General features: G+C 72.2%; 45 protein-coding genes and 1 pseudogene (1 of these 46 only partly in view). 27 read left to right on the top strand and 19 right to left on the bottom strand.

Annotated elements, in window-relative coordinates; all coding sequences use genetic code 11:
• From cas5e to AB0O01_RS21705, 5 genes are all read right to left on the bottom strand, one after another.
• Window positions 1-820 carry the 5' portion of a type I-E CRISPR-associated protein Cas5/CasD gene (gene cas5e / locus AB0O01_RS21685; protein WP_365315576.1) on the bottom strand. It extends 80 nt beyond the left edge of the window, so only the first 820 of its 900 coding nucleotides appear in the window; its start codon is at window positions 818-820; the stop codon falls past the left edge of the window.
• The gene (locus AB0O01_RS21690; protein ID WP_365315578.1) at window positions 817-2,166 is read right to left on the bottom strand and encodes a type I-E CRISPR-associated protein Cas7/Cse4/CasC; all 1,350 of its coding nucleotides are present in this window, start codon (window positions 2,164-2,166) and stop codon (window positions 817-819) included. Before AB0O01_RS21690 ends, cas5e begins: the two co-directional genes overlap by 4 nt.
• Before the next feature lie 67 nt (window positions 2,167-2,233).
• Window positions 2,234-2,803, bottom strand: a complete 570-nt coding sequence (gene casB / locus AB0O01_RS21695) for a type I-E CRISPR-associated protein Cse2/CasB (protein WP_365315580.1) — start codon at window positions 2,801-2,803, stop codon at window positions 2,234-2,236.
• Window positions 2,796-4,403: a type I-E CRISPR-associated protein Cse1/CasA gene (locus AB0O01_RS21700; RefSeq protein WP_365315581.1), complete on the bottom strand. Its 1,608-nt coding sequence runs from the start codon at window positions 4,401-4,403 to the stop codon at window positions 2,796-2,798. Before AB0O01_RS21700 ends, casB begins: the two co-directional genes overlap by 8 nt.
• 185 nt (window positions 4,404-4,588) lie before the next feature.
• On the bottom strand, window positions 4,589-4,765 hold the full coding sequence (locus AB0O01_RS21705) for a hypothetical protein (RefSeq protein WP_365315583.1): 177 nt from the start codon (window positions 4,763-4,765) through the stop codon (window positions 4,589-4,591).
• 332 nt (window positions 4,766-5,097) lie between these two features.
• On the opposite strand from AB0O01_RS21705, the gene AB0O01_RS21710 reads away from it, so the two are divergent.
• From AB0O01_RS21710 to AB0O01_RS21735, 6 genes and pseudogenes are all read left to right on the top strand, one after another.
• The gene (locus tag AB0O01_RS21710) at window positions 5,098-9,081 is read left to right on the top strand and encodes a hypothetical protein (protein ID WP_365315585.1); all 3,984 of its coding nucleotides are present in this window, start codon (window positions 5,098-5,100) and stop codon (window positions 9,079-9,081) included.
• Between the two features lie 82 nt (window positions 9,082-9,163).
• Window positions 9,164-11,213, top strand: a pseudogene (locus AB0O01_RS21715) (thioredoxin domain-containing protein).
• A gap of 237 nt (window positions 11,214-11,450) precedes the next feature.
• Entirely contained in the window at window positions 11,451-12,755 is a 1,305-nt protein-coding gene (locus AB0O01_RS21720; RefSeq protein WP_365315587.1) for a glycosyltransferase, read from the top strand.
• Window positions 12,752-14,404, top strand: a complete 1,653-nt coding sequence (locus AB0O01_RS21725) for a phospholipid carrier-dependent glycosyltransferase (protein WP_365315589.1) — start codon at window positions 12,752-12,754, stop codon at window positions 14,402-14,404. Before AB0O01_RS21720 ends, AB0O01_RS21725 begins: the two co-directional genes overlap by 4 nt.
• Complete coding sequence (locus AB0O01_RS21730; RefSeq protein WP_365315591.1) at window positions 14,401-15,648, top strand: glycosyltransferase family 2 protein; 1,248 nt, start codon at window positions 14,401-14,403, stop codon at window positions 15,646-15,648. Before AB0O01_RS21725 ends, AB0O01_RS21730 begins: the two co-directional genes overlap by 4 nt.
• Window positions 15,645-18,089, top strand: coding sequence for a galactose oxidase-like domain-containing protein (locus tag AB0O01_RS21735; RefSeq protein WP_365315593.1), 2,445 nt, complete (start codon window positions 15,645-15,647; stop codon window positions 18,087-18,089). The genes AB0O01_RS21730 and AB0O01_RS21735 overlap by 4 nt, the downstream gene beginning before the upstream one ends.
• A gap of 160 nt (window positions 18,090-18,249) precedes the next feature.
• On the opposite strand, the gene AB0O01_RS21740 is transcribed toward AB0O01_RS21735, so the two are convergent.
• The 4 genes from AB0O01_RS21740 to AB0O01_RS21755 all read right to left on the bottom strand — a co-directional run bounded on the left by AB0O01_RS21740 (window position 18,250) and on the right by AB0O01_RS21755 (window position 22,055).
• Window positions 18,250-18,975 (bottom strand): Mut7-C RNAse domain-containing protein, encoded by a 726-nt coding sequence (locus AB0O01_RS21740; protein WP_365315956.1) that lies wholly within the window; start codon window positions 18,973-18,975, stop codon window positions 18,250-18,252.
• Between the two features lie 43 nt (window positions 18,976-19,018).
• Entirely contained in the window at window positions 19,019-19,660 is a 642-nt protein-coding gene (locus AB0O01_RS21745; protein ID WP_365315594.1) for a TetR family transcriptional regulator, read from the bottom strand.
• On the bottom strand, window positions 19,657-21,222 hold the full coding sequence (locus AB0O01_RS21750) for an MFS transporter (protein WP_365315595.1): 1,566 nt from the start codon (window positions 21,220-21,222) through the stop codon (window positions 19,657-19,659). The genes AB0O01_RS21745 and AB0O01_RS21750 overlap by 4 nt, the downstream gene beginning before the upstream one ends.
• Window positions 21,223-21,338: 116 nt before the next feature.
• Complete coding sequence (locus tag AB0O01_RS21755) at window positions 21,339-22,055, bottom strand: hemolysin III family protein (RefSeq protein ID WP_365315597.1); 717 nt, start codon at window positions 22,053-22,055, stop codon at window positions 21,339-21,341.
• A 296-nt stretch (window positions 22,056-22,351) separates the two neighbouring features.
• On the opposite strand from AB0O01_RS21755, the gene AB0O01_RS21760 reads away from it, so the two are divergent.
• Window positions 22,352-24,175: a phosphoenolpyruvate carboxykinase (GTP) gene (locus AB0O01_RS21760; protein WP_365315599.1), complete on the top strand. Its 1,824-nt coding sequence runs from the start codon at window positions 22,352-22,354 to the stop codon at window positions 24,173-24,175.
• Between the two features lie 300 nt (window positions 24,176-24,475).
• Here the strand turns inward: AB0O01_RS21760 and AB0O01_RS21765 are convergent, their stop codons facing one another.
• The 8 genes from AB0O01_RS21765 to AB0O01_RS21800 all read right to left on the bottom strand — a co-directional run bounded on the left by AB0O01_RS21765 (window position 24,476) and on the right by AB0O01_RS21800 (window position 33,968).
• Window positions 24,476-25,090 carry a hypothetical protein gene (locus tag AB0O01_RS21765; RefSeq protein WP_365315601.1) on the bottom strand — a complete coding sequence of 205 codons (615 nt, stop codon included), beginning with the start codon at window positions 25,088-25,090 and terminating at the stop codon, window positions 24,476-24,478.
• Window positions 25,077-26,621, bottom strand: coding sequence for a substrate-binding and VWA domain-containing protein (locus AB0O01_RS21770; protein ID WP_365315602.1), 1,545 nt, complete (start codon window positions 26,619-26,621; stop codon window positions 25,077-25,079). The genes AB0O01_RS21765 and AB0O01_RS21770 overlap by 14 nt, the downstream gene beginning before the upstream one ends.
• The gene (locus AB0O01_RS21775; protein WP_365315604.1) at window positions 26,621-27,865 is read right to left on the bottom strand and encodes a toxic anion resistance protein; all 1,245 of its coding nucleotides are present in this window, start codon (window positions 27,863-27,865) and stop codon (window positions 26,621-26,623) included. The genes AB0O01_RS21770 and AB0O01_RS21775 overlap by 1 nt, the downstream gene beginning before the upstream one ends.
• Window positions 27,866-27,879: 14 nt before the next feature.
• Entirely contained in the window at window positions 27,880-28,950 is a 1,071-nt protein-coding gene (locus AB0O01_RS21780) for a hypothetical protein (protein WP_365315606.1), read from the bottom strand.
• Window positions 28,951-29,189: 239 nt separating this feature from the next.
• Window positions 29,190-29,615, bottom strand: coding sequence for a hypothetical protein (locus AB0O01_RS21785; protein ID WP_365315607.1), 426 nt, complete (start codon window positions 29,613-29,615; stop codon window positions 29,190-29,192).
• Between the two features lie 96 nt (window positions 29,616-29,711).
• A complete protein-coding gene (locus tag AB0O01_RS21790; protein ID WP_365315609.1) occupies window positions 29,712-30,923 on the bottom strand; it encodes a pyridoxal phosphate-dependent aminotransferase in 1,212 nt (403 codons plus the stop codon).
• Between the two features lie 98 nt (window positions 30,924-31,021).
• Window positions 31,022-32,641: a D-aminoacylase gene (locus AB0O01_RS21795; RefSeq protein WP_365315611.1), complete on the bottom strand. Its 1,620-nt coding sequence runs from the start codon at window positions 32,639-32,641 to the stop codon at window positions 31,022-31,024.
• 13 nt (window positions 32,642-32,654) lie between these two features.
• Complete coding sequence (locus tag AB0O01_RS21800) at window positions 32,655-33,968, bottom strand: amino acid deaminase (RefSeq protein ID WP_365315613.1); 1,314 nt, start codon at window positions 33,966-33,968, stop codon at window positions 32,655-32,657.
• A gap of 131 nt (window positions 33,969-34,099) precedes the next feature.
• Between AB0O01_RS21800 and AB0O01_RS21805 the strand changes: the two genes are divergently transcribed.
• The 6 genes from AB0O01_RS21805 to AB0O01_RS21830 all read left to right on the top strand — a co-directional run bounded on the left by AB0O01_RS21805 (window position 34,100) and on the right by AB0O01_RS21830 (window position 38,576).
• Window positions 34,100-35,152, top strand: a complete 1,053-nt coding sequence (locus tag AB0O01_RS21805) for a sugar kinase (protein WP_365315615.1) — start codon at window positions 34,100-34,102, stop codon at window positions 35,150-35,152.
• Complete coding sequence (locus tag AB0O01_RS21810) at window positions 35,149-35,898, top strand: IclR family transcriptional regulator (protein WP_365315617.1); 750 nt, start codon at window positions 35,149-35,151, stop codon at window positions 35,896-35,898. Before AB0O01_RS21805 ends, AB0O01_RS21810 begins: the two co-directional genes overlap by 4 nt.
• A gap of 32 nt (window positions 35,899-35,930) precedes the next feature.
• Window positions 35,931-36,341 (top strand): RidA family protein, encoded by a 411-nt coding sequence (locus AB0O01_RS21815; RefSeq protein WP_365315619.1) that lies wholly within the window; start codon window positions 35,931-35,933, stop codon window positions 36,339-36,341.
• A gap of 117 nt (window positions 36,342-36,458) precedes the next feature.
• Window positions 36,459-37,667: a helix-turn-helix transcriptional regulator gene (locus tag AB0O01_RS21820; RefSeq protein WP_365315621.1), complete on the top strand. Its 1,209-nt coding sequence runs from the start codon at window positions 36,459-36,461 to the stop codon at window positions 37,665-37,667.
• Window positions 37,582-37,887 (top strand): hypothetical protein, encoded by a 306-nt coding sequence (locus AB0O01_RS21825; RefSeq protein WP_365315622.1) that lies wholly within the window; start codon window positions 37,582-37,584, stop codon window positions 37,885-37,887. The genes AB0O01_RS21820 and AB0O01_RS21825 overlap by 86 nt, the downstream gene beginning before the upstream one ends.
• Window positions 37,888-37,976: 89 nt before the next feature.
• A complete protein-coding gene (locus tag AB0O01_RS21830; RefSeq protein ID WP_365315624.1) occupies window positions 37,977-38,576 on the top strand; it encodes a hypothetical protein in 600 nt (199 codons plus the stop codon).
• On the opposite strand, the gene AB0O01_RS21835 is transcribed toward AB0O01_RS21830, so the two are convergent.
• Complete coding sequence (locus AB0O01_RS21835) at window positions 38,573-39,925, bottom strand: M14 family metallopeptidase (protein WP_365315626.1); 1,353 nt, start codon at window positions 39,923-39,925, stop codon at window positions 38,573-38,575. The two genes, AB0O01_RS21830 and AB0O01_RS21835, sit on opposite strands and share 4 nt — an antisense overlap.
• Window positions 39,926-40,404: 479 nt before the next feature.
• Here AB0O01_RS21835 and AB0O01_RS21840 point away from each other — a divergent pair, with 479 nt between their 5' ends.
• From AB0O01_RS21840 to AB0O01_RS21855, 4 genes are all read left to right on the top strand, one after another.
• A complete protein-coding gene (locus AB0O01_RS21840; RefSeq protein ID WP_365315628.1) occupies window positions 40,405-42,804 on the top strand; it encodes a LuxR C-terminal-related transcriptional regulator in 2,400 nt (799 codons plus the stop codon).
• Between the two features lie 49 nt (window positions 42,805-42,853).
• Window positions 42,854-43,753 (top strand): MEDS domain-containing protein, encoded by a 900-nt coding sequence (locus AB0O01_RS21845; RefSeq protein WP_365315630.1) that lies wholly within the window; start codon window positions 42,854-42,856, stop codon window positions 43,751-43,753.
• A gap of 60 nt (window positions 43,754-43,813) precedes the next feature.
• Window positions 43,814-44,344 carry an ATP-binding protein gene (locus tag AB0O01_RS21850; protein WP_365315632.1) on the top strand — a complete coding sequence of 177 codons (531 nt, stop codon included), beginning with the start codon at window positions 43,814-43,816 and terminating at the stop codon, window positions 44,342-44,344.
• A gap of 148 nt (window positions 44,345-44,492) precedes the next feature.
• A complete protein-coding gene (locus tag AB0O01_RS21855; RefSeq protein ID WP_365315634.1) occupies window positions 44,493-45,824 on the top strand; it encodes an Nramp family divalent metal transporter in 1,332 nt (443 codons plus the stop codon).
• A 108-nt stretch (window positions 45,825-45,932) separates the two neighbouring features.
• On the opposite strand, the gene AB0O01_RS21860 is transcribed toward AB0O01_RS21855, so the two are convergent.
• Entirely contained in the window at window positions 45,933-47,597 is a 1,665-nt protein-coding gene (locus AB0O01_RS21860) for a glycosyl hydrolase family 18 protein (protein ID WP_365315958.1), read from the bottom strand.
• A 503-nt stretch (window positions 47,598-48,100) separates the two neighbouring features.
• Here AB0O01_RS21860 and AB0O01_RS21865 point away from each other — a divergent pair.
• From AB0O01_RS21865 to AB0O01_RS21910, 10 genes are all read left to right on the top strand, one after another.
• Complete coding sequence (locus AB0O01_RS21865; RefSeq protein WP_365315636.1) at window positions 48,101-49,018, top strand: hypothetical protein; 918 nt, start codon at window positions 48,101-48,103, stop codon at window positions 49,016-49,018.
• 61 nt (window positions 49,019-49,079) lie between these two features.
• Window positions 49,080-49,787, top strand: a complete 708-nt coding sequence (gene cpaB / locus AB0O01_RS21870; protein WP_365315638.1) for a Flp pilus assembly protein CpaB — start codon at window positions 49,080-49,082, stop codon at window positions 49,785-49,787.
• A gap of 31 nt (window positions 49,788-49,818) precedes the next feature.
• Window positions 49,819-51,144 carry an AAA family ATPase gene (locus AB0O01_RS21875; RefSeq protein ID WP_365315639.1) on the top strand — a complete coding sequence of 442 codons (1,326 nt, stop codon included), beginning with the start codon at window positions 49,819-49,821 and terminating at the stop codon, window positions 51,142-51,144.
• A 167-nt stretch (window positions 51,145-51,311) separates the two neighbouring features.
• Window positions 51,312-51,650 (top strand): pilus assembly protein, encoded by a 339-nt coding sequence (locus AB0O01_RS21880; RefSeq protein ID WP_365315641.1) that lies wholly within the window; start codon window positions 51,312-51,314, stop codon window positions 51,648-51,650.
• A 106-nt stretch (window positions 51,651-51,756) separates the two neighbouring features.
• Window positions 51,757-52,107: a TadE family protein gene (locus AB0O01_RS21885; protein WP_365315960.1), complete on the top strand. Its 351-nt coding sequence runs from the start codon at window positions 51,757-51,759 to the stop codon at window positions 52,105-52,107.
• A 60-nt stretch (window positions 52,108-52,167) separates the two neighbouring features.
• Window positions 52,168-53,505 carry a CpaF family protein gene (locus AB0O01_RS21890; protein ID WP_365315643.1) on the top strand — a complete coding sequence of 446 codons (1,338 nt, stop codon included), beginning with the start codon at window positions 52,168-52,170 and terminating at the stop codon, window positions 53,503-53,505.
• A gap of 11 nt (window positions 53,506-53,516) precedes the next feature.
• Complete coding sequence (locus AB0O01_RS21895; RefSeq protein WP_365315645.1) at window positions 53,517-54,506, top strand: type II secretion system F family protein; 990 nt, start codon at window positions 53,517-53,519, stop codon at window positions 54,504-54,506.
• Between the two features lie 15 nt (window positions 54,507-54,521).
• Window positions 54,522-55,409 (top strand): DUF5936 domain-containing protein, encoded by an 888-nt coding sequence (locus AB0O01_RS21900; protein WP_365315647.1) that lies wholly within the window; start codon window positions 54,522-54,524, stop codon window positions 55,407-55,409.
• A 48-nt stretch (window positions 55,410-55,457) separates the two neighbouring features.
• Complete coding sequence (locus AB0O01_RS21905; protein ID WP_365315649.1) at window positions 55,458-56,795, top strand: histidine kinase; 1,338 nt, start codon at window positions 55,458-55,460, stop codon at window positions 56,793-56,795.
• Window positions 56,792-57,595, top strand: coding sequence for a response regulator transcription factor (locus AB0O01_RS21910; RefSeq protein ID WP_365315651.1), 804 nt, complete (start codon window positions 56,792-56,794; stop codon window positions 57,593-57,595). Before AB0O01_RS21905 ends, AB0O01_RS21910 begins: the two co-directional genes overlap by 4 nt.
• The last annotated feature ends 76 nt before the right edge of the window (window positions 57,596-57,671 follow it).

A 57,671-nucleotide genomic window follows, 5' to 3' on the forward strand; every position in this document is an offset into this window, starting at 1 on the left:
CGCCGTCCGCTCCGAAGTGCACGGGCTGGTCGGACAGGGGGGCGGCACCGGGGAGCGGTCGAGGGCTCTCGATCCAGGCCCAGGGGCGTACGCCCGCCCCGGCGGCCCGCGGCTCTCCCCCGGGGCCGACGGCGTCGGGCAGCAGTGCGTGCGTCTCGAACGCGGTCAACAGGGGGCCCGGGACGATGCCGACGGCGAGGTCCCCCGACGGCGGGCACGCCTTGCGGCCGAGCCACAGCAGACGCCTCGGATGCTCCAGGGCGTGGGCGACGCGCTCCAGGAGGGCGATGTCCGGGTGCTCCAGCCCGACGAGGAAGGCGGCGTCGGCGAGGTACCAGCGCTCGGTGATCAGGCTGTGGCGTCGCACCTCGGCGGAGACGAGCGCTCCCGTGTCCGGATCGGCGGTGACGTACTTCGGTGAGCCGTACCACGCCTCCAGTTCCGCCCGGCCGAAGGCGCCGGACCCCGGGGCGTCGTGCGCGGGGGGCAGCGGCGACGCGGTCGGTGTCGCCCTCGCCGCCCGCTGGTGATCGGTGATCAGGTCACGCGGGCGCAGCGGATAGCGTCCACCGCCGACCGTGTGGTAGTCGCGGAGCGATGTGCCGGGCCGGTCGGCCCGTACGCCGAACAGCACCTCGGCCAGTTCCCCGAGGGGTTCCTCCCGGGGGAGCCCGAGCGCCGCGGCGCACAGCCCGATCACGCCCGACTTCGTGGGCCGGTTGTGGGTGTCGCGGCGGGCGAATCTGCTGGTGATGCCCCAGGACTGGAGCGGCCCGGCCAGCCGGACGAGCAGCACGTGCGTGCTGTCCGCGCCGGTCACGGGGTGAGGTCCTCGGCCCGTTCCACCACGGACAGCGACTCGGGCAGCCCCAGTTCGTCCAGCAGCAGATCGATCTGCGGGTCGTACGTGAGCACCCGCGCGGTGCGCAGATCGTCGCGGCGTCGGCTGACGAAGATGTGGTGGCGCAGCAGCCTGCGCACGGCGGCGGGTCCGGCCGGTCCTTCCCCGCCGGTCGACAAGGGCCCCTCGTCCACCGGCTGCTGGAACGCGGACGCGTAGTTGTAGGGGCGTTCCCCCTCGAAGGCGAGGACGAGCGCCGGGAGGGATCCGGTGGACGCGGTGGAGTTCTTCTTCGCTTCCGGAAACGCCTCCACGAAGGAGTTCACGAACTCCTTCTCCGCCTCGGACGCGGCCTGCTCGGCCTCGGCCTCGTCCATCCCGGCCACCCGCAGATTGACGCGGAGCTGCGTGCGGTCGAGGACCGCGTGCCGGTAGAAGGTGCCGGAGATCAGGGACTGGTACCCGGTCATGCCCGCGCCCGCGTCGTCCGCGGCATCGAGGAAATCGAGCGCGTTGCGCTTGCGGTCGAGTTTGGCGTCGTCGGCGGCGGCGTAGAAGTCCTCGATCTGCTCCGACTCGTGCACGGTGAAGGCGTGTCCCGTCTGGACGGCGCCGTCGACGTTTGGCGAGTCCGGGATCTCGGCGAGGAAGCGGCCGTAGAGGGCGATGTCCACGGCGTCGCGGGGAGCGAGGGCGAGCAGCACGGCGTCGCGGGTGGCCTTGGGCAGCGGGGGGAGGGCGACGGTGGCGGCCTCCGCCGGGGCCTCCGCCGCCTCCTGCGGTGCCGCGGTCTTCTTCCTCGCCTCGCGACGCGCCTTCTTGGCCTCCTCTGCGCGCGTCTGGGCCGCGAGATAGGTGTCGCACCACTCCTCGACCTCCGCCGCTCTCCCGGCGATGTGGTGCGCGATCCTCGTCCCGGCGTCGGCCGGGGCGAAGATGAGCACCTTGGTCAGATGGGCCACGGTCTTCTTCTTCGGATCGCCGAACTTGAGACCGCTTCCCTCCATCACCGCACGGGCCGTGACCAGTGCTCTGTCCCTGTCCCAGCCGTGCGCGGATTCGAGTTCCCGCCCGGTCAGCAGCGCCCACTCCCGGGTGCGGACGCCCATGCTCCGGCCCTTGAGCGCCCCGCGACCCGCGTTGGCCCGGTTGCGGGCGTGGACCCGCTCGGCGCGCCTGCGGGCCTGGCTGGTGATCATGTGGCGTTCCACGCCCCCGAAGACCAGGGACTTGGGCTGGCCGTTCTCGTCGCGCACCGGAAGGACCGCGGCCAGGGTCTCGATGAGATGCAGGGAGAGGAACTGGCTCCTGGGTGACTCGGTCACGAGGTGGTGTCCTTCCGTGGAGAGGGTCGCGGAGAGGGTCGTGCCGCCGGTGCGGACTTCGGGCGCGTCATCGGTCCGCCGACCGCTTCCCCGCCGGTCCCGGCGGGGTGTGGAACTCGACCGACCACTGATAGGCGACCCGCGCCCTGCGGTCGTTCCACCGGATCAGGTCCTCGGCGAGGCCGGTCCACGAGGGCGGGGGCTGTTCGCAGGAACGGAGCCGGGTGACCGCGTGCTGGAGGTGGCGCCAGGGCACGCGGCGACTGGCGACGACCCGGTCCAGGAGCCGCTGCGCACCGGGATTGTCCGGCCCGCGCCCGATGCCGTCCCCGATCCTGCGGGCCGCCGCGCCGAGGCTGCCGTGGCCGTACGAGGGTGTGGCGCGCCCCTGGTGGTAGACCGCGAACAGGAAGGCCATCCGCTCGAAGAGATCGCGGTGGTCGTCGCCTCCGTACCAGCCCGCGCGGATGTGCGCGTTGGTACGGACCCGGGACCGGCGCAGGTCGGCGAGCGTCCCGTACTCGCGGTTGCGGACGAGCGCGGTGAGCCAGGCGGTGAGCGCGGTGCTGTCGTGCGGGAACCGGGGCTCCGGTATCTCCTGCACCCGGGTGCCGGTCGGTGGGCTCTGCTCAGTCAAGGGCGGTCTCCCCTCGGAGTTCGGCGGGGGCCCGCGCCCCGGACACGGCCGCCTCGAAGAGCCGCGTGCCCCGGGCTCGCGCACGGTGATTGAGGTCGCTGGGCGGCAGGGTGTCCAGGCGCCTGAGCAACTGGGTGCGAGCCGTGACCACCAGTTCCATCGCGTAGGCGACCAGGGGCGCTGACACCGGGTCGTCTTCCTCGTCCCCGCGGTCGATCACTTCGTCCAGCAGGGCGTGGAAGGGGTCCTCGGCCGCGGGCCAGAAGTCGTACCGGGCGTCGAGCCGTGCCACCTGACCGGCCTCGTCGGCGGCCCGTACGGCGGGGAACGCGGTCTCCGCGGCCACGATCGCGGCGCGCTTCAGGGTCTGCGCGAGGTACTCGGCGATCGCCGAGCCCCGGCGGGACGCCCGGTAGAGGTGCGCTTCCATACCGGGGGCGTAGGGGTAGGCGCCGTGGGTCCAGCTCACGGGGAGCGCCTTGTTGGCCAGCAGCCCGACGGCCCAGAGCTGGTACGGGGCGCCGCGGCTCCGCCGCTTGTGCGGGAGGAGGGACCTGAGCCGCGCGTACATCCCGGTCCGGTCGTCCTTGACGGCACTATAGAGGGCGTGGGCCTGCTGCCAGAGAGCCCTGCTGGGGGAGGGCCACAGCGGCTTCGACACCCGGTTCGTCGTCTCGCTGTACACGGCGTCCTGGAGATGACGTGCCGGGTCGAGGTCCAGTAACTCCCCGGCGCCGATCAGGACCCGGTCGACCACGACCTGTCCGTGCGGGCCGCGTGCCGGACGCAGCAGCACCGACCGGCCCAGGGAACTGTGCAGGTCGGCGGAGCCGCGCGGCACCCGGGGCTTCGCCTTCTCCTCGAACGTGCGCCGCTGGAAACCGGCAGGAGTGGTCCAGGAGGTGTTGAGCGGTACCCCCGGCCCCTCGGGTGGATAGAGGTTCAGACGCAGGGTCTCGCCCAGCGTCCGCCCGAGGGTGACGACCCGGATCCGTCCCGTCAACCGGCCCGCCGCGAGATTGGTGACCTTCGCGCCGAGCCGCCGTCCGGACATCCGGGCCCGCCCGTATGGGCCGTAGACGTGCTGGGTGAGGGTGGCACGGAAGGCGTCGGCCGCCGGGAGCGGGTTGTCGCGTTCGAGGTGGTGGTGGTCGAAGTGCTGGTTGTAGTCACCGGCGTGTTCGAGGACCAGTTGGGCCGTTCCGGTGCCGCTCTCCCCCAGGTCCGGCGCCAGGTCGGAGTTCTGCGCCAGGGGCCGGGTGGGGTGGAACAGGTCCCAGGCGTCCGCCGGCTGATCCGCCAGCCAGTCGGCGGCCGACGCGACATTGCGTCGGCCGAGCACCCAGTCGCGCCATTCCGCGTCGGACGACGGACAGGTGCCGGAGGCGAAGCAGATGGCCAGCAGGTACTCGATGACGGCGACGGTCTCGCCCGGCGAGGAGCAGTCGAGGGCGGCCAGGTCGTCGGCCTGGGCGAAGAGCCTGCACAGGGAGTGATGCGCGGGGGCGCCGGAGAGGGTGACTGCGGGGACGCAGGGTTTGAAGCGAGGGTCCCAACTGAGGCGCTGCCCGGCGGGGACCGGCGTACGAGCCTCGCGCAATCCGTGCCACCACCTTTCCCGGCCATCGGCCCAGCCGCGTCAACAGCCAGGAAAATAACAGGCGGTGGTGGCGGCGAGGATGTGTTTGTCGCTATTCACCCGCGCATTGAGCACTCCGTGCCCACCTATGCGGAGGTGATCCGCTCGCGCGGGAGAAGCCGACATCCGGCACCGGGCCCAGTCCCCTACCCCGAGCGTCGGCGCATGAGGATGCTCAGTGTCGTTCGGGCGTCCTTGCGCAGCTCCGGTGCCGAGGCGACCACGGAGACCAGGGCCACGATGAACAGCACGCTGATGTAGAGAAGGCCCGCGTATCCGGTCAAGAGGGCGGTGTAATGGAGGAGTCGGAGAAGCTGGGACACGGTCCGTCCTTCTGTCGGGAGCCTGGATCGGCGGTTGCGGTGAGGGCTCCAGAGTCGGTGTGGCCGTTGATCGACGGCCAGTTGCGCTGACTGCCGTATCGCGATGTCCGCAGGTGAGGGCCGGTGAATCCGTACGGCGGCGGCCGGGTTTTCGGGTATGGGGCGAGAGGCGGGAGTGGACCGTGGCGGCTCCGTCGAGAAGCGCGCGGGACGGGTTGCGCGATCTGCTGCAAGGGGCTTGGGAAGCGGCCGGACGGCCGCGCTCCGCGGAGCTGGCTTCGGAACTGGGGATTCCGCAGAGGACGGTGGAGGACTGGATCGCTGGAAGGACCGTGCCCTCGGCCGCGCGCACGCGTGACTTCTGGGTCGTGGTCGGAAAGCTGCGGCAGGACTCCGGCCCGTCGGCGTCCACGGACAGCGCGTGGGAGGCGGCCCTGCTCGCGGCTCGCGCCGAGGCGGGGAAGGCGAAGGGGCGCCAGATCCTGGCCAACCGGCGGAAGGCGGATCCCGGCCTCCGCTTCATTCGGCTGCACCGATCGGCCCCCGACACCTCCGCGGTCGAGGTCCGGGGCCGGACGGCCGAGCGGACGGCGATGAACGCGTTCGTCCGGGACCCCCGCGCCGACGCGCCGTCATATCTGTGCTGGCACGCCGAAGCCCCCGTCGGCAAGAGCGCTCTGCTGGCCGACTACGTGCGTCGACAACCACCGGCGGACACCGACATCCTGACCTTCTTCGTCTCCACGGCCCACGGCACGGACACACGCGCCGCGTTCGGGGAGGAGATCGTCGACCAGATCGACGACTTCCTCGGCAGGAGCGGGAGCGCCGTCCCCGGCAGCGCCCGGGAGTGGCGCGCGCTTCTCGCCGAAGCCGCCGCGAAGAGCGCCCATCACGGACGCAGGCTTCTGCTCGTGGTCGACGGACTCGACGACGACGTGGCCTGGTCCGGCCTCGCGGTCGCGGGCGGGGCGCCGGGGACCGGAGCCGATGCCGCCGGGTCCGAGGGATCGGGTGGGGCCCGGGGGAGGCTCGCGCGCGGGAGCATCGCCGCCCTGCTGCCCTCCCGTCCGCCACCCGCCCTGCGCGTCATCGTCTCCCTCCGGCGCTGCGTCCGCCTCCCCGACGACGTCCCCGTACAGCGGCATCCCCTGCGCCGGAGCCGGAACCTGCGCACCCTCCTGCCCGTCGCGGGCGTGCCGCTGATCCGGCAGCCGCTCCCGGACGGCACGGCGCTGGGCGACCCGGTCGCGGGACTGCTGGCCGTGGCGGGCGGCGGCCTGCGGACGACGGACCTGGCGGAGCTGACCGGGCTCCCCGCGGAACACCTCGACCGTCTGGCGCAGGGACCGGCCGGGCGCGCGCTCGTGACCGACGATGCGGTGCTCCGGACGTATGCCCTGGCCGATGCCCGTCTCGTCGGCGCCGTTCGCGAGCGCCTGGGCGAGGCGGGTGTCCTCCGGCATGTGCAGGAACTGCTGGCCTGGTCGCGGCGGTGGCACACCGCCGGCTGGCCGGACGGCACGCCTCCGTTCCCGCTGGCGCACCAGCTCCCTCTGCTGACCGGCACCGCCGAACGCGCCGCGTACGTCCTGGACCTGCCGCGCCTGCGTCGATGGGCGGCCATGGCCGGGCCGGACGCCGCCCTCGCCCAACTGGCCTCCTTCGAGGCGGAGATCACCGGAACGGGCGCCATCACCGGGTCCGAGGTACCGGCCGCCGCGTCCGGCGGTGACACCCTGGCGCTGCTCGTGCTCCTCGGCGCCGCCCGGTCACTGCTGCTCCGGGACCGGCGCGAAGTGCCCGCCGGGGCCGCCTCCCTCCTCGTCCGGCTCGGGGAGGTGGAGCGGGCGTGTGGCCTGGCCCGCTCCGCGCCCATCGCTCTCGCGAGGGCCGTGTGCCTGGCCGACGTGGCGGTGGAAATGGCCCACGGGGACGGGCCCTTCGCGGGGCAGGCCGCCCCGGACGTCGACGCCGTCGTACGGGAGGCGGTCGAGTGGCTGGACCACGACCGCGCCCACCAGGGCTTTCCCGGCACCCTCAGGGATCCCGCTTCCCATGCGAGGCTCCTCGACGCGGTCCGCGCGCTGGCGGCGCTGCGCGGCCTCGCCTTGGCCCGGCCGTTGCTCCGCGCGGTGCTCCAGGACCCGACCGCCGGGTCCGAGGCGCTCGCCCAGGCGGCGGGGATGCTGGACACCGTTCAGGACCTGGACGCCGTAGCGGTGGTGCGCGACCGGGCGGAGACGCTCGGCGCGGGGAGCACGCGTGCCCGGACCGCGGCGGCGGATCTCTGGGGTGCGCTGGCACGGGCCGCGCCCTCCCTCGGCCCGTACGCCGGTGATCGCATCGAGTCCCTGGCGGAGGAACTCGGCGACGACGAGGGACTGGTATCGGTCGATGTCCTGGCCACCGCGGCGTCGGCGCTCATCGGCCTTCCCGTCAAACGGCCCCACGCGGCGGCGGACATGGCGCGGGAGGCGTTGTCCCGGATGCGCAAAGCGATCGAGGCCCTTACGGACCCCGCCTCCGTGGACCGCACCTCCGTGGACCGCACGTCCGTGGACCGCACCTCCGTGCACCCTGCCCCCATGGACCCCGCCCCCTTGTCCGAGGACGATCGCGCCCACCTGCGCCGCGAACTGGCCGGAACACTGGCCCGCCTGGCCGAAGCGGTGGCCGACACGGGTGTCATGAGGGACGACCTCGACAGCATCAGGGACCTCATCGAGACCCTGCCCGAAGGGCTGCGCACCGGGGTGCTCGGGGACCCGCTGCTGGAACGGGCGCAGTCCATCATTGAAGCGGCCGAGAAGGAGCGGGCACAGCAGGACCGCGAGGCAGCGGCTGCCGCCGACGCGGAAAGGAGGGCGCGGCGCAGAGCCGCGGACGACCGGCGCCAGGCCGGCAGAGAGGAACGGGAGAAGTGGAAGGCGGAGCGTGAGACCCGCGGGGCGGTACGCACAGCGCGCGGCCCGGCACACATGGCCCAAGCGCAGCCCGAAGGCGAGCGGAAGCCACCCTCGACCAAGCGCAGACCCCCACCCCGGCGCCCGGCCACCCACCGCAGACCGGCCGGCCTCCCGCTCCCCGGCGACGGCGACAGCAACGGCCACAGCGAGAGCCACGACCGCGACCACCCCTGCCTCACCCTCCTCCAGGAAGCGAACGACGAACTGGCCGCGGGCAACCACATCCGCAGCCGGGAACTGCTGGAGTCGGCACTGCGACACCGCCCCGCCGCGCGGCCCCCGATGCCGCTGGACAGCCCGGTCCTGCCGGACTGGACGATGGACCTCTGCCACGCCATGGGCGTGGCAGGCGCGTCGGAGGGGGCCGACGCGCTGGTCCGGCGCCTGCACGACCCACGCGACCGCGCGCGCCACCTGGCGGCCCTCTCCCTCGGCTGCTCCCTCGCCGGGGACGACGAGCCGGCCGCCCGCCACGCCCGAGCCGCGGCCCGGCTGCTCCCCGACGGCGCCGCCCCCGAGCCGGCGAACGCCGTGGCCCAGGCACTCGCCCACACCGGCGACGAACCCGGCGCCCGCGCGATGACGACGGGCCGTGGCGCCCCGGAGCGGCGCCAGGCGCTGACGGCCGTAGCCGCCGGGCTCGTACGGCACTGTCCCGAAGGCGCGGCCCGGGTCGCGGAGCCTCTGGTGGAGGCCCTCGTACGGCGGACCAGAACCGGCGGGCCGGGCCTGCTGCCCCGCCTCCTCCCCGAACTGGCCGCCCTGCTCCTCGCGTTCCCGGACGTCCGGGACCCCGCCCCACGGCTGAGTGACGCACTGCGCCGGGCCGCGCTGGACGTCGCCGATCCCTCCGTCTCCTGGCCCACGGAGTCGATGGCCGTCCTCACCCTGCTGGCACGGCTCGGCTGTCTTCCCGACGACGGCACTCATCTCGTCGCCGGCTCGACCGGGAGATGGCGGCGTGCCCTCCGGCCGGGCCACAAGCCCGCCGGGCAACTGGCCCTGCTGGCCGCGCTCGACGGCGACGCCGCCGCCGTCCTGCGCCACGCCGACGCGGCACGGACACCGGACGCCCGAGCGACGGTCCTCCGTACCGCCGCCGCACACCTGGTCGGCGCCCGGGTGACGCTGGCCACGGACAGCCGCTCCGACGAGCGGGTGACCCGGACCTGCCTGGCGCTCGCCCGCGCGTCCGGCGACGGCCGCGCCCCCGACAGGGCGACGGCCCACGACCTCGCGTTGCGGCTCCTGGGATCCGGCGCGTGGACCCACACGATCCCCCTGCTCCCCGCACTGGCCCCGGGAGCCCTGGGGCGCCTCGGCGTACTCGCAGGTGAGGGGAGATGAGCCGGTGCACGGCGGGGGACGGGGACGGGCCGTCTTGGCGGTGCGCGGAGCCGACGGGGCCGGACCGTGCGAGGATGCCGGTATGAACCGACTGGCCGATTCCCAGTCGCCCTACCTCCTCCAGCACGCCACCAATCCTGTGGACTGGTGGCCATGGGGAGAGGAGGCGATGCAAGAGGCCAAGCGGCGCGACGTACCCATCCTTCTCTCGGTGGGATATTCGTCGTGCCACTTAGCCTGACGATCACTGGTGCCACGTCATGGCCCACGAGTCCTTCGAGGACGAGGCCGTCGCCGCCGTCATGAACGAGCACTTCGTCAACATCAAGGTCGACCGCGAGGAGCGGCCCGATGTCGACGCGGTGTACATGGAGGCCGTCCAGGCAGCCACCGGGCAGGGTGGCTGGCCCATGACCGTGTTTCTGACGCCGGACGCCGAGCCGTTCTACTTCGGGACGTACTTCCCGCCCGCCCCCCGCCACGGCATGCCCGGGTTCCCTCAGGTGCTGCGCGGGGTGAGTCAGGCGTGGCGGGAGCGGCGGGACGAGGTGACCGAGGTCGCGGGGAAGATCGTCCGGGATCTTGCCGGGCGGGAGCTGACGTATGGGGACGGTGGGGTGCCGGGGGAGGAGGAGCTGGCGGGGGCGCTGCTGGGGCTGACGCGGGAGTATGACCCGCAGCGGGGCGGGTTCGGCGGGGCGCCGAAGTTTCCGCCGTCCATGGTGATGGAGTTTTTGGTGCGGCATCATGCGCGTACGGGGGCGGAGGGGGCGCTTCAGATGGCCGCCGATACGGGTGAGCGGATGGCCCGGGGTGGGATTTACGACCAGCTCGGGGGTGGGTTCGCTCGGTATTCGGTGGATCGGGACTGGGTTGTGCCGCATTTCGAGAAGATGCTGTACGACAATGCGCTGCTGTGCCGGGTGTACGCGCATCTGTGGCGGGCCACGGGGTCCGAGCTGGCCCGGCGCGTGGCGTTGGAGACCGCTGACTTCATGGTGCGTGAACTGCGAACCGTTGAAGGGGGTTTCGCCTCCGCGCTCGATGCCGACAGCGATGACGGCAGTGGGCGGCAGGTGGAGGGGGCGTACTACGTGTGGACGCCGGCGCAGTTGCGGGAGGTGCTGGGGGAGGGGGACGGGGAGCTGGCCGCCCGGTATTTCGGGGTGACCGAGGAAGGGACCTTCGAGGAAGGCGCCTCGGTGCTTCAGCTTCCGCAGGAGGAGGGCGTTTTCGACGCGGGGCGCATCGCCTCCGTGCGGGAGCGGCTGCTCGCGGCGCGGGACGGGCGGCCCGCGCCCGGCCGGGACGACAAGGTGGTAGCCGCCTGGAACGGGCTGGCCATCGCGGCGCTCGCCGAGACCGGGGCGTACTTCGACCGTCCCGATCTGGTGGACGCGGCCGTCGCCGCCGCCGATCTCGTCGTCCGGGTGCATCTGGACGAGCACGCGCGGCTCGCGCGGACCAGCAGGGACGGGCGGGCCGGGGCGAACGCCGGGGTGCTGGAGGACTACGCCGATGTGGCGGAGGGCTTCCTCGCGCTGGCCTCGGTCACGGGGGAGGGGGTGTGGCTGGAGTTCGCGGGGTTTCTGCTCGATCATGTGCTCGTTTCCTTCGTGGACGCGGAGAGCGGCGGGCTGTACGACACCGCCGTCGACGCCGAGCGGCTGATCCGGCGGCCCCAGGACCCCACCGACAACGCCGTGCCCTCCGGCTGGACCGCCGCCGCGGGCGCGCTGCTCGCCTACGCCGCCCACACCGGCTCCGAGCCGCACCGCACCGCCGCCGAACGGGCGCTCGGGGTGGTCAAGGCGCTCGGGCCGCGGGTGCCGCGGTTCATCGGCTGGGGGCTGGCCGTCGCCGAGGCGCTGCTGGACGGGCCGCGCGAGGTGGCGATCGTCGGGGGCGGTGGCCCTGACGACCGGGCGGCGAGGGAGTTGCACCGGGTCGCCCTGCTCGGTACCGCGCCGGGCGCGGTGGTCGCGTACGGGGTGCCGGACAGCGGTGAGTTCCCGTTGCTCGACGGGCGACCGCTCCTCGGTGGCCAGGCGGCGGCCTACGTCTGTCGTAATTTCACCTGCGACGCGCCGACGACGGATCCGGACACCCTGCGGGCCGCGCTGGAGGGGTGATGGAGTGGCCCCGGGCAGGGGGAAGTGGCCGGTAGTGGCTGGAATGAGACGCTGCCGGGCTACCCGAATGTGAGCACCTGTTCGGGTACGCCCCCTTCCGACCCGCCGATCCGAAACACGCTTTTTATCGGAACAGCCCCCGCGCTTCACACATCCCCCCTAATCTCTCCACGGTGACGCAACGACTTCGACCTGTCGTCGCGCCGGGGGGGATTTGAAGATCTGGGGGGATCTTTCTTGCTGACGTCTGTCTTCGTCGCGACGGTTTCGCTCGCCCTGTTCTGGATGGCCGCGTTCACGCTGTGGTGGCAGATGCACGCGTGGCGCACACCGGAGGTGCTGGCCTCCACCCGGTTCGGCAGACCGGACGGGACCGGACATGTCTCGTTCTCGCTGCTGCTGCCGGCCCGCCATGAACAAGCCGTGCTCGACCACACCATCCAGCGGCTCCTGGAGTCCTCGCACACCGACTACGAGATCATCGTCATCGTCGGCCACGACGACCCGGAGACCACCGAGGTGGCTCGGGCGGCCGAGGAGCGCGACCCGCGCGTACGGGTCGTCGTCGACACCCATGAGAAAAAGAACAAGCCAAAGGCGATGAACACCGCCCTGCCGCACTGCCGGGGCGATGTCGTCGGGGTCTTCGACGCCGAGGACCAGGTCCATCCCGAGCTGCTCGCCCATGTCGACCACGCCTTCCGCACCACCGGCGCCGATGTCGTCCAGGGCGGGGTGCAGCTCATCAACTTCCACTCCAGTTGGTACAGCCTGCGCAACTGCCTGGAGTACTTCTTCTGGTTCCGCTCCCGGCTGCATCTGCACGCCCAGAAAGGTTTCATCCCGCTCGGCGGCAACACCGTGTTCGTCCGGACGGATGTGCTGAGGGAGGCCGACGGCTGGGACCCGGACTGCCTCGCCGAGGACTGCGACCTCGGGGTGCGGCTCTCCAGCACCGGCAAGAAGGTCGTCGTCGCCTACGACTCCGAGATGGTCACCCGCGAGGAGACCCCGGGCTCGCTGATGTCCCTGCTCAAGCAGCGCACCCGCTGGAACCAGGGCTTCCTCCAGGTGTACCGGAAGAAGGACTGGAAGCAACTGCCCACCCTGGGACAGCGCCTGCTCGCCCGCTACACCCTGATGACCCCGTTCATGCAGGCGTTCACCGGGCTGGTCATCCCGCTCAACATCGCCATCGCGCTCTTCCTCGACGTACCGGTCGGCATCGCCTTCATCACCTTCCTGCCGGCCGTCACCGCCCTGGTCACCTTTGTCTTCGAACTCGTCGGCCTGCACGACTTCGGCAAGCAGTACGGACTGCGCGTCCGGTTCGTCCACTACCTCAAGCTCGTCGTGGGCGGCCCCTTCTACCAGGTGCTCCTCGCCGGGGCCGCGGTCCGCGCGGTCTGGCGCGAGCAGCGCGGACGCAATGACTGGGAGCTGACCACCCATGTCGGCGCCCATCTCGGCCCGGACAGCTCCACCCACGGCACCCGAGACCTCCGAGACCTCCGAGACATCCGAGAGGACGTCCCCGCGTGACCTCCACCCTCGACGCGGTGACCACCACGGTCCCCGCGCAGCCCCGGCCTGCCCGGACGACCCCGGCCACCGGCCGCCCCACCCCGCCCCGGCGGCTCCGCTCGTCCCGGCCCGACCTGCTGCTGTGCGGCGCCCTGCTGATCGCCATCATGATCGTCCAGGGCTGGAACATCGCCGACTACCCCACCCTCAGCGACGACGAGGGCACCTATCTCGCCCAGGCGTGGGCCGTCCAGGAGGGCCGCGGCCTCGCCCACTACACCTACTGGTACGACCACCCCCCGCTCGGCTGGATACAACTCGCCGTCCTCACCTGGATACCGGCCTGGCTCAGCCCCGAGTCGATGACCGTCGGCACCATGCGCGGCGCGATGCTGCTGATCAGCGCCGCCTCCGCGGTCCTCCTCTACGTGCTGGCCCGCCGCCTCGCCCTGCCCCGCTGGGCCGCCGGACTCGCCATGGCCCTCTTCGGGCTCTCCCCGCTCTCCGTCGTCCTCCAGCGCGAGATCTTCCTCGACAACCTCGCCGTGATGTGGACCCTGCTGGCGTTCTGCCTCGCCGCCTCCCCGAACCGCCATCTCTGGCACCACTTCGCCGCCGGGATCGCCGCCGCCACCGCCGTCCTCACAAAAGAGACGATGCTCGTCGTCCTGCCCGCGCTGCTGCTCACCATGTGGCGGCACAGCCACCGCGACACCCGCAAGTTCGCCGTCACCGGCGCCATCACCGCCTGCGCCCTGATCGGCTTCTCCTACCCCCTGTTCGCCCTCCTCAAGGGCGAACTCCTGCCGGGTGCCGGACATGTGTCGCTCTGGGACGGCATCACCTATCAGATGACCCGCCCCGGCTCCGGCTTCATCCTCGACCGGGGCACCGGCTCCTGGGGCGTCCTCCAGTCCTGGCTGTACTACGACCGGGTGCTGCTCATCGGCGGCCTCGCGGGCGCGCTGCTGCTCCTGCTGACCTGGCGCTGGTCCGTCACCGCCCGCGCCCTCGCCGGGCCCTGCCTCACCGTCGCCATCCTCGCCCTGGTCGCCCTGCGCCCCAGCGGCTACCTCCCCGCCATGTACATCATCCAGGCGCTGCCCTTCCTCGCCCTGGTCTGCGCCGGAGGCACCGCGTCCGTCGCCCACGCCGTCCTGCGCCGCCGGCGGAACCCGGGCGAGAGGCGGGCCGTCACCCACGGCCGGTACGCCCTCGCCGCGGTCCTCGCGCTCGCCGCCGGGGCGTATGTCGTCCCCCGCTGGTACGAGGGCGACCGCACCGCCATGACCACCGACGCCAACGCCCCCTACCGGGCCGCCTCCCGCTGGATGTCCACCGAGGTCCCCGACCCCGCCCGCACCCGCGTCCTGGTGGACGACGCGATGTGGCTCGACCTGGTGCACGCGGGCTACGAACCCGGCCTCGGCGTCATCTGGTTCTACAAGGCCGACCTGGACCCCGCCGTCACCGAGACCATGCCCGACGGCTGGCGGGACCTGGACTACGTGGTCGCCTCCCCGACCGTCCGCCGCGACGCCGTCGACCTGCCCAACGTCAAGGCCGCCATCGAGCACTCCACCCCGGTCGCCGTGTTCGGCGAGGGCGAGGACCGGGTCGAGATACGCCGGATCACCGCCGACGCGACGGCCGGGGGCACCCGATGAGCCAGGACCACGTTCTCGGCGACCCCGCGCGGGTCCCCCGGGTCACCGCCGAGGTCCCCGAACCCGGCGCCGTCACCATCGTCGTCCCGACCTTCAACGAATCCGGCAATGTACGGCAGTTGCTGCGGCAGATCACCGAGGCGGTGCCCGCGCGACTGCCCTGCGAGGTGGTCTTCGTGGACGACTCCACCGACGACACCCCCGATGTCATCCGGGCCGCCGCCCGCGACTGCCCCTACCCGGTCACCGTGGTGCACCGCGACGAACCCGCCGGAGGACTCGGCGGCGCGGTCGTCGAGGGCATCAGAACCGCCGGGTCGGACTGGATCGTCGTCATGGACGGCGACTGCCAGCACCCCCCGTCCCTGGTCCCCGAACTCGTCGCCACCGGCGAGCGGACCGGCGCCGGACTCGTCGTCGCCTCCCGGTACATCGAGGGCGGCAGCCGCGCCGGACTCGCGGGCGGCTACCGGGTCGCCGTCTCCCGTCTCGCCACCTGGCTCACCAAATCCCTCTTCCCGCGCCGCCTGCACGGCATCAGCGACCCCATGAGCGGCTTCTTCGCCATCCGCCGCTCCGCCGTCACCGCCGAGATCCTCAAGCCCCTCGGCTACAAGATCCTCCTCGAACTCGCCGTCCGCAGCCGCCCCCGCCGGGTCAGCGAGGTGCCGTTCGTCTTCCAGGACCGCTACGCCGGGGAGTCCAAGTCCACCGCCCGCGAGGGCCTGCGCTTCCTGCGCCATCTCGGCGGACTGCGCACCGCCTCCCCGGTCGCCCGGATGGCCGTCTTCGGGCTGATCGGCGCCACCGGCTTCCTGCCCAATCTGCTGGGCCTGTGGGGCCTGACCACCGCGGGGATGCACTATGTGCCCGCCGAGGTGGTCGCCAATCAGTTCGGCGTCGCCTGGAACTTCCTGCTCATCGAGCGGCTGCTGTTCCGCGACCGCCGCCACTTCCGCCGCTGGTGGGACCGGCTCGGCCGGTTCGCCCTGCTCGCCAACGCCGATCTGCTGCTGCGCATCCCGCTGATCGCGCTGCTGGTCGGCCGATTCGACATGGAGGCACTGCCCGCCACCGCGCTCGCGCTGGTGACGACATTCGTCCTGCGCTTCATCGGGACCGAGGCGCTGGTCTATCTGCCCCGCAGGGGAACACGGGGCGACCGGGAAGAGAGCGGTACAGCAAGGGAGAGCCGAGTGAACGAGACCAGTGTGACCAGCAGCAGCGAGGGGAGAGCCGCATGAGACGTACCGGACGTACCAGACGTACCGGACGCGGCGGGGGGCGCCACAGAACCGCCACCGCGCTGCTCGCCGTCGCCGGACTGACCGGCGGACTGCTGCTCACCTCACCGCAGTCCGCGTCCGCCGCCAACCTCATCACCAACCCCGGCTTCGAGACACCCGGCGGCGGTGACATGCCCGCCTGCTGGTCCAAGTCCGGGTGGGGCGACAACGACTTCACCTTCGAGACCACCTCCGACGCCCACTCCGGCGACAGCGCGATGAAGGTCACCCTCACCCGCCGCGCCGACGGCGACCGCAAGGCGATGCTCACCGAGTCCGCGGCGTGCGCGCCCGTCGTCACCGCCGGCAAGCAGTACGACCTCTCCCTCTGGTACAAGACGACCACCCCCGACGCCAACATCACCCTCTTCCGCCACGACACCACCGCCGGCTGGCAGTACTGGACCGACCTCAAGACCCTCGACATGGCCGCCACTTGGACCGAGGCGGGCGTCCGCACCCCCGAGATCCCGGCCGGCACCGACCGCATCACCTGGGGCGTCTCCGTCTACGGCACCGGCTCCGCCACCACCGACGACTACACCATGGAGCAGGTCGCCGACCCGATGCCGCAGCCCGAGTGCACCGGCACCGCCGAGGAGTGCGCCAACGGCCGCTGGGACGTCCTCCCGGTGCAGAACCCGGTCCGCTCCATGCACTCCGTCGTTCTGCACAACGGCAAGGTGCTGCTCATCGCGGGCTCCGGCAACGACCCGACGATGTTCGAGGCCGGCACCTTCACCTCCGCCGTCTACGACCCCGCCGACGGCAGCTACGAGGTCATCCCCACCCCCAAGGACATGTTCTGCGCCGGCCATGTCCAGCTCCAGGACGGCCGGGTGCTCATCATGAGCGGCAACAAGGGCTATCCGTCGGCCGACGGCACCATCGGCTACCAGGGCTACAAGGACTCGTACCTCTTCGACCCCGACACCGAGACGTACATCAAGACCAACGACATGAACGACGGCCACTGGTACCCGTCGGCGACGATCCTCGGCAACGGTGACGTGCTCTCCTTCGGCGGCCTGAAGGAGGACTCCACCGGGGCCGTCTCCGCCGAACGCTGGTCCGCCGCCGAGGAGAAGTGGCTGCCGCTCTGGCAGGTCAACCAGACCTGGTCCTACTGGGGCCTGTACCCGTCGATGATCCTGATGCAGGACGGCCGCCTCTTCTACTCCGGCAGCCATGTCTTCGGCAACAACATCCCCGGCACCGGCTCCGCCATCTACGACTACGACGCCAACACGATCACCCAGACCCCCGGCCTCCAGAACAAGGACGAGCGCGACCAGTCGGCCAGCGTGCTGCTGCCTCCGGCCCAGGACCAGAAGGTCCTCACCCTCGGCGGCGGCAACATCGACTCCAACCCCGAGGCCAACCGCCTCACCGACGTCATCGACCTGAAGGACCCTGACCCCTCGTACGTCGCCGGACCGCCCATCCCGCAGGGCACCGTCGACATGGGCGCCGGGCCCGTCCCGCAGACCGGCGACCAGGGCAAGATGTACCTCTCCGCGGTCCTGCTGCCCGACGGCAAGGTCCTGGAGACCGGCGGCGCCCTGCACAACCGGGCCAACCCGGTCTTCGAGTCCTCCCTCTACGACCCCGAGACCAACACCTTCGACCCCGTGGCCGCCGACCCCGAGGCCCGCGGCTACCACTCCTCCGCGTTCCTGCTGCCCGACGGCCGGGTGATGACCACCGGCGACAACCCGGGCAACGGCACCTGGAACCACAACGTCTCGATCTACACCCCGCCCTACCTGCTGCGCGGCGACCGCCCCGCCATCACCTCGGTCATCGACACCGAGTGGAACTACGGCGACACCCAGCGGATCACGGTGGACCGGCCCATCGCCAAGGCGGAACTGATCCGCCCGGCCGCCGTCACCCACTCCTCCGACCCCAACCAGCGCTTCGTGGACCTGCCCCTGACGGTCGACGGCAACAACATCGACCTCAACGTCACCAGCAACCCCAACCTCGCCCCGCCCGGCTGGTACATGCTCTTCGCGGTGGACGCGGCCGGGGTCCCGTCGGTGGCGAAGTGGGTCCACCTCCAGGGCCCGCAGGCCCTCGCCGCGACCGACGCGTCCGCCCATGTCCACGACTTCGCCGACGACCTGACCGGCAAGGTCACCAAGCCCGGCAAGAAGCGCGCCTCGGCCCCGGTCTCCCCGACCATCTCCGGCTGCGACCGCCACTACGGCTCCGCCAACGTCTGCGTCCCGACAGCCTTCCCGGCGGACGTGAAGACCACCACGAAGGCCCGCTGCGCGTGGCTGGCCGCCAACGACTACGGCCGCCTGAAACTCAACGGCAAGGACGACCCCCTCCGCCTGGACCCGAACCGCGACGGGGTGGCCTGCGGGAAGGGGGATGTGCGGCGCAGGTAGACAGAGGCACGATTGCGGGTGGGCGGGGACAGCACCCTGCTTTCAGGGGCGCGGGGAACTGCGCAACCGCCCCCACCCACCCGCACCAGACCACCGACCGCACCCCCGTCAGGGGCGCGGGGAACTGCGCGATCAGCCACGACGCACCCGCACCCGCCCCCTACCGAGACCGCCCCTTCACAGCCCTCTCCACAATCGCCCTCAACTGATCATGATGCGCCCCCTTCCAATACGCCCGCCCACACTCCTCACACCGGGCGAACACCTCATAGGACCGCTCGGTCCCACCCTTCAACTGCCCCGCCACCTCCCCCTTCGTCGCCGCCCGGAGCGGGCCGTTGCACGCCGTGCAGCGCGACCACGGGCGCAGTTCGGGAGCGAACCGGTCGAGGATGTCGTCGAGCTGTTCCTCGGGCCGCGTGCTGTACACGAACGCCCCCGCCCACAGCTCCCGCCGCCGCAGCAACCCCCGGTCCCGGCTCAGCAGCACCCGCCGCTCCGCCGCCGACCGCGCGGCCAGCGCGGGATCCCCCGGGTCCGCCGACGAGTACGCCGCGTCCACCCCGAGCAGCCGCAGCCGCCGCGCCAGCGTCCCCAGATGGACGTCCAGCAGAAACCGCAGCGGAGCGCCCGGCACCCGCTGCGGACGCGCCACCGGCCGGACGTCCACCCGCTCGCCGTCCGCCGGAACATGCCCCACCGGCACCTCCCGCCCGTCCACCACCAGCGCGCCCACCTCGGTGAGCGGCACGCCCAGCGACTCGATGACATGGCCCAGCGTGGACACCCCGTCCACGGCGAGCGCGCTCACCCCCGAGCGCCGGGCATGCGGCACGAACAGGGCCAGCCCGGGGGCGACTTCGACCAGGATCTCGGGTCCGTTCACATCCGTCACACCCGTCAGGATGGCACGCGGACGGCGTAGCGCCTCAGGGGTTTTCGCGCGGCGCGGGACCCTGGGCCAGGATGTCCACGGCCCGGTCGAAGAGCGCCGGGAGGTCCTCGCGGCAGCCGTTCTCGGCCCAGTACAGGGACGCCTCCATCATCCCGCCGACCAGGGCCATCGCCCAGATCCGGACCTCCAGGGAGCCGGGGTCGCGGCCGGTGCGCTCGCCGATGGCCCGGCACAGCACCCCGCCCGTGGCGGACATGCTCTCCACGGCCCGCGACCGCACCGCCGGTACCTCCAGCATCAGCCGCATCCGCAGCCGGACCAGTTCGGGGCTCTCCGCGAGCCCCAGGGTGACCGCCCGCCGCACCAGGAACCGCAGCGACTCCACCAGCGGCTCGTCCGCGGGCCGCCGCCGCAGATCGTCCAGCATCAGCGGGTCGTACTCGTCCGTGAGGACGATGTCCTCCTTGGTCGGGAAGTAGCGGAAGACGGTCGACGGGGACACCTCCGCCCGGTCCGCGATCTGCTCGATCGTGGTGGCGTCGTAGCCCTGCTCCCCGACCAGTTCGTAGGTCGCCGTGCGGATCGCCGTCCGGGTCTTGATCTTCTTCCGTTCACGGAGTCCCAGCGGGGGGCGGTCGGCGGGGGAGGTGGTCTGTGCGGCCGTCATAGGGGTCATTGTCGGGCATCCGCCGGGACCGCGGCCATGGCCGGGATGTCGTCCCCGGCGGGTTCCGCTTCCGGAGCGCCGGGCAGCAGGGCCGCCGTCAGCAGGGCCGTGACGAGGGCCGCGATCCCGCACACCAGCAGCACCAGGACCATGCCGTGGACGTAGGCCGCGTCGGCGGAGCCGGTCAGGGCGGGGACGCCGGAGCGCTCGGCGGTCAGATGGGCGGCGACCACCGACTCCCGCGCGGTGTCCGCGGCGGACCCGGTCAGCGCGGAGACGTCCAGCCGGTCCCGGAAGGCGGTGGCGAGGAGGCTGCCCAGGGCGGCGATACCGATCGCGCCGCCGACCTGGCGCAGGGTCATCAGGAGCCCCGCGCCGCTGCCGGCCCGGTCGCGCGGGAGGCGCCCGATGGCCCCGTCCATCGCCGGGACGATGGAGAGGCCGAAGCCGAGCCCGGCGATGGTCAGCCACAGCGCGGTGAAGCCGTAGCCGGAGCCGATGGTGGTGCGGGTGCCGAGCAGCGCGGCGAACGCCAGCACCACCAGCCCCGCCGTGACCACCGCGCGCGGCCCGAACCGGGTGGTGAGCGGCTGCGCGGCCCGCGCGGCGACGATCAGCCCGGCGCCCATCGGCAGCAGCCGCAGCCCGGTGCCGAAGGCGTCGTTGCCGAGGACGGTCTGGAGGTACTGCGGGAGGACGAACAGCAGGCCGGAGAGGATGAAGGTGACCAGGGTCGCGGCGAGCGCGTTCAGCAGGAAGCCGCGCCGGGTGAGCAGGGTCAGATCGAGCATGGGCCGGACGGCCTTGCGCTCGCGCAGCACCAGCAGGGTGAGCAGCACCAGCGCCCCCGCGAGCGGCCCGAGCACCAGCGTGTCGCCCCAGCCCTTCACGGGCGCCTCGATGATGGCGTAGATCAGCGCGCCCAGGCCCAGCGCGGTGAGCGCGGTGGAGACGAGGTCGACCCGGGGGGAGGCGGGGTCGCGGGTCTCGGGCAGCAGGAAGACGCAGGCGGCGATGGTGAGGGCGACCATCGGGACGTTGATCAGGAAGACCGAGCCCCACCAGAAGTGGTTCAGCAGCCAGCCGCCGATGATCGGGCCGAGCGGCATGCCGAGCGCGGCGGCGGCCGAGTTGATGGCGACGGCCCGGGTCCGCTCGGCCCCGCTGAACAGCGACGGCAGCACGGACAGCGCCAGCGGCATCACCAGCGCGCCGCCCATGCCCATCACCGCGCGGCCGACGATCACCCAGGTCACATCGGGGGCCAGGGTGCCCACCACCGATCCGGCCAGGAAGATCGCGAGCCCGGTGATCAGCATCCGGCGCCGCCCGAACCGGTCGCCGAGCAGCCCGGCGGGCAGCATCAGCGCCGCGAAGACGACGACGTACGCGTCCGCCATCCACTGCTGCTGGCCGGTGGTCGCGTCGAGGTCGGAGGCCATGGTCGGCAGGGCGACATTGAGGATCGTCATATCGAAGCCGAGCGTCAGCATGCTCGTGACCAGCGCGGCCAGCGCCCACCAGCGCCGGCGATCGGGAGGGGTGTCCTGAGAGGGAGTGACAGTAGCCATGAAATGACAGTTACTCTCAAAATCAAGTTACTGTCAACGAGGGGATGAACGGATCGACAAGAAAGGGCCACGGCTCGTGAGGAGCCGTGGCCCGATGGGAGGGGGCGGGGAGGGGGCTACGCGTGCTGGTACGCCACCAGGGAGATCCCCACGTAGTGCACGACGAACGCCGCCAGGGTGAAGGAGTGGAACACCTCGTGGAAGCCGAACCAGCGCGGTGACGGATTCGGGCGCTTCATGCCGTAGATCACACCGCCCGCGCTGTACAGCAGACCGCCGACGACGACCAGGACCAGGACCGCGATCCCGCCCGTGCGCAGGAAGTCCGGGAGGAAGAAGACGGCCGCCCAGCCCATCGCGACGTAGCAGGGGGTGTAGAGCCAGCGCGGGGCGCCGACCCAGAAGACCCGGAAGGCGATCCCGGCCAGCGCCGCCACCCAGATGCCCCAGAGCAGCCACTGCCCCTTGGCCTCCGGCAGGAGCAGCATGGTGAGCGGGGTGTAGGTGCCCGCGATGATCAGAAAGATGTTCGAATGGTCCAGACGGCGGAGGATGCCGTCCATGCGCGGGCTCCAGTCGCCCCGGTGGTAGAGCGCGCTCACCCCGAACAGCAGACAGGCCGTCAGGGCGTAGATCGCGCAGGCCAGCCGGGCGCGCGGGGATTCCGCCAGCGCGGTGAGCGCCAGCCCCGCCACGATCACCGCCGGGAACATCGCCAGATGCAGCCAGCCGCGCAGCTTCGGCTTGACCGGATGCGGAAGGGAGAGGGCGGCGGAGACGCGATCGGCGACCGTCGTCGTGTCCTTCGGCGCGTCGGAGGCAGGCGCAGTCATGCGCCGATGGTAGCGACGCCACGGTAAGCCGTGGGTCAGCGAGTCCCCCAAGGGCCGGTCATGCGAACTCAACGTGTACGCAAAGGGACGGTTGGAAACACAGGGTGACGTGTGATTCCTCACGCCGCTCAGGTGTGCGGTCCTCTGGACAGATGGGCATGCAGCTCGCATGATCAGATGAGTGCGGTCGGCACCGGATGAGCGCCAAGTGCAGCACGAGTGCAGCTAGCTGCGAAGCATCCGGGCCGCAGCCCCCACGGGGCAGAACAGACAGAAACCCTCAACAAGGAGCGATCGTGGCGCGCGATATCGCGGCTCCCCCCGTCATCCCGACCCGACACCAGGAACTGATCTCGTGGGTCAACGAGATCGCCGAACTGACCGAACCGGACAGCGTCGTCTGGTGTGACGGATCCGAGGCGGAGTACGACCGCCTCTGCGAGGAACTGGTCGACAAGGGCACCTTCCGCAGGCTCGACCCGATCAAGCGCCCCAACTCCTACTACGCGGCCTCCGACCCCACCGATGTCGCCCGCGTCGAGGACCGCACCTTCATCTGCTCCGAGAAGGAGGAGGACGCAGGCCCCACCAACCACTGGAAGGCCCCCGCCGAGATGCGGGAGATCTTCCGTGGGGACCAGGGCCTGTTCCGCGGCTCCATGCGCGGCCGGACGATGTACGTCGTCCCCTTCTGCATGGGCCCCCTCGGCTCACCGCTGTCCGCCATCGGGGTCGAGATCACCGACTCGGCGTACGTCGCCGTCGCCATGCGCACCATGACCCGCATGGGCCAGCCGGTCCTGGACGAGCTGGGCTCCGAGGGCTTCTTCGTGAAGGCCGTGCACACCCTCGGCGCCCCCCTGGCCCCGGGCCAGGCCGATGTCCCCTGGCCCTGCAACTCCACCAAGTACATCTCCCACTTCCCCGAGACCCGCGAGATCTGGTCCTACGGCTCCGGCTACGGCGGCAACGCCCTGCTCGGCAAGAAGTGCTACGCCCTGCGGATCGCCTCCGTCATGGCCCGCGACGAGGGCTGGCTCGCCGAGCACATGCTGATCCTCAAGCTCACCCCGCCCACCGGCGCCCCGAAGTACGTCGCCGCCGCCTTCCCCTCCGCCTGCGGCAAGACCAACCTCGCCATGCTGGAGCCGACCATCTCCCACTGGACCGTGGAGACCATCGGCGACGACATCGCCTGGATGCGCTTCGGCGAGGACGGCCGCCTCTACGCCATCAACCCCGAGGCCGGTTTCTTCGGCGTCGCCCCCGGCACCGGCGAGCACACCAACGCCAACGCCATGAAGACCCTCTGGGGCAACTCCGTCTTCACCAATGTCGCCCTCACCGACGACAACGACATCTGGTGGGAGGGCATGACCGAGGAGACCCCGGCCCACCTCACCGACTGGAAGGGCAACGACTGGACGCCGTCCTCCGACGCCCCGGCCGCCCACCCCAACGCCCGCTTCACCGTCCCGGCGTCCCAGTGCCCGATCATCGCGCCCGAGTGGGAGGACCCCCGGGGCGTCCCGATCTCCGCGATCCTCTTCGGCGGGCGGCGCGCCACCGCCGTCCCCCTGGTCACCGAGTCCTTCGACTGGAACCACGGCGTCTTCCTCGGCGCGAACGTGGCCTCCGAGAAGACCGCCGCGGCCGAGGGCAAGGTCGGCGAACTGCGCCGCGACCCGTTCGCCATGCTGCCCTTCTGCGGCTACAACATGGGCGACTACATGGGCCACTGGGTCGATGTCGCCAAGGACAAGGACGCCTCGAAGCTCCCGAAGATCTACTACGTCAACTGGTTCCGCAAGAACGACGAGGGCGAGTTCGTCTGGCCCGGCTTCGGCGAGAACGCGCGCGTCCTGAAGTGGATCGTGGAGCGGCTGGACGGCCGGGCCGAGGGCGTCGAGACCCCGATCGGCGTCCTGCCGACCGCTGCCGCGCTGGACACGGACGGGCTGGACCTCGCGGCCGAGGACCTGGAGTACCTGCTCACCGTCGACAAGGAGATCTGGCGCGAGGAGGCGGCGCTGGTTCCCGAGCACCTGAACACCTTCGGCGATCACACGCCGAAGGAGCTGTGGGACGAGTACCGGGCGCTGGTCGCCCGACTGGGGTAACGGTCCCCTTTGGCTCCGCGGTCGGCTGCGAACCGACAGTGCCCTGACCAGCGTTATCGTCACGGCCGGCCGCGGATTTTTCGGCGGGGCCGCGCCCAGTGTCGTGCGTGGTTCTGTGAGCCCGTCCTTTTCTCTCCGTCCGCCCCGACGGAGGGGAGGGGCGGGCTCTCGCCGTTGGGGGTGGGGTTGCGGGCCGGGTGCGGGGTTGTGGTCGCTCTTCGCGCAGTTCCCCGCGCCCCTAAAAGCCGATGCAGTCCCCGCGTTCCCAACAGTCCCCGTGCTGCTGAAGACCTATCTGCCTTACTGTGAGCGGTCCTCCAAGTAGCGCGTATGCGACTCCTGGCGTCTTGCCTCCGTTTCTCTCAACGCTGTCGCCAGTCGTTGGGCCTCCTCGTTGAGGACGGTCAGTTGGCGTTCCAGGTGGTGTTCCGGGGGGTCCTGGCCCGGGGTCATGCGGTGCCACCAGCGGGTGCGGACGAAGGTGTCCACCGCTTCCGGGATGTCCTGGCGGACCGCACGGGAGACGGTGTGCACGCCCTCGGGGTCACCGGCGAGGATCTCGGCGACCCAGCCCGGGTCCAGGAGGGCGTCCAGGAGGTCGGTCAGGGTGCGCAGGCGGGTCGCGGTGGCCGGGGGGAGGTCCACGTCGGAGAGGTAGTCCTGGAGTTTGGTGAAGTCGGCGCGGATCTCGGTCAGTTGGGCCGAGGGGTCGGGGAAGTCGGGGAGCGCGGGGCGCTGCGGTGGGGCGATCAGGGCGCCCGCGCCGTAGAGGCCGAGGACGACGACCGGCCAGTACGGGCCCGCGACCCCGGTGAAGGTGAGGACCAGGCCGAGCAGACCGCAGACGCTGCCGGTGATGTTCTTGCGGGACTCCAGGTAGGTCCCCAGACGGCCGACGAGCCTATTGGTAGCCACGGATCTCCTCGAAGGCGCCGTCCAGGGAGCCCTGCTGGGCGTCGAAGAGACGGCCGCCGGTCAGGTCGGCGATGTGCTCCAGCTCCTCGCGGGAGGAGTCGCCGAAGAGGATGGGGAAGACGGGGGTCTGCCGGGCGGTGGTGTCGAGCCCGGCGTAGAAGCCGTCGAAGTCGTCGGCGGCGGCGCCCGCGGTGTTCTCGCCGTCCGTCATCAGCACGATCGAGGTGAAGGTGTCCCGGTCGGTGCTCAGATGGTCGTACGCCTTCTCCAGGGAGGTGTAGATCGCGGTGTCGCCCTCGGCCGCCAGGGCCTCGGCGTCCCGGCGGATGGCCTCGCGGCCCGCGTCGGGGTCGGCCGGGTCCAGGACATGGGTGCGCACGCTCTTCACCGCCGACCCGAAGGGCATCAGGGTGACCTCCTCGCGCTCGCGGAAATCGCCGGTCAGGGCGGTGAGGGCGCTCTTGAGGCGGTCGAGGCGGTCGCCCTGCATGGAGCCGGAGGTGTCGAGGACGTAGACCGTCCGTGAGGGGCGGCGCAGTTCGTTCTCGTAGGAGTCGAGGAGGCCGTCGGCCACGGAGCGGGTGCCGGGGAAGGGGAGTTCGCGGCGGCGGTCCGTGTCCAGGCCGGGGGCGGGGGAGACGGCGGGGACGACCGGGCGGCGGTGGGTGCGCTCGGTGATCTCGCGCTGGATCTCCGGGGTGCGCAGGGCCTCGGTGAGGCGGCGGACGTCGTCGCGGGCCGACTTCGGGGAGGCGGCGAGGGAGGAGAGCGGGTAGTCGGCGGTGAGGACGCCGTCGGCCGGGCGGATGACGGTGAGGCCGGGCAGGCCGGTGAGGACGGACTCGTAGTTCAGCAGGGCGTCGACGGTGCCGCGCCGGTCGTACGCCTCGGCCAGCCAGCCCGAGGAGCCGGAGGTCAGCTTCTGGCCCCGGAAGAACTCCTTCAGGCGGGGCGCCGCCTTCGCCACATCGGCGTCGGTGAGCGCGGACTGCGCGCCGGAGAGCGCCGAGGCGACCGAGACCAGGGTGGCGAAGCCGGAGTGGGAGCGGGCCGGGTCGGTCATGCCGTAGGTCAGTCCGCTGTCCCGGACCGCCTCCTCGATCTGCGTCCAGGTCACGTCGGCCGGGTCCCAGCCCAGTGTGCGGACGGTGTCGGACCGGACGCCGATGGCGACCGGGCTGGACATCACCGAGGTCTCCGAGACGATCCTCTCCGCCGCCTCGGGCCGCAGCCGCAGCGAGTCGTTGGAGGCCAGCCAGACGGCGTCGTAGGCGGTGTCGGCCCTGCCCCCGGCGATCAGGTCGACCGCGTCGAGGGTGCCCATGTAGGTGGGCTTGACGGTGATGCCGGTGTCCCGGCGGATCAGATCGAGGACCGGGGTCATGTCGCTCAGCTCGCTGGAGGCGAGGACGCGCAGGGTGCCCTCCTCGTAGGTCGGCTCGGGCGTCGGGTCGGAGGTGTCGGTCACCGAGCAGCCGGTGAGCAGGGCGAGCCCGGCGAGGGCGGCGGCGATACGGCGGCGGCGTCCCATCAGCGGTCCCCTCCGTCGAGCGCGCCCCGGGAGCGGCTGCGCTCCAGATAGGCCCCGGCGTGCTGGAGTTCGGCGGTGAGGGACTCGACGGTGTTCGCCATGACCTCGGTGGCCTGCACCTTGTAGGAGTCGATGGCGTCGAGCGTGCGGTAGATCTGCTGGAACGCGGCGCGCAGGGTCTCGGCGCCGACCGCCGGGTCCGCCGCGATCCGCTGGATCTCGCCGCTCTGCGTGGACAGCATCTCGGCGTTGGCCCGGATCAGATCCTCCGTCGTCCCGCGCAGGGCGTTGACCTGCTCGACGACCTTCTTCTGATGGTCCAGCGCGGACGCCAGCATCACCGAGATCCGCAGCGCGGAGACGGTGGTGGTGGCGGCCCGGTCGACGCCCTTGATCAGCTCGTCGTTGTTGCGGCGGACGACATCCATGGCCAGATAGCCCTGGGCGCAGACCGCGAGCTGGGTCAGCAGATCCTGGTGCTTCTGCCGGACCGGGAAGAGGACGTCGGCGCGGAGCGAGTCGGCGGCCTGGGGCTCGCCGGTGCCCTCCACGCCCGTGATGTGCGCGGCGACGGCGGTGTCCAGCGCCTCGGTCAGCACCACGTACTCCTGGAGCTTGCCCATGGTCTCCCAGAGCCGGACCCGCTCGGTCTGCAACGCGGCGTTGTCACGGCGCAGTTCGTCCTGCCCGCCGCGCAGCGAGCCGACGATCCGGTTGAGGGTGGACTGCGCGGAGGCGTACTTGGCGAGATGGTCGCGCAGCTTGTTGCCGCCCGGCAGCCGGGACAGGAACCTGCGGCCCTTGGCGGCGGGCAGATCGCGCGGGTCGAGATCCTCCACCACCCGGCGCAGCTCGACCAGCGACCCGGCCACCTTCGCCGACGGGTCCCCGCCCTTGCCGGGCAGGGAACGCACCGTCCGCTCCAGCATCCGGTTGGACTGGGCGGCGGCGGCCCGCATCTCCCCGGCGCCCAGCGCGGTGATCTCACCGACCTTGCCGGCGAACTCGGGGGAGCGGGCGTCGAGCGCCGCGAGCCCCGCCACATAGTCGGCGGCCTTGCGGGCCATCTCCACGCGGACGCCCTCTTCCACCGGGACCAGCCCGCCCGCCTTCTCCCGGGGCACCGCGGCCACCGGCTCGGGCGGGGTGAGGGTGAAGGTCTCCTCGCTGCTGCGACTGCTGTTCTGGCTGGTGCTGGCCCCGAGGAAGCCGTCGAACCCGCCGGTGCCGTGGATGTCGTTCATGCTCACTGTCCCCCTCATCCGCGCGCCCGGCGGGCCATCTCGCGCAGCACCGCGGAGGTGGGCACGGGCGCCTGCCGGACGCCGGTCAGCTTCTGGTTGAGATAGTCGGTGCGGTCCGTGGTGGCCTCGATGAACTCGGGGGCCGCGCCCTGCGGCCGGAACCCGTGCTCGACCGCCAGCTTCCGCAGCACCGGATCGGTGCTGAGCAACTCGCCGATCCGCCGCCCGTCGTCGGTCAGCGGGACGACGGTGTGGTCGCTGTTGACGGTGGTGTCCGGGTAGAGCACGACCAGGTCGTCGATGCCCTGACCGGCCGTCAGCAGCGCGGCGACCTGCGACTCGTAGACCCACACCAGCGGGTTCCCGGCGCCGCTGACGAAGTCCCGGAAGGCGGCGTCGGAACTGGACTGCTGGGCGCCCTGCACACTGACCAGCTTGCGCAGCAGGGGCGCGGTGCGGTCGACATCGGCGTCGGAGGCCACGACCCGTCCGTCATTGGCGACATAGGAGGTGGCCGCGAGGTAGAGGGCGCCGGAGTTGGAGGTCTCGGGGTCGGTGGTGGCGATGGACAGGGTGCCGGTCAGCTCCCCGTACGCGTCGGCGCCCTTGAGGTCCTGCCACCGCTCGTCGTCCTCGGCCGCCGCCAGGAAGGCGCCCATCCGCAGTGTGCCCCGGTGCGCGTCGACGGTGGCGAGGCCGCTCCGCTCCAGCACGTCGGCGGCGTTCTGGTGGGCGACGACGACCAGCGGCGAGTAGAAGGGGCGGGGCAGCGGCTGCTGCACATTCAGCTTCGCGGCCAGTTCGTCGGCGGGCGCCTGGCTGGAGGGGAAGGCGAACGCGTACCCCTTGAGGTCCAGCCCGTCCATGGCCCAGGACCCGGAGGGCTCGGCCTCGACCGCGTACCCCTGGGCCGCCAGTGCCTCCACGACCTGCTGATCGGCGAAGAACTCGGCCTTCTCCGACCCGATGACGGCCTGCACGGTCTTCGTTGCCGTGCCGTCGTCCTCCGTCCGGCCCGCGAGAACGGCGGCCACCACGCCGCCGATCAGCAGTACCGCGAGGACTGTTCCAGTGATTCGTCTCACCTGACGGAGCGTGCACCCGGAACCCAACGTTCCCCATTTCACGGGGTGAACGAGAGGTGACGTACCGGTCCCGGATCGTCACGACTTCAACAGAGGGTGCCCGCCTTTAGGGGCGCGGGGAACTGCGCGACCAGCCCCCACCGGCCCGCACCCGCCCCACAAACAAAAAAGTGGCACCCGGTCCGCGCGTCTCTGCGGGCGCACGCGGACCGGGGCCGTTCAAGCGACCCCCGCCGGGGTTACCCGGCGAGACTCGGTTCCCGAGCGGCAGCGATGCTCGCGGCGTGCACATCCATCCGCCCCGCCACCAGAACCACCACCCCCGTGTCCGCCCGCGACGCGGCGACGACCAGCGCCCGCCCGGCGAGGGCGTGCGCCCGGGAGTGCAGTACCGAGGGATCGGCGGACGCCCCGGAGGGAACCGCGCGGACCGGCGCGACCCCGCCCCGCAACCGCGCCACCTGTTCCGCGAGCCGTTCGGCGGCGGTGTCCAGATCGGTGGACGGGGCCGCCGCGCGCAGCTCGTCGGTGACGGCGAGCAGTGCCGCGAGATGGCCCGCGAGCTGGATGTCCAGCTCTTCCTCACGGGACCGGTGGGGGAAGTCGGAGGTGGGGGCGCCGGCCACCGTGCTGTGGACCGACTTGGTGCGGATCGGTTCGTACATGGATGGCCTCCTGTGCTCTGACAGAAACCATCCTACCTTGGATTGAGTCTAAACAAGGCCCCGTCGAAGGGATCGCCGAAGCGGTCACCGAAGGGATCAGAGCTGCCCGTACCCGTCCAGGAAGTTCCCGATCCGGGTGACCGCGTCCTTCAGATCCGCCGCGGCGGGCAGGGTCACCACCCGGAAGTGATCGGGTTCGGGCCAGTTGAAGCCGGTGCCGTGGACGACCATGATCTTCTCGCGGCGCAGCAGATCCAGCACCATCTGCCGGTCGTCCTTGATCCGGAACACCTTGGGGTCGAGCCTCGGGAAGAGGTACAGCGCCCCCTTGGGGCGGACGCAGGTCACCCCGGGGATCTGGGTGAGGGCCTCGTAGGCGACATCGAGCTGTTCCTTGAGCCGCCCGCCCGGCAGCACCAGGTCGGCGATGGACTGGCGTCCGCTGAGCGCGGCGGCCACCCCGTGCTGGCCCGGCATATTGGCGCAGAGCCGCATATTGGCCAGGATCGTCAGGCCCTCGATGTACGACTGGGCGTGGGCGCGCGGGCCGGAGACCGACATCCAGCCGACCCGGTACCCGGCCACCCGATACGCCTTGGACATCCCGTTGAAGGTGAGGGTCAGCAGATCGGGGGCGACGGCGGCGGTCGGGGTGTGCACGGCACTGTCGTAGAGGATCTTGTCGTAGATCTCGTCGGAGCAGACCAGGAGGTTGTGGCGGCGGGCGAGGTCGGTCAGCCCGCGCAGCGTCTCCTCGTCGTAGACGGCCCCCGTGGGATTGTTGGGGTTGATGATGACGAGGGCCTTGGTGCGGTCGGTGATCTTCCGCTCGATGTCGGTGAGATCGGGCATCCAGTCGGACTGCTCGTCGCAGCGGTAGTGCACGGCGGTGCCGCCGGACAGGGCGACGGCGGCGGTCCACAGGGGGTAGTCGGGCGCGGGGACGAGGACCTCGTCGCCGTCGTCCAGCAGGCCCTGCATCGCCATGGTGATCAGCTCGGAGACCCCGTTGCCGATGAAGACGTGCTCGACGTCGGTCTCGATGCCGAGGGTCTGGTTGTGCATGACGACCGCGCGGCGGGCGGCGAGGAGCCCCTTGGCGTCGCCGTAGCCATGGGCCGTGGAGACATTGCGGAGGACGTCCTCCAGGATCTCCGGGGGGCACTCGAAGCCGAACGCGGCCGGGTTGCCGGTGTTCAGCTTGAGGATGCGGTGACCGGCCGCCTCCAGCCGCATCGCCTCCTCAAGAACCGGGCCCCGGATCTCGTAACAGACGTTGGCGAGCTTGGTCGACTGGATCACCTGCATGTCAAGGAGCTTACGACCGGGTAGCGGGGCCCGCGTGGTGCTTTCCGCCACATGAGACACGGACGGGTCGCCCCTTGCGCGGAGGCGACCCGTCTTCGTCAGCCTGCCGCCGTCGGCGTCCGCCGTACCGCCCGTCCCGCCAGGACATCCGTGCGCCGGCCGTCCTCGATCACGAACCGTCCGTCGATCAGGACGTGCGGGATGCCCGTGGGCAGGGTGCGCGGCGCCTCGAAGGTCGAGCCCGCCGCGACCGTCGCCGCGTCGAAGAGCACCAGGTCGGCCCGGAAGCCCTCGCGGACCGTCCCCCGGTCCGGCAGCCGCAGCCGGGTCGCCGGGCGGGACGTCAGCCGGGCCACGCACTCCTCCAGCGACAGCACCCCCAGCTCCCGCACATACCGGCCGAGGTAGTGCGGGAAGGTGCCGTACGCCCGGGGGTGCGGTTTCGCGCCCTGGAGGATGCCGTCGGAGCCGCCGGTGTGCACGGCGTGCCGCATGATCAGGCGGACGTTCTCCTCGTGGCCCACGTGCTGGAGGATCGTCGGGCCGAGCCGGTCCTGCACCAGCAGCCGGTGCGCGGTCGTCCAGGGCGGCTCGGAGCGGGCGGCGGACGACTCGGCGATGGTGCGGCCGACGTACTGGGCGAGATCCGGGCTGGTCACGCCGGAGATCTCGATCGTCTCCCACTCCACCGGCACCCCGTGGCAGCCGTCCGAGCCGAGCACCTCCAGATGGTGCCGGATGCGCTCCGCCGTCTCCGGGTCGGTCAGCCGCCGCAGCGCCTCGGCCGGGCCGCCCTCGCTCGCCCAGCTCGGCAGCAGCGCGGCGAGGGTGGTGGAGCCGGGGGTGTAGGGGTAGGTGTCGAGGCTGATGTCGGCGCCGTCGGCCAGCGCCTCGTCCAGCAGGGCCAGCAGCTCGGGGGCGCGGCCCTTGTTCACCCCGAAGTTCATGGTGGCGTGCGCCAGGTGCAGGGCGCAGCCCGCCTCCCGGGTCAGCGCCACCATCTCCCGGTACGCCTCCAGCGCCCCGGCCCCGTAGGAGCGGTGGTGCGGGCAGTAGTAGCCGCCGTACGAGGCCACCACCCGGCACAGCTCGGTCAGCTCGGCGTCCTTGGCGTACATGCCCGGGGTGTAGGTCAGCCCCGACGACAGACCCACCGCGCCCTGCTCCAGACCCTCCGCGACCAGGCGTTTCATCCGGCCCAGCTCGGTCGCGGTGGGCTCCCGGTCCTCCCAGCCGACGGCCAGCGCGCGGACCGTGCCCTGCGGGATGAGGTAGGCCGCGTTGACGGCGATGCCCCGGTCCAGCCGGTCCAGGTACTCGCCGACCGACCGCCAGTCGAAGTCGAGGTCGTCGCCGTACCCGTTCCAGCCGGTGATCGCGGTGCGCACCTCGCCGAGGGTGCGGTCGTCCACCGGGGCGTACGACAGCCCGTCCTGGCCGATGACCTCCAGGGTGACGCCCTGGGCGGCCTTGGCGCTGTGGTCGGGGTCGCGCAGCAGCGCCAGATCGCTGTGCGCGTGCATGTCGATGAAGCCGGGGGCGAGGGTGAGGCCGTCCGCGTCCAGCTCCCGGGTCGCGGTGGGCCGCTGACAGCCGGACGCGGCGGCCTCCCGCACGATCGACACGATCCGGCCGCCGTCCACGACCACGTCCGCCCGGTAGGCGGGCGCCCCGGTGCCGTCGACGACATCCGCGTCCCTGATAACCAGCTCTGCCATGCTGCGGGGCCTCCTAGAAGAACGTGCGGATGTAGTCCACGACCGTGCCGTCCGCCTCCACGACCGGGATGAGCTGCCATTTGTCGAACGAGGTGCAGGGGTGGGACAGGCCCATGCCGAGCCAGTCCCCGACCTCCAGATCCGCGTCCGGGGCGGTGCTCAGCCAGCCGTGCTGGTCGGACAGACCGGTCACCTCGACGCCGGTCGCCGCCCTTTCCTTCCCGTCCCGGCGCACCACCTGGGCGAACGGGAGATGCAGGTCGTAGGCCGCGTCGCGCTTGCCCGCGTTCACGAACGCCTGGGCGGGGGTGGGGCGGGAGACGACCTGCGCCCAGAGGCGGAACGCGGGCTCCAGAGCGCCCTCCTCCGGGACCCGGTTGAAGGGGGTCAGCTCCCGGTAGTGCCCGTCGTCGTGCGACACGTACGCGCCCGAGCGCAGCAGCTTCAGCACCGGTACGGACAGCTCCGGGACTCCGGCGAAGACCTCGGCGACCGCGTCGAACCAGGCGCTGCCGCCCGCGCTCACCACGATCTCGTCCAGCCCGGCGAACCGGCCCGCCGCGTCCAGGTCCGCCGCCAGCGCCACCAGCCGCCGCAGATACGCCCGCACCCGCTCCGGGTCGGCGTCCGGCACCTCGCCCTCGTACCCGGCGACCCCGGCCAGGCGCAGGGTGGCGGTGGCGGCCACCGCGTCGGCGACGGCCCGGCACTCCGCCTCGCCGCGCGCCCCGGTGCGGGCCCCGTCCCCGGCGGCCAGCTCCACCACCACGTCCACCGGGCGGGACGACCCGCGCAGCGCCGCGTCCATCAGCTCCACCCCGCGCACGGAGTCGACGTAGCACAGGAAGCGGAAGCCGGGGTCGGCGGCCAGTTCGGCGGCGATCCAGCGCAGGGCGGCGGCGTCCACCAGCTCATTGGCGAGGAACACCCGCCCGACCCCGAACGCCCGCGCCACCCGCACCTGGTGGGGGAGGGCCAGGGTGATGCCCCAGGCCCCGTGCTCGATCTGACGGTGGAAGAGCTGCGGCGCCATGGAGGTCTTCCCGTGCGGCGCGAACACCAGCCCGTGGCGTGCGGTGTACGTCTCCATCAGCGCGAGGTTGTGCTCCAGGCGCTCGGCGGAGAGGGCGAGGACGGGGGTGGTGAAGCCGTCGGTGAACAGATTGCGGCGCTGGGCGGCGAGCGCGGCGACGGTGAGGCCGTCGGCGTCCGGGGGGAGGCCCTTGAAGCGGTGGTCGATCCGCTCCTCGGCGAGACCCGCCAGGCGGGCGGCCGGAGCGGCTGGGCCCGGGATGTCGGAGCCCGGGACGTCGCTGTCGTGGGCCATGGAGCCTCCCTGATCCGGTGCGTTGCATTGTCTGCAACACTCATTGCGTATGTCGCTTACTGCTGTCTAACATCTCGGCCAACGCGGGGTCAACGGAGCCGCCTCGCCACGCCCGAGGGAGCCACAGCATCGTGCCGGTCACCGGACCCACCACCCCCGACGTCGTGGACGTCGTAGCGCTCGGCGAGTCCATGGTCACGTTCCTTCCCTCCACACCGGGCCGCCTCGCCGACGTCTCGTCCTTCGAGCGGGGCATCGGCGGCGCCGAGTCCAACCTCGCCTGCGTGCTGGCCGCCGCCGGGCACTCCGCCCGCTGGGTCAGCCGGGTCGGCGCGGACCCCTTCGGCGACCATCTGGTGCGGGCCATCGGCGGCTACGGCGTCGACACCGCCGCCGTCCAGCGCGACCCCGGCCGCCCCACCGGCATCTACTTCCGCACCGCCGGCGACCGCGCCACCGACGCCCACGAGGTCGCCTACTACCGGGCGGGCTCGGCGGCCTCCGCGATGTCCCTCGCCAACGTCGACCAGGCCGCCGTACGGGCCGCCCGGATCCTGCACCTCTCCGGCATCACGGCCGCCCTGTCGCCCACCTGCCGCGACCTGCTGCACACACTCATGGCCCCCGCCGCCGACCGCCCCCTGATCTCCTTCGACGTCAACCACCGCCCCCGTCTGTGGTCCCGCACCGGCGACGGCCCCGCCCTCCTCCTCACCCTCGCCCGCACCGCCGACCTCGTCTTCCTCGGCCAGGACGAGGCGGAGGCCGCCTGGGGGGCGACCGGCGGCCCCGACCGGATCCGCGAACTGCTCCCGGAACCCCGGGTCCTGGTGGTCAAGGACGGCGGCACCGGAGCCACGGCGTACGTCCACCCGGACCCGGAGCCGGTCTTCGTGCCCGCCCCCCGCGTCGAGGTGGTCGCCGCGACCGGCGCCGGGGACGCCTTCGCCGCCGGGTTCCTCTCCGCCACCCTGCGCGGACTGCCCGTACGGGACCGGCTGCGGCACGGGCATCTGATGGCCGCCGCCGCCCTCACCGTCCCCGGCGATCTCGCCACGCCCCCCGGCCGCGCCCGCGCCGACCGCCTTGCCGCCCTCGACGACGAGGCGTGGGGGAGACTGCGACTCGGCCCCGGCTGGACCCACGCCGACGAACGGGCCGACGAGGAGGTACGAACCCCATGAGCCAGACCGTCGACCGCGCGCTCAGCATCCTTCCGCTGCTCGCCGAGGGCCCCGCAGACCTCGGGATGGTCGCCGAGCGGCTCGGGGTGCACAAGTCCACCGCACTGCGCCTGCTGCGCACCCTGCACGACCACGGCTTCGTCTACCGCCAGTCCGACCAGCGCTACCGGCTCGGCGCCCGGCTCTTCGCCCTCGCCCAGGAGGCGATGGAGAACCTGGACATCCGTGAGATCGCCCACCCCCACCTCGTCCGCCTCAACGAGAGCTGCGGCCACACCGTCCACCTCGCCGTCCACGAGGACGGCGAGGTGCTCTACATCGACAAGGTGGAGAGCCGCTACCCGGTGCGGATGTACTCCCGGATCGGCAAACCGGTCGCCATCACGGTCGCCGCCGTCGCCAAACTGCTGCTCGCCGACCTCCCCGAGCACGAGCGCCGCGCCCTCGCCGAGAAGCTCGACTACCCCATGTTCACGCCCCGTTCGACCCCCCACGCCGACGCCTTCCTCAAGGAGCTGGCCGCGGTGCGCGAACAGGGCTGGGCCACCGACCTCGGTGGCCACGAGGAGTCCATCAACTGCGTCGGCGCCCCCATCCGGGGCGCCGACGGCCGGGTCGTCGCCGCGATGTCGGTGTCCGCGCCCAATGTCGTCGTCACCGCCGACGAACTCCTCACCCTGCTCCCGCTGGTGCGCCGCACCGCCGACGCCATCAGCGGCGAGTACTCCGGCAGAACCCACGCCTAACGCACCCGAACCCGAGGACCAGGTAAAAGGCAATGACTGAGAAGACCGCCCTCACCCCGAAGACCCACACCACCCCGCCCGCGAAGTTCTCGCACGGCGTGAAGAAGGGCAACATCCTCCAGGTCGCCGGCCAGGTCGGCTTCCTCCCCGCCGTCGAGGGCCAGGCCCCGACCCCGGCCGGTCCCACCCTGCGCGAGCAGACCCTCCAGACCCTCGCCAACGTCAAGGCGATCCTGGAGGAGGGCGGCGCGAGCTGGGACGACGTGATGATGATCCGCGTCTACCTCACCGATGTCGACCACTTCGCCGAGATGAACGGGATCTACAACACCTACTTCGAGGAGCAGGGCCTCACCGCCCCGCCCGCCGCCCGCACCACGGTCTACGTCGGACTGCCCGCCGGTCTCCTCATCGAGATCGACGCGCTGGCCGTCCTCGGCTGACGGCCACTCCCTTCTCCTGGACACGCTCGTTGTGTCGGGTACCGGAAAGGCGACGGCCCCCGTGTCGACGGGGGCCGTCTGGGTACCGTGGTGATGTCGAGCCAGACAGGAGTCATCGTGTCGCAACGCGCAGATCAGCACATCGGCGCGCGGATCGCCGACTACCGCAAGATCCGTCACATGACGCAGGCGTCCCTCGCCCAGCGGGCCTATGTCTCCCACAGCTCCCTCGCCAAGGTGGAGGCCGGACTCGTCCCGGCGAGTCCCGCGCTGGTCGCCGCCACGGCCAGGGTCCTCCAGGTCGATGTCGCCGTGCTCAACGGGCAGCCTTACATGTCCCAGATGCGTCAGGACCAGATCGATCATCTGATAAGGCCGCTCGGCGAGGCGCTCGACCTCTACGACATCGAACCGGACCCCCACATCCGCCCCCGCCCCGTCGCCCATCTCGATATCGCCGTCACCACGCTGCTGCGGCACAACCGGCTGGCCGAGTACGGCCGGGTGGGGTCCGCTCTTCCCGGGCTGCTGGGCGAGCTGACCACCGCTCTGCACACCTTGCCCCAAGGGGAACAGCGGCGGCGCGTGGCAGCGGGCCTGGCCAACACCTACTGGGCCGCCCACGGCCTCGCCGACCGGCTGGGATACCCGGACCTGGCCTCGATCGCCCTGGACCGCATGGGATGGGTCGGAGTCCAGGCGGACGACCCGCTGCTGCTGGCCGTCCGCCACTACGCACGGAGCCTGCGGTATGTCCGCCGCAACAACCCGCGCGTCGGGCTCCTCCTGGTCGAACGGGGCCAGCAACTGGTCCAGCAGGCCGACGACCCGAGGTCGGTTCCAGCCCTGGCGGTGTCCGGGAAACTGCATCTGCGCGCCGCGTTCATCGCCGCGCGGGCGCAGGACCAGGACACGTCGGAGGGCCATCTGGACCTGGGCAAGGGTGCCGCGCGGCAGATCGGACGGGACGTACCGGAGACGTACTGGCTGTCCTTCGGGCCCACGGATGTGGCGCAGTACGAGGTCGAGACGAACGTCGACCTGAAGAACATGCCCGCCGCCGTGAAGGCGGCGAAGTCGCTTCGCTTCCCGGCCGGACACTCCCCCACCAGGGTCGGCCGCCATTTCATGGACCTCGGCCGCGCCTACGCGCACATGGGCAGGAACGAGCAGGCCCTGAACGCGCTGCTGCGCGCCCGCGGGACGGCGCCGCAACTGGTCCGCTACCACCCGACCGCGCGTGAAGTGGTCGGAGTCCTGGTCAGACGGCAACGGCGGCTGCCCGAGCAGCTCACCTCCCTCGCGGGCTGGGTCGGCATGGCGTGACCCAGCTCCGGTCCTCGACGGGACGTCCGTCGCGCTGGTCATCATGGCGATCTCGGCCGGTTCGATCTTCGCCTCGCACGTCAACGACGGCGGCTTCTGGATCGTCGCCAAGTACTTCGGCATCAGCGAGCGCGACACCCTGAAGACCTGGACCGTCCTGGAATCGGTGCTGTCGGTGGCCGGTTTCGCCGCGGCGGCGGCACTGAGCCTGTTCGTCTAGGCCGGACGGCCGGGATTTGGGCATCGTCGCCATAACGAAGTAGGGCCCGACTGTCTCTGACACAGGTTTGTCGACCATACTGCGGGGCTGTGGAGCAGCAGCGCATAGGTACGAGCAGTCAGCCCCTGGACGCCGGGGTCAACCCGGCGCACATCCCCGGGCTCACACAGCCCGCGCCGGCGGCGCCGGAGGACGGGGTCGAGGCGGCGGAGCACACGCCCGCCCCCGAGACCCCGGCCGAGGCCGAGGCCCCCGCGCCGGAGGAACCGGACACGGACGACGCGGAGGCCCCGGAGACGGCCGCCGCCGAGGACGCGGAGGCGGACGAGGACGAGGACGCGGAAACGGCCGGCGGCCCCGCGTTCGAGGCCGCCGACCGCCGTGCCCGGATCGTCGCCGACGCCGAGGGCGTCCGCCTCAGCCTCGACGAGGAGCGGTGCGAGTTCCGCTGGGACGAGATCGCCGCGGTGGAGACCGCGGCGGCCCGTTTCGGCAAGCGGTTCACCGTGACCGTGCACACCCCGGACCGCCGCTGGTACCCCATCGAGATCGAGGCCAAGGCCAAGTCGGACCACAAACAGTGGGACGACTCACTGGACGCGGTCCTCGACGCGTACTTCGACGAGGGCAAGAAGCCCGAACCGGACAAGGCCGAACCGGAGAAGGCCGAAGAGGAACCCAGCGCCTAGGCGCAGTACTGGGCTTCCTTCCCGATGGACCGGTACATGCAGTCCGCGTTCTCCAGCAACTGAAGAACGGCATCCCGGTTACGAGAGGTCTCCCGCTCGATCACCTCATCGGGCGGGTAGAACCCACCCCCGCTCGCCGTCCGCGGATACATCTCGAAGGTGTATCCGAAGATCTTCTGGTTGCCCCACAGCCAGTCGTCGATCGACCCGTCGGTGATGTAGAGGTCGCTCGACTGCTCCGGCGTGTACCCGTTGCTCGCCGCGAGTTTCTGCCCCACCGCGGCGAAGGCGTTGCGGTCGTCGGCGGTCATCCCGGGCGCGGTGTCGGAGTAGGTGTAGCCGTACGGCCAGAGCACCAGCTCGCTGTAGGTGTGGAAGTCCACGCCCGCGGTGATCTGCTGCTCGCCGCCGACGACCCGGCTGCGCACGAAGTCGGCCACCACCTTCACCTCGGGCGCCGACTCGGCGGCGGTCCCCCGGTAGGTCTCGGAGGAGGTGGAGCCGGAGGAGCCGCCGCAGCAGCCCCAGTTGTAGTTCCAGTTGCGGTTCATATCGGTGCCGACATACGACGAACCGGTGTTGGGCTGGCGGTTCTTGCGCCAGGACCGGTAGGTGCCGGTGGCGATGTCGTACTCGCCGCCGTCCGGGTTCATGTCCGGGATGATCCAGATCTCCCGGTTGTCGACCATGTTCTTGACCCGGGAGTCGGTGCTGTAGTCGGAGGTCAGCTCGCGCAGCAGATACAGCGCCATCTCGACGGTGAGGTGCTCGCGGGCGTGCTGGTGGTGGGTGAACAGCACCTCCGGTTCGGCCTCGTCGCTGGCCACGTTGTCGCTGATCTTGATGGCGACGATATTGCGGCCCTGGTAGGAGCGGCCGATCACGCGCTGGCTGGCGATGGCGGGGTTGGCGGCGACCAGGGTGTTGATCTGGGCCGTCATCTCCGCGTAGTTGTGGTACTGCGAGTCGGCGGTCGGGAAGTCGAGGAGCCGTACGTCGTCCTCGCCGGCCGAGCGGTCGGGGGCGGCGCCGAGCGGGGTGACCTCGTAGCCGAGGGCGCGCAGCTTCTTGATCTGGTCGGCGCGGCCGGAGACCACGACCCCGTGCTCGTCGGCCTCGTCGACGGTGACGCCGGTCCGCTGGATCGCGGTGCGGTCCTGCGCGGTGGAGCGCATGAGGATCTCGTACTGGCGGATGTCGTCGGCGGACGCGGCCGGTTTGCTCGCGCTGTCCGCGCTGGCGTCGTTGGTAGTGGCCGAGATCGGGGCGGCCAGGGCGAGGGCGAGCAGCGCGGCGAGCGCGGCGCCGCGTCTGCCCCTGGCGGCGGTGCCGCGTGGGCGGAGTCGCATGAAGTCTCCTTGTTTCTCCGGTCTCCGGGGTCTTCCGGAGGTGGGGGTGGGGGAGCGGGGGGTGGTTCGTCCGTGCGACGTACGGGTGGCGCTCATGGTCCGGGTGTGGCATGCGCAGGTCAAGAGTGAATCTGGGAGTGGCCTGTGAGCGACCCCCGGCGCCGGGTCGATGAAGCCACCCGGCGCCGGTCCCCGAGCCGCTCCCGAGCCCCTCCCGTGCCGGGCCCCGAGCCGCCCCCGCGCCGGGCCCCGAGCCGCCCCCGAGCCCGGCTGCCCGGCACCCGCCCCGCGCTGATGGCCCATGAGAAAACGGCGCACTATACGCGCTGCCGGAGGGCTCCCCCGGGTCGAGCCGCGAAGTGCACCCTGGGGCGTGACCCCGGGGTGCATATATGTGAGAAAGGGGGGAGAGTGGCAGTTCGCGGAGGGGAGCCCCGTACTCCGGCCCCCGTACCCCATCCTCACAGGACAGTCCGATCATGGGCGGATCAGCGCCACGGCGGGACGGCCGGCTGCCGGTCGAGACGACCAGCTTCGTCGACCGGCGCGGTGAGCAGAGCGAAGGCCGGGAACTGCTCGCGCAGGCGCGGCTGGTCACCCTGACCGGGCCGGGCGGCGTCGGCAAGACCCGGCTGGCCGCCCGGATCGCGGCCCGCGTCGAGCGGGCGTTCCCCGACGGGGTGCGGTTCGTCCATCTGGCCGGGCTGCACGACCCCGACCTCGTCCCGCTCGCCGCCGCCGACGCCCTCGGCCTGCACGACCACTCCGCCCGCCCCGTCCTGGACGCCCTGGTGGAACAGGTCCGCGAACGTCGGCTGCTGCTCGTCCTCGACAACTGCGAGCACCTCACCGCCGCCTGCGCCGCCCTCGCCGCCGCCCTGCTGCACGGCACCACCGGCATCCGGGTCCTCGCCACCAGCCGCCACCGCCTCGGCCTCACCGAGGAACACCTCCTGGAGGTGCGGCCGCTGCCCGTGCCCGGCCCCGACGACGACCTCACCGTTCACCCCGGCCCGGCCCTCACCCTGTTCGCCGACCGCGCCGCCGCCGTCGTCCCCGGCTTCCGGCTCACCGCCGCCAACCGGGCCGCCGTCGCCCGCCTCTGCCGCCGCCTCGACGGCCTCCCGCTCGCCATCGAACTCGCCGCCGTCCGGATGCGCGTCCTCGGCGTCGAACAGCTCATCGCCCGCCTCGACGACCGCTACCGCCTGCTGGCCACCGGCAGCCCCGCCGTCCTGCCCCGCCACCAGACCCTCGGCGCCGCCATCGACTGGAGCCACGAACTGTGCACCCGGCGCGAGCGGTTGGTCTGGGCCCGCGCCTCCGTCCTGGCCGGCGGCTTCGACCTGGAGGCCGCCGAAGCGGTCTGCGCCGACGGCGAACTCGTCCGCTCCTACGACGTCCTGGAGGCCGTCGCCGGACTCCTCGACAAGTCCGTCCTGTGCCGCGAACCCCCGCCCCCCGAGCCGGACCCCGCCGAGAGCCCCGACGCCCCCGGCGCCGACCCCCTCGGTCCCGCCGCCCCCGCCGACGACACCGGCACCCCCGCCCGCTACCGCCTCCTGGACACCCTGCGCCACTACGGCCTCCAGAAGCTCCGTGCCCGCCCCGGCGAGGAACGCGCCGCCCGGCGCCGCCATCTGGCCTGGACCCAGCGCCGCGCCGAGGAGAGCGAGAGCGCCTGGTTCGGCCCCGCCCAGCGGCAGATCGTCACCCGGCTCCGCGCCGACCAGGACAATCTGCGCGCCGCCCTCGACTTCGCCCTCACCGACCCCGGCGAGGCCCTCGCCGGGCTCCGCCTCGCCGGCACCCTCTGGTTCTACTGGCACGCCTGCGGCGCCCCCCGCGAGGGCCGCCATTGGCTGGACCGCGCCCTCGACGCCAACCCCGGACCCACCCGGGAACGCGCCCGCGCCCTGTGGACCTCCGCCCTGCTGGCCGGCTGCCCCGAGGACCTCACCCGGGGCCGCCGCCAGGCCGAGGAGGCCCGCGCCCTCGCCCTGCGCCTCGGCGACCGCGCGGAGGCCGCGCACGCCGAGTACGTCATGGGCGTCGTCGTCCTGTTCGGCAACGACCTGCCCGCCGCCCTCGCCCACTTCCGCGCCAGCGTCGCCCGCGGCCCCGTCCCCGGCCAGCACCTCAGCATGGTCGGTCTGGACCGCGTCGAACTCGCCTGCGCCCTCGGCTTCCTCGGCGAGGCCGACCAGGCCATCGCCGTCTGCGAGGAGACCCGCGGCCTGTGCGAACGCCACGGCGACGCCTGGGTCCTCTCCTACGTCCTGCGGATGCTCGCCCTCGCCTATGTCGTCAAGGACGACCTCCCGCGCGCCGAGCGCCACGCCCGCGAGGCCCTGCGCCTGAAACGGGCCGTCCACGACGTCCTCGGCATCGGCCTCACCCTCGATCTGCTGGCCCGCATCACCGTGCTGCGCGGCGCCCCCGACCGGGCCGCCGTCCTGCTCGGCGGCGCCGACCGGGTCTGGGCCGACGTCTCCCGCGACCGCTGGGGCTCCGACGCCCTCAACGCCGCCCGCGCCGACGCCGAGACCCGCTCCCGCGCCGCCCTCGGCCCGGCCCTGTTCCAGAAGGCGTACGAACTCGGCGGCTCGCTCGGCCTGGCGGAGATCGTCGGCCACGCCCTGGAGGAGCGCCGCGCCGCCCCCGCCCCGGCGCCCGCCCCCGCCCCGGCCCCCGCGCCGCTCACCCGGCGCGAGGACCAGGTCGCCCTGCTGGTCGCCGAGGGCCTCGCCAACCAGCAGATCGCCGACCGCCTCGTCATCGCCCGCCGCACCGCCGAGGGCCATGTCGAACGCATCCTCACCAAGCTCGGCTTCACCAGCCGCAGCCAGATCGCGGCCTGGGTCGCGGCACGCCAGTGACACCCCCGCCGAGAACCCTCCGGACGACCACGCACGCCCTGGGAGCCCCATGACCACGCAGACCCCGCCCGGCCTCTTCGACCACCGCATGGCCGTCTTCGGCACCGACGAGGAGTTCCTCGGGGCCGCCGTGCCCTTCCTCACCGAGGGCCTGCGCGCCCCCGGCGAACCGGCGCCGGTCGCCATCACCACCCCGGCCCGCCTCGCCCTGCTCGCCGACACCCTCGGCGACACCGTCGCCCTGATCACCCACACCGACTGGTACACCGGCTCGGCCCCCAACGCCATCGCCCAGGGCGCCGGATACCTGGCCCGCAACGCGGGCGCGGGCGGCCGGATCCATCTCCTCATGGAGCCCGACTGGGCGGGCCGGGCCGGGAGTTCGCCGCGCGAGAGCGCCGAGTGGATCCGCTACGAGTCCCTCGCCAACCTCCTCTTCGCCCCCCTCGCCACCACCGCCCTGTGCGTCTACGACACCCGCCTCGCACCCCCCGGTGTCATCGAGCGGGCCCGCCGCGCCCACCCCGGCACCGGCGCCTACGAGGACCCGCACCGCCTGACCGCCGCCCTGGACGCCGTACCCCTGCCGCGCCCACCGGCCGACGCGCGGGGGCTGGGGCTGGACGGGGTGGCCGGATGGGCGGGGGAGCGGGGGCTGGGGGCGGACGAGGCGGAGCTGTTCGCGGGGGCCGTGCGGGAGGCGGCGGACACCCTCGGGGCGGCGCGGGCCGCGCTGCGGGTGTGGGGCGACGCCCCGGCCTGCGTGGCCGAACTGGCCGCCCCGGGACGCCTCGGCGACCCCCTCGCGGGCTTCGTGCCCCCGGCCGGGGAACTGCGCCCGGAGCGGGGCCAGGGGCTCTGGTTCGCCCGGCAGGTCTGCGCCTATGTGGACGTCCGGGACGCGGCGGACGGCGCCGCCACCACCGTCCGGCTCCAGTACGGGCGCTGAGGTGACGGGCGGGGTGCTCGGGAAACGGGGGCACAGGTAGTGAAGGGGGTAGTCCTCCCCGTGCCGGACCGGGTTCCGCCGGGCAGACTCGACGGCATGCTCCAGCTCTCCGGGAACCGGCCCCCGGGCCCCCACTCTCCGGACGGCGCGTTCCCCCAGCCACCGCTGCGGGCCGGCCATCTGAGGGTCACGTACGACCCCCGCCCCACCGCGGTCCGGGAGGCCCGTGCGACGGTGCGCAGGCACCTGGAGGAGTGGGGCCTGGCCGAGGGGCGCGACGCCCCCGAGGATCTGGTGGACACGGCGGAACTCCTGGTCAGCGAGGTGACCACCAACGCCCTGCTGCACTCCGCGGGCCGCTTCACCCTCACCCTGTCCGCCGCGCACGGCACCCTGCGCTGCGAGGTGGACGACAGCGGCCCGCGGCCCCCGCGGGTCCGGGAGGCGTCCGGCGCGGAACACGGACGCGGCATGTTCCTGGTGGCGGCGCTCGCCCGGCGCTGGGGCTGCCGCCAGGAGGGGCCGGGCAAGACCGTCTGGTTCGAGCTCGGCACCTGCGCGTGCGACGGCTGCGGTCGGCGACAGCCGTAGGACGCGCGACCCCCAGCGGGCCCGGCGGCGATGCCCGGCGGCCGGGCCCCGCTGGGGAGTGCGGCCCCCGTTCGCGAGTGCGCACATCGGGTGAAGATCGCCGCGCACCCTCTTGTCCGCCCCCGCCCCGTGCGCTTACTTGACCCCCATGGCCGACATCACGGGCGACACCTCACCGACCAGGACACCGGACGGCACCGGCACCGGCCCCGCCCCGCGCAGGGCGAGCTGGCGGTACATCGGCCCCGGGATCGTGGTCGCCGCGACCGGAGTCGGCGCCGGGGACCTGGTGGCGACCCTGATCGCGGGCAGCAACTTCGGGTACACCCTGCTCTGGGCGGCGGTCATCGGCTGCGTGGTGAAGATCGCCCTGGCGGAGGCCGCCGGCCGCTGGCACCTCGCCACCGGCCGCACCCTCTTCGACGGCTGGGCCGGACTCGGCCGCTGGACCCTCGCCTTCTTCGCGGTCTACGCGGTGGTCTGGGGCTTCGTCTACGGGGCCGCGGCGATGTCCTCCAGCGCCCTGCCGCTCCAGGCGCTGTTCCCGGATGTGATGGGTCTGGAGTGGTGGGGCATCGGCTGCGGACTGGTGGGCCTGGCCTTCGTCTGGTTCAACCGGTACGCCGTCTTCGAGAAGGTCATGACGGTGCTGGTCGGCGTCATGTTCGTGGTGACGGTGTATCTGGCGGTCCGGGTCACCCCCCATCTGGGCGACGCCTTCGCGGGCCTGCTGCCGGTGCTGCCCGACGAGCCCGGCTCGGTCCTCAACACCCTCGGCCTGATCGGCGGCGTCGGCGGCACCATCACGCTGGCCGCGTACGGCTACTGGGTCAACGCCAAGGGCTGGACGGACACGGGCTGGATGAAGGTGATGCGGCTCGACAACCGGGTGGCGTACGCGACGACCGGGATCTTCGTGGTGGCGATGCTCTTCGTCGGCGCGGAGCTGCTGCACTCCGCGAACGTGGCCATCGAGACCGGCGACAAGGGCCTGATCCAGCTCGGCGACATCCTCGCGGCCGAGTACGGCCCGGTGACCGCCAAGTTCTTCCTGATCGGCTTCTTCGCCACGTCCTTCACCTCCCTGATCGGCGTCTGGCACGGGGTGAGCCTGATGTTCGCCGACTTCACCGCCCGCCTCGGCCGGGGCGCCCCCGGCGGCACCGGTGCCGAGGTGGCCGCCGGTACCCGGGAGCGCTCCTGGGCCTTCCGCGGCTATCTGCTGTGGCTGACGTTCCCCCCGATGGTCCTGCTCTTCCAGGACCAGCCCTTCCGCCTGGTCATCCTCTACGGCGTCCTGGGCGCGGCCTTCCTGCCCTTCCTGGCCGGGACCCTGCTGTGGCTGCTCAACTCCTCGCGCACCCCGAGGGAGTGGCGCAACGGGCCGGTCAGCAACACCCTGCTGGCGGCGGCGGGACTGCTGTTCCTGGTGCTCTGCGTCAAGCAGGTGTGGGACCAGCCCTGGGCGGACTTCTTCTGACGGCCTCTTCTGACGGCCTCTTCCGGCGGCCCGTGGAACGGGTGACGCCCGGGACTCCTTCGTGGAGGTCCCGGGCGCCGGTCCGCGAGCGGTGCGGGTGCTGTCCCGCTACGGGAGCGCGTCCACGTGCGGGCCGACCACGCTCGACCAGGCGTTGCCCGAGGTGGCGTCCCAGTTGGTGGACCAGGTCATCGCGCCGCGCAGGTCGGGGTAGGTCCGCGGCGGCGTGAAGGTGCCGCAGTTGGTGCCCCGGGTCAGGCAGTTCAGGGCGTTGTTGACCACGGACGGGGCGACATAGCCGCCGCCCGCCGCGCGGGTGGAGGCGGGCACACCCAGGCCGACCTGGGACGGGGCGAGGCCGTTCTCCAGTTGGATGCAGGCCAGGGCGGTCAGGAAGTCGACGGTGCCCTGGGCGTAGACCCGGCCGTCGCAGCCCAGCATGGTGCCGCTGTTGTAGTACTGCATGTTGACGACCGTGAGGATGTCCTTCACGTTCAGGGCCGTCTGGAAGTAGGAGCCGGAGGTCGACTGCATGTCGATGGTCTGCGGGGCCATCGTCAGGACCAGCGAGGGACCGGCCAGCGTCGACAGGGAGCGCAGGGCCTGCGTCATGTAGGTGGCGTTGAGGCCGTTCTCCAGGTCGATGTCGACGCCGTCGAAGCCGTACTCCTGCATCAGGGCGTAGACCGAGTTGGCGAAGTTGGTCGCGGAGGCGGAGTTGTTCACGGTGACCGTGCCCAGCTCGCCGCCGATCGAGATGATGACCTTCTTGCCGGCCGCCTTCTTGGCGACGATGTCCGCCTTGAACTGGGCGACCGTGTAGCCGTTGAGGCCCGCGGTGTCCAGGTTGAAGGTGACGGCACCCGGGGTCGGGGTCGCGTCGGCGAAGGACACCGCGATGATGTCGTAGGCCGCGGGGACGTCCGAGAGCCGCTGGACGGCGGCGCCGTTGTTGAAGTTCTGCCAGTAGCCGGTCACCGCGTGCTTCGGGACACCGCCGCCGCCGTTGCCGCCGTCGGCCGGGGTGGTCACCGCGAGCGCCGCCGAGCGGGGCGACTCACCGGCCGCGTTGGTCGCCGTCACCTGGAAGGAGTACGCGGTGGAGGCGGTGAGGCCGGTGACGGTCGCCGAGGTGCCGGTGACCGCGGTGATCCGGGTGCCGTCGCGGTAGACCGAGTAGCCGGTCGCGCCGGACACCGTGCTCCAGGACAGGTTCACCGAGGTCGGGGTGGTGGCGCCCGCCGCGAGGCCGGTCGGGGCGGTGGGGATCGTCGGACCCGGGTCCGTGCCGCCGCCGCCGTCCGGGCCGAAGACCGAGAGGTCGTCGACGAAGTACGGCTGCTGGCCGTACCAGCCGTGGGTGTAGACCGTCACCGAGGTGGTGTTCGCGCCGGTGGTGAAGGTGGTGGAGAGCTGCTTCCAGGCCGACGAGTCGGGGGTCCACGTCGACACATCGGTGGTGCCGGTGCCGGTGGCGCCGAGGTAGGCGAAGCCGCCCTGCACCCACGCGCTGAGCGTGTACGTCGAGTTGGGCTGGACGGCGACCGCCTGGGAACAGCGGGCGTTGTCCTGGCCGGAGGGCGCCGCGCGCAGGGCCCCGGCGCCGGTGCGCACGGGCGTGGACACCGCGGTGCCGCTGTTCGCGGAGCAGGTCCAGTTGGCGACACCGGATTCGAAGCCCGCGTTCCGCGCGTTGTTGATGTCCGCCGCGGACGCTTCCACGGCCGTGGAGAGGGAGAAGGCGAGGGCGGCGACGGTGGCGCCGGCCCAGATCCGCCTGCGGAGCGGGCGTCTGGCGGTGCCGGTGTGCCGTCTGTTCCGTACGAGGTCCACTCGGGCCTCCGATGGGGAGTCGGGACGAGGAGGGGGGAAGAGCACGAGAAACAAGAAGCGAGAAGCAGGTGTGGGCAGGCTGCTGCCGGGAGAACTCGTGGGGGAGGAAAGCAGGGGAAGGCAGGGGGAGAGCAAGGGAAAGGAAGCGGAGAGGAAGTGGAGAGGAAGAGGAACGGTGGCCACCGCTGTGCGTCAAAGGTGGTCCAGACCAATTGTGTTGTCAAGGTCTGGACCAAGTCCGTGGCGAGTTCACAGAAACGGAACACGCCTAACCTGCCCTGATTTGAAGCGACTTGTGCGATGTCAGTTGTCGCAGAGCCACCGAAACGCTGTTCTCCGGCCACAGAGGCGCGGATACAGTGCTGACGTAGTCACGCAATGAAGTCATCTCGGTGCGCCGGAGTCACGCCCGTGCACCGGCCGGCGGAATCGGGGAGCTGCGCGTGCCAACTGCCATTGCCGTGACGGGCGCCGACCTGGCGCTCCCGGCGCAGGACGAACGGACCCTGCCCGCGGCCGTGCTGCCCGACCTGGACCGGCGCCCGCTGGACCAGGTCCTCGCCGAGGTGCAGGTCCTGCTCGACCAGCACGGACAACTCGTCGTGGTCTGCTCCGGCGCCGCCCCCGCGGCCGTGTACCGCAGGCTGCACACCGTCCGCTCCCTCCTGGAGAGCGACCGCATCGCCCTGTTCCGCCCCGAACTGCCCCCGCTGGGTGTCGCCGTCCTCGCCCGGCAGTTGCGCCAGCTCGCCTCCTGCGACCTCAGCCCCGGCGTCCTCGCCTCCGCCGGGCGCCTGCTGACCCACTACATCCACGCGGGCGCCCTGCTCGGCTCCGTCGCCCGGCTCGACCGGGTCCCCGTCACCCTCAAGGCGCACGCCAAGTCCTGGATGCCCGGCAGCCAGTTCGCCGTCCTCGCCCACCCCCAGCCGCAACTCGTGCGCCTGGGACCCGACGCCACCCTCGCCGGACCCGAGTTCGCCACCCGGATGGTGGTCGCCAAGGGCCAGCTCACCTCCGACTGGGTCACCGGTACCCTCGCCCCCGCCTGGCAGGCCCAGGGCCTGCGCGAGGTCCCGCTGCCCGCCGAGTCCGCCCGCTGGTGGGGCACCGGGAAACTGATCGAGTTCTGCGCCCACCTCGGCGATCTGTCCGTGCTGTACCAGCTCGTCACCTCCGTCCGCCAGACCGTCTGCCACTGGTGCGGCCTCGATGTCATCGGCGACCTCTGTGTGTTCTGCTCCGCCACCCCGCCCGACGCCGAGGACCCGCCACCACCGGACCCGGCGGCCGACGGCCGGGGGCCGCACCAACGGCTCACCGAGGGCCCCGCCCGCACCCGCCGGGCCCTCACCCCCTGACTCCTCGCACCACCGCCCGCCCCCCTCCCCGCCACCACCCCCCAACGAGGACGCACGGTTCATGAACTCCCGTCAGCGCCGCGGCGTGATACTCCTGCTCCTGTCCATCCTGTGCGCCCTCGGCGCCTTCGCCGGTGTGCTCTCCGTCGTCAACGACGTCCGGTCCAAGGTCGGCCCCGAGGTCACCGCGTACGAGCTGAAGTCGAACGTGGCGCCCTACACCCCGCTCAGCGCGGGCCAGTTCAGCGCGGTGGAGATGCCCGAGCGCTGGCTGTCGCCGACCGCCGTCACCGATCTCACCGAGATCCGCGGCAAGATCGCGGTCACCGCCCTCAAGAAGGGCTCCCTGCTCCAGAGCGACATGATCGTCGACCAGCCCGCGCTCAGGCCGGGCGAGCAGGAGGTCGCCATCATGATCGACGCGGCCACCGGCGTCGCCGGCAAGATCACCCCCGGCGCCACGGTCAATGTCTACGCCACCTTCGAGGGCGCCCGCGAGGAGGACCCCGACCAGTCCCGGGTGATCATCGCGGGCGCCCGGGTCCTGGACGTCGGCGAACTGACCCCGCTCGAAGCCGACGCGAACGACCGCTCCCGGGCCGGCACCGAGGCCGTGCCGATCACCTTCGCGCTGTCCGCGCCCGACGCCCAGCGCATCACCTACGCCGAGTCCTTCGCCGAGCAGGTCCGGCTCGCCCTCGTCGCCCCCGGCGGCGACGGCACGGTCCCCGAAGAGGACCGCACCTACGAACTCGCCGACGACCAGTGACGACGAGCAGGGACCAGGGAGAGGCCGCTCCATGCCCACCAGAATCCTTCCGGCGGTGTCCGACGCGGACGCGGTCCGCTCGATCACCACACTCCTCAGCCAGCTCCCGGACGCCGAACCCGTGGGCCCGGTCCTCGACTCCACCCAACTGATCGACACCCTCGCCCGGCTCGCCGCCGAGTCCGTCGACGAACTCCCCGAGGTCGTCGTCGTCCACGAACGCATCGGGCCCGTGCCCGCCCTGGAGCTGATCCGCGAGGTCGCCCTGCGCTTCCCCGCCGTCGGCGTCATCCTGATCACCTCCGACGCCGGACCCGGCCTGTTCGCCGCCGCCATGGACTCCGGCGCCCGCGGCCTGGTCGCCCTCCCGCTCAGCTACGAGGAACTCGGCGCCCGCGTCCAGGCCGTCGCCCAGTGGTCCACCGGCGTCCGCCGCCATCTCGGGCACGGCGGCGCCGACACCTTCCCCGGCGTCGGCGGCACCGTCGTCACCGTCTCCGGCGCCAAGGGCGGGGTCGGCACCACCCTCACCGCCGTGCACCTCGCCCTCGCCGCCCAGGCGTCCGGCCGCTCCACCTGCGTGGTCGACATGGACCTCCAGACCGGCGACATCGCCGCCTACCTCGATGTCCAGTTCCGCCGCTCGGTGGTCGACCTCGCCGCCATCACCGACATCTCGCCCCGCGTCCTCGCCGACGCCGTCTTCCGCCACGACACAGGGCTGGCCCTGCTGCTCGCCCCCGGCGAGGGCGAACGCGGCGAGGAGGTCACCGACCGCGCCACCCGCCAGATCGTCAGCGCCCTGCGCTCCCGCTACGAGACGGTTGTCCTGGACTGCGGCTCCCAGATGAGCGGCGCCGGGGCGGCGGCCGTCGAGATGGCCGACACCGCGCTGCTGGTCACCACCCCGGACGTGGTCGCCGTCCGGGGCGCCAAACGCCTGGTCCGTCTCTGGGAACGCCTCCAGATCCGCAAGGCGGAGGAGACCACGGTCGTCGTCAACCGGCACACCAAGAGCACCGAGATCCAGCCCGCCCTGATCCAGCGGATCACCGGCACCGCCGTCGCCCGCACGGTCGTCCCCGCCCACTTCAAGGAACTCCAGGCGGTCGTCGACGCCGGGCGGCTGCACGAACTCGACGCCAAGAGCACGATCAAGCAGGCCCTGTGGACCCTCGCCGGTGAACTGGGCCTGGTCCAGGGCACCGACGGCACCCCCACGGGCCACCGCCGCGGCGGAGCCCGCACCAGAACCCGCTCCCGCACGGACCCCTCCGCCCGCCCCGAGCCCACGACACCCCGGGGCGGCGACCGGGCGGCCCTCACCTTCCGGCGACGCAAGGAACTGGGGCGGTGAGGGGGGTGCGGGGGAGACGGCCCGGGGTGGGGAAGGGCCCGGCGAATCCGTTCCAGGCGAATCCGTCCCGGGCGAACCGGTTCCGGGCGGGTGCCCTTCCGTGCCCGCCCCACCCCCGCTCCGCCCTCCGGGGCGATGGTGGGCAGGTCACCATCGAGTTCCTCGGGATGACCCCGCTGATCCTCATCACGCTGGTGCTGCTGTGGCAGTTCGTGCTGCTGGGGTACACCTTCACCCTCGCGGGGAACGCCGCCGACGAGGCGGTGCGGGCCGGGACGGCGGCGGCGCCGGGCGCGCGGCAGGGGGCGTGCCAGGAGGCGGGCCTCGACAAGCTGCCGGGCGCCTGGGCGGGCGGCGCCGACGTGAACTGCGGGACATCGGGGGGTTTCGTGACCGCGCGGGTCGTCCTGCGCGTCCCGGTGCTCTTCCCCGGCACGGTCGCCTTCCCCTTCGAGGTGCGGGGCGAGGCGGGCGCGGTGGAGGAGGACACGGGAGAGGGGGGCTGACATGCCGTACGCATCGCCGTCGCCGTCGCCGTCGCCGTCGCCGTCGTCGCCGTCCGCACCGCGCCGCAGGCGTCCGCACCGGGACCGGGACCGGGACCGGCACAGGATCCGGGCCCGGGACCGGGACCGGGGCCAGGTCGCCATCGAGTACCTCGGATTCCTCCCGATCCTGCTGCTCGTCGCCCTCGGCACCGTCCAGCTCGGGCTGATCGCCTACGCCGGACAGCAGGCCGGGACCGCGGCGCGGGCCGGGGCGCGGGCCGCCTCACTGGACCTCGGCGCCCAGCAGGGCTGCACGGCCGCCGTGAGCGACTGGCTCGACGCCGCCTGCTCCGAGGGACAACTGGGCGACGAGGTCGAGGTCACCGCCACCGTCGACATCCCCTCCCTCGTCCCCGGCTGGGACTTCGGCCCCGCCACCCGCACCGCCGTCATGCCGATCGACCACACCGACTGAACAAGAAGCAAGCCACCGAACAAGCACAAGCCATGAGCAAGCCATGAGAGGGGGCCCGCGATGAGTCTGAGGGCACGCATCAACTCCCCGGAGGAGCAGGGCAGCCGGGGCGAGGACGGCCATCTGGTCGCCTCCTACCGGGCCAAGCTGCTGGAGGAGATAGACCTCGCGGAGATGGGCTCACTGGCCGCCGCCGACCGCCGCGCCCGGCTGGAACGGGTCCTCGGGCACATCATCAGCCGCGAGGGCCCGGTGCTGTCCACCGTCGAACGGTCCCAGCTCATCCGGCGGGTGGTGGACGAGGCCCTCGGCCTCGGCATCCTCGAACCCCTCCTGGAGGACGCCTCCATCACCGAGATCATGGTCAACGGCCCCGACGCGATCTTCGTGGAGCGCGGCGGTCGGGTTGAGCAGCTCCCGATCCGATTCGCCTCCGGCGACCAGCTCATGCAGACCATCGAACGCATCGTCTCCACCGTCAACCGCAGGGTGGACGAGTCCAACCCGATGGTCGACGCCCGCCTCCCGTCCGGCGAGCGCGTCAACGTCATCATCCCGCCGCTGTCCCTGACCGGCCCGACCCTCACCATCCGCCGCTTCCCCCGCTCCTTCACCCTCCAGGAGCTGATCGGCTTCGGCTCGCTCGACGAGCACATGCTGTATCTGCTCGCCGGGCTGGTGCAGGCCAAGTTCAATGTGATCGTCTCCGGCGCCACCGGCACCGGCAAGACCACCCTCCTCAACGCCCTGTCCGGACTGATCCCCGGCGGCGAGCGCATCATCACCATCGAGGACTCCGCCGAACTCCAGCTCCAGCAGACCCATGTCATCCGCCTGGAGTCCCGCCCGCCCAACGTCGAGGGCAAGGGCCATGTCACCATCCGCGACCTGGTCCGCAACTCGCTGCGGATGCGGCCCGACCGGATCGTGGTCGGCGAGGTCCGCGGCGGCGAGTCCCTCGACATGCTCCAGGCCATGTCCACCGGCCACGACGGCTCCCTCGCCACCGTCCACGCCAACAGCGCCGAGGACGCCCTGATGCGGCTCCAGACCCTCGCCTCCATGTCCGACGTCGAGATCCCCTTCGTCGCCCTGCACGACCAGATCAACAGCGCCGTCGATGTCATCGTGCAGCTCGCCCGGTTCGCCGACGGCACCCGGCGGATCACCGAGATCGCCCTCCTCGACAGCCATGGCGGGGAGCCGTACCGGCTGGTGACCGTCGCCCGCTTCGACGCCCGCCCGATGGCCGCCGACGGCCGGATCCACGGCGTCTTCCGCTACTTCCCGCTGCCGCGCCGCACCGCCGACCGCCTCTACATGGCGAGCCAGCCGATCCCGCAAGCCTTCGGCATCGCCCTCACCGAGGACATGCTCGCCACCCGAGAGGCCCGTTAGGACCCACCCTCATGACCACCACCACCACGACCACGAACACCGCGCTCCCCCTGAACCCGACCCTGGAGAACCTCACCACCCTCACGATCGGCGCCACCCTGCTGACCCTCCTGCTCGCCGTCCTCGGCGTGCACGTCTACGCCGCCGGACGCGCCCAGCGCCGCGCCCTGGTGGACCGGCTCACCGCCACCGGCCAGGCCCCCGTCACCGGCCGCCGCCGCCACTTCCGCGACCTGGACCGCCGGCTGCGCCGCACCGGCCTCGGCCGCCGCCTGGAACACCGGCTCGCCGCGACCGGCCTGGACATCACCCCCGGCGAGTTCGCCGCCGCGATGCTGGTCGCCGTCGCCGGACTCTGGCTGATCGGCCACGCCGCCCTCGCCCCCTTCTTCGGCCCCATAGCCGGGCTGCTCGGCGTCGGGGCCGCGCTCCAGTTCCTCAACTGGCAGCGTCAGAAACGCATCGAGAAGTTCATCAACCAGCTCCCCGAACTCGCCCGCATCCTCGCCAACGCCACCAACGCCGGACTCGCCCTGCGCACCTCCATCGGCATGGCCGCCGAGGAACTGGAGGCCCCGGCGGGCGAGGAACTCGCCAAGGTCGCCGACCAGCTCGCCCTGGGCGCCTCCCTCGACGACGCCCTCGACGAGATGGCCCGGCGCCTGCCCTCGCGCGAACTGGTCGTCCTGGTCACCACCCTCGTCCTCGCCAACCGGGCCGGCGGCCAGGTCGTCGGCGCCCTGCGCAACCTCACCGAGACCCTGGAGGAGCGCAAGGAGACCCGCCGCGAGATCCGCACCCAGCTCTCCCAGGTCTCCATGACCTCGTACGCCGTCCCCGCGATGGGCGTCGGCGCCCTGTTCCTGATGAACGGCGTCAAGGACGGCGCCCTGGACCGGATGACCGGCTCCCCCTTCGGCCAGGCCGCCGTCATCATCGCCTTCGGCCTCTACACCGTCGGCTTCCTCCTCATCCGCCGCCTGTCCCGGATCGACGTGTAGGGGAGGACGACGACCATGGCACTCCTCCTCGCGGCCCTCGCCGCCCTCAGCGTCTGGGGCGTCTTCGCCGGTATCCGGATGTACCGGGCCGACGCCAAGCTCCCGCCCGATCTCCAGCTCGCCCTGGAGGTCGGCGCCACCCGTACCGGCGCCGTCGACTCCGTCGTCGACCGCATGGGCATGCGCTACGCCCCCGCCGTCCTGCGCCTGATGGGCCCCAAGCAGGTCGCCAGGTACCGCCGCCGCATCGACCTGGCGGGCAACCCCGGCGGCCTCACCATCGACCGCTACGCCGCCCGCCGCGCGGTCTACGGCGTCCTCGGCGCGACCGGCTTCCTGGTCTTCCTCCTCCGCGGCGACTACCTCGTCGCCCTGCTCCTCCTCGCCTTCGGCGCGTTCTGGACGGAGGTCGGCATCTGGTCGGCGATCCGGGTCCGCAAGGACGTCATCGAACGCACCCTGCCCGACTTCCTGGACGTCCTCGCGGTCGTGGTCAGCGCGGGCCTCGGCTTCCGCCAGGCCCTGGACCGGGTCTCGTCCAAGTACGAGGGCCCCTGGGCGGACGAACTCCGGATCACCCTGCGCCAGATGGACCTCGGCATGAGCCGCCGCCAGGCGTTCGCCGAGCTGCGCCGCCGCAATGACTCCGAGCAGGTCGCCATGTTCGTCACCGCCCTCCAGCAGGGCGAGGAACTCGGCGCCCCGATCGTCGACACCCTGGTCGCGCTCGCCCGCGACATGCGCCGCACGGACGCCCAGAACGCCCGCCGCAAGGCGGCCCGCGCGGTCCCCAAGGCCACCATGATGATCACCACGTTCATGGTCCCCGCCACCATGCTCCTCCTCGCCGCCGGCCTGCTCCTCGGCTCCGGCACCGACTTCGGCACCCTCACGGGCGAGTAGGGCGCGACCGGGGGCGCGAGGGATGACGAACGACGACGAGAGACGCCGATGACGACAACGGTGCCGACCACCCGGGCGGCCACGACACCCGCCCGGGACCGCCGGCGACTCCGCTTCCCGGTCACCCCCCAGGACTGCGCGCCCCCCACTCCCCCCGAACCGGCCATCCGGCTCCAGGTGAACGCCCTCCAGGCCCTGTGCCGCCAGGTCTTCGGCTTCCGCCTCGCGATGATCGCGGTGGCCGCCCCCGCCGCCCTCCTGAACGCGGGCCCCGGCCTCGGCGCCCCCCTGGTCGGCGCGGCGGTGGTCGCCACCTTCATGGTGTCCTACGTCCTCTTCCGCGACTGGGAGCGCTTCGGCCCGCTCCTGCTGCGCCACCCCACCCTCCTCGCCGCCGACACCGCGCTCGGCGCCCTGCTGCTGATCCCGGCGGGCCCGGACAGCACGCTCGCCTACGTCAGCGTCTGCACCCCGCTGCTGGCGGGCCTGGTCTACGGCTGGCGGGCGGCGGCGGTGTTCGCCTCGCTCCAGGGCCTGATCCTGTGGCTGGTCGAGGCGACCCTGAACCGCGACCGCCCGACCACCCTCGCCGAGTCCCTGCTCCTGCCCGGCCTCTGCGTGATCGTCGGCGCGATGGGATCCACCCTGCGCAATCTGATGCTCCGCTTCGGCGCCGCCACCCAGTCCCTGACGGAGATCCGCACCCGCCTCGCGGCCACGGAGGCGGTCGCCGCGGAACGCGCCCGGCTGGCCCGCGAACTGCACGACTCGGTCGCCAAGACCCTGCACGGGGTCGCCCTCGCCGCGGAGGCCCTGGCGGCGACCGCGACCCGCGAGGGAGCCGACCCGGCGCTCGTCCGCCGCCAGGCCGACCTGGTGGCCCGCTCGGCCCGCCGGGCGGCGGCGGAATCCCGCGACCTGCTCCGCGACCTGAGAACCACCCCCGGCGCCACCCCGCCCGGCACGGACATCCTCCCCGAACTCCACTCCACCCTGACCGACTTCACCACCCGAACGGGCCTCCCCACCTCATACGCAGGCGCCCCGACCGTCCCCCGGACCTCCACCGGGGTGGCCCGCCAGGTCCTCGCGGTGGTGGCGGAGGCACTGGAGAACGCACACCGCCACGCGCACGCGGCCCGGGCGGAGGTGTCGGTAGCGCTCCACGGCGACCGGCTCCGCCTCACCGTGACCGACGACGGCCGGGGTCTCCCTCCGGACACCACCCTGGAACACCTGCACGCATCCGGCCATTTCGGCCTGGTCGGCATGGTGGAGCGGGCGGCGGCGATCGGGGCACGGATCCGGATCGGCCCGGGGGAGCCCGCCCCGGGCACGGAAGTCAGGCTGGACGTCCCGCTGAAGGTATGGAGGGCAGACACATGACAGGCACACGGCCGCCCCCGCCCCCACCCCTGCCCTCACCGCCGCAGGCCAGAGCCCTGCGGGTGGTGGTGGCCGACGACAACCCGGTGGTCCGCGCGGGCCTCACGGCGCTGCTGTCCGGCCACCCCGACCTCACGGTGGTCGCGGAGGCGTCGGACGGCCGCGCGGCGTGCGAGGCGGTGGACCGGCACCGGCCGGATGTGGTGCTGCTGGACGTCAGGATGCCGGGTGTGGACGGCATTTCGGCACTTCCGTACCTGACCCCCCGGGCACCGGTCATGATGCTGACGTACAGCGGCGAACCGGCGATCGTCCGGGAGGCGCTGCGGCTGGGGGCGCGGGGGTATCTGGTGCACGGCGAGTTCACGGTGGAGCAACTGGTCACAGCGGTCCGCGACATCACCGCGGGCCGCCCGCACCTGACCCCGACACCGACGGCGGCCCTCCTCCACCACTTCGATGCGACTGCACACGCCCCTGACGAATTCCTCCCCCCTGAAGGCACTTACCCACCCCACCACCTTTCGCGAATGCAACCATCTATGGCACAGTCTTCCCCGGGGGCCGTACCGACGGCGGCCCGGGCGAGGTTCCGGCTCAGCGCGAGGGAGGCGGAGATCATGGACCTCATCGCATCCGGGATGACCAATCAGCGGATCGCCGCGCTGTGCTTCATCACCGAGAAGACCGTCAAGAACCACATCAACCGCATCTTCGCCAAACTCCACAGCGTCACCCGCGCGGAGGCCACCGCCAAGTGGCTGGGAACGGCTCCCGACGACCACTGGGGTGCCCGATGACCCGCCACCCGCTCTGGGCCCGTGATTGGGCCCGTGGACCCTGGGGCAGACACGCCACACGGCACTACGGTGGCCG

This window comes from Streptomyces sp. NPDC093252 (assembly GCF_040683675.1).
Lineage (GTDB): Bacteria > Actinomycetota > Actinomycetes > Streptomycetales > Streptomycetaceae > Streptomyces.

Coding starts and splice junctions, on each gene's coding strand:
- AB0O01_RS21730 (WP_365315591.1), top strand. CDS start 14,401: ATGAGCCAGGACCACGTTCTCGGCGACCCCGCGCGGGTCCCCCGGGTC.
- AB0O01_RS21735 (WP_365315593.1), top strand. CDS start 15,645: ATGAGACGTACCGGACGTACCAGACGTACCGGACGCGGCGGGGGGCGC.
- AB0O01_RS21745 (WP_365315594.1), bottom strand. CDS start 19,660: ATGACCCCTATGACGGCCGCACAGACCACCTCCCCCGCCGACCGCCCC.
- AB0O01_RS21750 (WP_365315595.1), bottom strand. CDS start 21,222: ATGGCTACTGTCACTCCCTCTCAGGACACCCCTCCCGATCGCCGGCGC.
- AB0O01_RS21755 (WP_365315597.1), bottom strand. CDS start 22,055: ATGACTGCGCCTGCCTCCGACGCGCCGAAGGACACGACGACGGTCGCC.
- AB0O01_RS21770 (WP_365315602.1), bottom strand. CDS start 26,621: ATGGGACGCCGCCGCCGTATCGCCGCCGCCCTCGCCGGGCTCGCCCTG.
- AB0O01_RS21775 (WP_365315604.1), bottom strand. CDS start 27,865: ATGAACGACATCCACGGCACCGGCGGGTTCGACGGCTTCCTCGGGGCC.
- AB0O01_RS21785 (WP_365315607.1), bottom strand. CDS start 29,615: ATGTACGAACCGATCCGCACCAAGTCGGTCCACAGCACGGTGGCCGGC.
- AB0O01_RS21790 (WP_365315609.1), bottom strand. CDS start 30,923: ATGCAGGTGATCCAGTCGACCAAGCTCGCCAACGTCTGTTACGAGATC.
- AB0O01_RS21795 (WP_365315611.1), bottom strand. CDS start 32,641: ATGGCAGAGCTGGTTATCAGGGACGCGGATGTCGTCGACGGCACCGGG.
- AB0O01_RS21800 (WP_365315613.1), bottom strand. CDS start 33,968: ATGGCCCACGACAGCGACGTCCCGGGCTCCGACATCCCGGGCCCAGCC.
- AB0O01_RS21810 (WP_365315617.1), top strand. CDS start 35,149: ATGAGCCAGACCGTCGACCGCGCGCTCAGCATCCTTCCGCTGCTCGCC.
- AB0O01_RS21815 (WP_365315619.1), top strand. CDS start 35,931: ATGACTGAGAAGACCGCCCTCACCCCGAAGACCCACACCACCCCGCCC.
- AB0O01_RS21835 (WP_365315626.1), bottom strand. CDS start 39,925: ATGCGACTCCGCCCACGCGGCACCGCCGCCAGGGGCAGACGCGGCGCC.
- AB0O01_RS21840 (WP_365315628.1), top strand. CDS start 40,405: ATGGGCGGATCAGCGCCACGGCGGGACGGCCGGCTGCCGGTCGAGACG.
- AB0O01_RS21845 (WP_365315630.1), top strand. CDS start 42,854: ATGACCACGCAGACCCCGCCCGGCCTCTTCGACCACCGCATGGCCGTC.
- AB0O01_RS21855 (WP_365315634.1), top strand. CDS start 44,493: ATGGCCGACATCACGGGCGACACCTCACCGACCAGGACACCGGACGGC.
- cpaB (WP_365315638.1), top strand. CDS start 49,080: ATGAACTCCCGTCAGCGCCGCGGCGTGATACTCCTGCTCCTGTCCATC.
- AB0O01_RS21875 (WP_365315639.1), top strand. CDS start 49,819: ATGCCCACCAGAATCCTTCCGGCGGTGTCCGACGCGGACGCGGTCCGC.
- AB0O01_RS21880 (WP_365315641.1), top strand. CDS start 51,312: ATGACCCCGCTGATCCTCATCACGCTGGTGCTGCTGTGGCAGTTCGTG.
- AB0O01_RS21890 (WP_365315643.1), top strand. CDS start 52,168: ATGAGTCTGAGGGCACGCATCAACTCCCCGGAGGAGCAGGGCAGCCGG.
- AB0O01_RS21895 (WP_365315645.1), top strand. CDS start 53,517: ATGACCACCACCACCACGACCACGAACACCGCGCTCCCCCTGAACCCG.
- AB0O01_RS21900 (WP_365315647.1), top strand. CDS start 54,522: ATGGCACTCCTCCTCGCGGCCCTCGCCGCCCTCAGCGTCTGGGGCGTC.
- AB0O01_RS21905 (WP_365315649.1), top strand. CDS start 55,458: ATGACGACAACGGTGCCGACCACCCGGGCGGCCACGACACCCGCCCGG.
- AB0O01_RS21910 (WP_365315651.1), top strand. CDS start 56,792: ATGACAGGCACACGGCCGCCCCCGCCCCCACCCCTGCCCTCACCGCCG.